This window comes from Pedobacter rhizosphaerae (genome assembly GCF_900111155.1).
Classification (GTDB): domain Bacteria; phylum Bacteroidota; class Bacteroidia; order Sphingobacteriales; family Sphingobacteriaceae; genus Pedobacter; species Pedobacter rhizosphaerae.
The window spans coordinates 1-57,671 of the sequence record NZ_FOGG01000007.1; the positions used below are offsets into that span (position 1 = coordinate 1).

The 57,671-nt window shown below is 42.1% G+C and carries 40 protein-coding genes and 1 pseudogene (1 of these 41 running past the window's edge); 29 read left to right on the forward strand and 12 right to left on the reverse strand.

Features of this window, described 5'->3' with window-relative positions:
- Window positions 1-345 precede the first annotated feature (345 nt).
- Window positions 346-3,633 carry a P-loop NTPase fold protein gene (locus BMX11_RS07215; protein ID WP_090882953.1) on the forward strand — a complete coding sequence of 1,096 codons (3,288 nt, stop codon included), beginning with the start codon at window positions 346-348 and terminating at the stop codon, window positions 3,631-3,633.
- A 480-nt stretch (window positions 3,634-4,113) separates the two neighbouring features.
- On the opposite strand, the gene BMX11_RS07220 is transcribed toward BMX11_RS07215, so the two are convergent.
- Window positions 4,114-4,677, reverse strand: coding sequence for a hypothetical protein (locus tag BMX11_RS07220; protein ID WP_090882956.1), 564 nt, complete (start codon window positions 4,675-4,677; stop codon window positions 4,114-4,116).
- Window positions 4,678-5,092: 415 nt separating this feature from the next.
- On the opposite strand from BMX11_RS07220, the gene BMX11_RS07225 reads away from it, so the two are divergent.
- Together BMX11_RS07225 and BMX11_RS07230 are read left to right on the forward strand one after the other, a co-directional pair.
- Window positions 5,093-5,872, forward strand: coding sequence for a hypothetical protein (locus tag BMX11_RS07225; RefSeq protein WP_090882958.1), 780 nt, complete (start codon window positions 5,093-5,095; stop codon window positions 5,870-5,872).
- A gap of 3 nt (window positions 5,873-5,875) precedes the next feature.
- Window positions 5,876-8,326, forward strand: coding sequence for a DEAD/DEAH box helicase (locus tag BMX11_RS07230; RefSeq protein WP_090882960.1), 2,451 nt, complete (start codon window positions 5,876-5,878; stop codon window positions 8,324-8,326).
- Window positions 8,327-10,152: 1,826 nt separating this feature from the next.
- Here BMX11_RS07230 and BMX11_RS07240 read toward each other — a convergent pair.
- Window positions 10,153-10,560: a hypothetical protein gene (locus BMX11_RS07240; RefSeq protein WP_090882965.1), complete on the reverse strand. Its 408-nt coding sequence runs from the start codon at window positions 10,558-10,560 to the stop codon at window positions 10,153-10,155.
- Window positions 10,561-11,303: 743 nt separating this feature from the next.
- Here BMX11_RS07240 and BMX11_RS07245 point away from each other — a divergent pair.
- The 4 genes from BMX11_RS07245 (at window position 11,304) to BMX11_RS07260 (ending at window position 17,844) form a co-directional block, all read left to right on the forward strand.
- The gene (locus BMX11_RS07245) at window positions 11,304-11,552 is read left to right on the forward strand and encodes a hypothetical protein (protein ID WP_090882967.1); all 249 of its coding nucleotides are present in this window, start codon (window positions 11,304-11,306) and stop codon (window positions 11,550-11,552) included.
- Between the two features lie 361 nt (window positions 11,553-11,913).
- A complete protein-coding gene (locus BMX11_RS07250) occupies window positions 11,914-13,260 on the forward strand; it encodes a TlpA family protein disulfide reductase (RefSeq protein ID WP_090882969.1) in 1,347 nt (448 codons plus the stop codon).
- On the forward strand, window positions 13,260-16,472 hold the full coding sequence (locus BMX11_RS07255; RefSeq protein ID WP_090882971.1) for a SusC/RagA family TonB-linked outer membrane protein: 3,213 nt from the start codon (window positions 13,260-13,262) through the stop codon (window positions 16,470-16,472). The genes BMX11_RS07250 and BMX11_RS07255 overlap by 1 nt, the downstream gene beginning before the upstream one ends.
- A gap of 10 nt (window positions 16,473-16,482) precedes the next feature.
- Window positions 16,483-17,844 (forward strand): RagB/SusD family nutrient uptake outer membrane protein, encoded by a 1,362-nt coding sequence (locus tag BMX11_RS07260; RefSeq protein WP_090882972.1) that lies wholly within the window; start codon window positions 16,483-16,485, stop codon window positions 17,842-17,844.
- Between the two features lie 229 nt (window positions 17,845-18,073).
- Here the strand turns inward: BMX11_RS07260 and BMX11_RS07265 are convergent, their stop codons facing one another.
- On the reverse strand, window positions 18,074-22,201 hold the full coding sequence (locus BMX11_RS07265; protein ID WP_090882974.1) for an NACHT domain-containing protein: 4,128 nt from the start codon (window positions 22,199-22,201) through the stop codon (window positions 18,074-18,076).
- A 346-nt stretch (window positions 22,202-22,547) separates the two neighbouring features.
- On the opposite strand from BMX11_RS07265, the gene BMX11_RS07270 reads away from it, so the two are divergent.
- Window positions 22,548-25,538 carry an RNA-directed DNA polymerase gene (locus BMX11_RS07270; protein ID WP_090882977.1) on the forward strand — a complete coding sequence of 997 codons (2,991 nt, stop codon included), beginning with the start codon at window positions 22,548-22,550 and terminating at the stop codon, window positions 25,536-25,538.
- 349 nt (window positions 25,539-25,887) lie between these two features.
- On the opposite strand, the gene BMX11_RS07275 is transcribed toward BMX11_RS07270, so the two are convergent.
- The 3 genes from BMX11_RS07275 to BMX11_RS07285 all read right to left on the reverse strand — a co-directional run bounded on the left by BMX11_RS07275 (window position 25,888) and on the right by BMX11_RS07285 (window position 27,475).
- Entirely contained in the window at window positions 25,888-26,205 is a 318-nt protein-coding gene (locus BMX11_RS07275; protein WP_090882979.1) for a hypothetical protein, read from the reverse strand.
- An 83-nt stretch (window positions 26,206-26,288) separates the two neighbouring features.
- A complete protein-coding gene (locus BMX11_RS07280; protein ID WP_139180141.1) occupies window positions 26,289-26,777 on the reverse strand; it encodes a MauE/DoxX family redox-associated membrane protein in 489 nt (162 codons plus the stop codon).
- Between the two features lie 110 nt (window positions 26,778-26,887).
- Window positions 26,888-27,475, reverse strand: a complete 588-nt coding sequence (locus BMX11_RS07285; protein ID WP_090882981.1) for a Crp/Fnr family transcriptional regulator — start codon at window positions 27,473-27,475, stop codon at window positions 26,888-26,890.
- A 316-nt stretch (window positions 27,476-27,791) separates the two neighbouring features.
- On the opposite strand from BMX11_RS07285, the gene BMX11_RS07290 reads away from it, so the two are divergent.
- Window positions 27,792-28,028: a hypothetical protein gene (locus BMX11_RS07290; RefSeq protein ID WP_090882983.1), complete on the forward strand. Its 237-nt coding sequence runs from the start codon at window positions 27,792-27,794 to the stop codon at window positions 28,026-28,028.
- A gap of 6 nt (window positions 28,029-28,034) precedes the next feature.
- On the opposite strand, the gene BMX11_RS07295 is transcribed toward BMX11_RS07290, so the two are convergent.
- Complete coding sequence (locus BMX11_RS07295) at window positions 28,035-29,186, reverse strand: hypothetical protein (protein WP_090882985.1); 1,152 nt, start codon at window positions 29,184-29,186, stop codon at window positions 28,035-28,037.
- A gap of 334 nt (window positions 29,187-29,520) precedes the next feature.
- On the opposite strand from BMX11_RS07295, the gene BMX11_RS07300 reads away from it, so the two are divergent.
- Both BMX11_RS07300 and BMX11_RS07305 read left to right on the forward strand, forming a co-directional pair.
- On the forward strand, window positions 29,521-29,796 hold the full coding sequence (locus tag BMX11_RS07300) for a MerR family transcriptional regulator (protein WP_090882987.1): 276 nt from the start codon (window positions 29,521-29,523) through the stop codon (window positions 29,794-29,796).
- Window positions 29,797-30,102: 306 nt separating this feature from the next.
- Complete coding sequence (locus tag BMX11_RS07305) at window positions 30,103-30,621, forward strand: 2'-5' RNA ligase family protein (RefSeq protein WP_175474498.1); 519 nt, start codon at window positions 30,103-30,105, stop codon at window positions 30,619-30,621.
- Window positions 30,622-30,769: 148 nt separating this feature from the next.
- On the opposite strand, the gene BMX11_RS07310 is transcribed toward BMX11_RS07305, so the two are convergent.
- The 3 genes from BMX11_RS07310 to BMX11_RS07320 form a co-directional block, all read right to left on the reverse strand.
- A complete protein-coding gene (locus BMX11_RS07310) occupies window positions 30,770-32,443 on the reverse strand; it encodes a RagB/SusD family nutrient uptake outer membrane protein (protein WP_090882991.1) in 1,674 nt (557 codons plus the stop codon).
- Between the two features lie 12 nt (window positions 32,444-32,455).
- A complete protein-coding gene (locus BMX11_RS07315; protein ID WP_090882993.1) occupies window positions 32,456-35,470 on the reverse strand; it encodes a SusC/RagA family TonB-linked outer membrane protein in 3,015 nt (1,004 codons plus the stop codon).
- A gap of 118 nt (window positions 35,471-35,588) precedes the next feature.
- Window positions 35,589-36,479 (reverse strand): inositol oxygenase family protein, encoded by an 891-nt coding sequence (locus BMX11_RS07320; protein ID WP_090882994.1) that lies wholly within the window; start codon window positions 36,477-36,479, stop codon window positions 35,589-35,591.
- Window positions 36,480-36,858: 379 nt separating this feature from the next.
- Between BMX11_RS07320 and BMX11_RS07325 the strand changes: the two genes are divergently transcribed.
- The 8 genes from BMX11_RS07325 (at window position 36,859) to BMX11_RS07360 (ending at window position 48,341) form a co-directional block, all read left to right on the forward strand.
- On the forward strand, window positions 36,859-37,446 hold the full coding sequence (locus BMX11_RS07325) for an RNA polymerase sigma factor (RefSeq protein ID WP_090882996.1): 588 nt from the start codon (window positions 36,859-36,861) through the stop codon (window positions 37,444-37,446).
- Window positions 37,447-37,507: 61 nt separating this feature from the next.
- Window positions 37,508-38,659 carry a FecR family protein gene (locus BMX11_RS07330; protein WP_090882998.1) on the forward strand — a complete coding sequence of 384 codons (1,152 nt, stop codon included), beginning with the start codon at window positions 37,508-37,510 and terminating at the stop codon, window positions 38,657-38,659.
- A 180-nt stretch (window positions 38,660-38,839) separates the two neighbouring features.
- Entirely contained in the window at window positions 38,840-42,181 is a 3,342-nt protein-coding gene (locus tag BMX11_RS07335; protein WP_245738604.1) for a SusC/RagA family TonB-linked outer membrane protein, read from the forward strand.
- Between the two features lie 16 nt (window positions 42,182-42,197).
- Window positions 42,198-43,670, forward strand: a complete 1,473-nt coding sequence (locus BMX11_RS07340) for a RagB/SusD family nutrient uptake outer membrane protein (protein WP_090883000.1) — start codon at window positions 42,198-42,200, stop codon at window positions 43,668-43,670.
- A 14-nt stretch (window positions 43,671-43,684) separates the two neighbouring features.
- Window positions 43,685-44,536: a DUF4843 domain-containing protein gene (locus tag BMX11_RS07345; RefSeq protein ID WP_090883002.1), complete on the forward strand. Its 852-nt coding sequence runs from the start codon at window positions 43,685-43,687 to the stop codon at window positions 44,534-44,536.
- A gap of 23 nt (window positions 44,537-44,559) precedes the next feature.
- Complete coding sequence (locus tag BMX11_RS07350) at window positions 44,560-46,104, forward strand: PKD-like family lipoprotein (protein WP_090883004.1); 1,545 nt, start codon at window positions 44,560-44,562, stop codon at window positions 46,102-46,104.
- 24 nt (window positions 46,105-46,128) lie between these two features.
- Window positions 46,129-47,247: a TlpA disulfide reductase family protein gene (locus BMX11_RS07355; RefSeq protein ID WP_090883006.1), complete on the forward strand. Its 1,119-nt coding sequence runs from the start codon at window positions 46,129-46,131 to the stop codon at window positions 47,245-47,247.
- Window positions 47,248-47,252: 5 nt separating this feature from the next.
- Window positions 47,253-48,341, forward strand: coding sequence for a TlpA disulfide reductase family protein (locus BMX11_RS07360; protein WP_090883008.1), 1,089 nt, complete (start codon window positions 47,253-47,255; stop codon window positions 48,339-48,341).
- Window positions 48,342-48,453: 112 nt separating this feature from the next.
- On the opposite strand, the gene infC is transcribed toward BMX11_RS07360, so the two are convergent.
- Window positions 48,454-49,023 carry a translation initiation factor IF-3 gene (gene infC, locus BMX11_RS07365; protein WP_090883010.1) on the reverse strand — a complete coding sequence of 190 codons (570 nt, stop codon included), beginning with the start codon at window positions 49,021-49,023 and terminating at the stop codon, window positions 48,454-48,456.
- A gap of 229 nt (window positions 49,024-49,252) precedes the next feature.
- Here infC and BMX11_RS07370 point away from each other — a divergent pair, with 229 nt between their 5' ends.
- On the forward strand, window positions 49,253-50,332 hold the full coding sequence (locus BMX11_RS07370; protein ID WP_090883336.1) for a calcium:cation antiporter: 1,080 nt from the start codon (window positions 49,253-49,255) through the stop codon (window positions 50,330-50,332).
- Window positions 50,333-50,515: 183 nt separating this feature from the next.
- Here the strand turns inward: BMX11_RS07370 and BMX11_RS07375 are convergent, their stop codons facing one another.
- Window positions 50,516-50,953: a UPF0158 family protein gene (locus BMX11_RS07375; protein WP_090883012.1), complete on the reverse strand. Its 438-nt coding sequence runs from the start codon at window positions 50,951-50,953 to the stop codon at window positions 50,516-50,518.
- Window positions 50,954-51,560: 607 nt separating this feature from the next.
- On the opposite strand from BMX11_RS07375, the gene BMX11_RS07380 reads away from it, so the two are divergent.
- The 9 genes and pseudogenes from BMX11_RS07380 to BMX11_RS07420 all read left to right on the forward strand — a co-directional run.
- Window positions 51,561-52,505 (forward strand): toprim domain-containing protein, encoded by a 945-nt coding sequence (locus BMX11_RS07380; protein ID WP_175474499.1) that lies wholly within the window; start codon window positions 51,561-51,563, stop codon window positions 52,503-52,505.
- Between the two features lie 16 nt (window positions 52,506-52,521).
- Window positions 52,522-52,911 (forward strand): hypothetical protein, encoded by a 390-nt coding sequence (locus BMX11_RS07385; protein ID WP_090883017.1) that lies wholly within the window; start codon window positions 52,522-52,524, stop codon window positions 52,909-52,911.
- On the forward strand, window positions 52,904-53,887 hold the full coding sequence (locus tag BMX11_RS07390; protein WP_139180142.1) for a relaxase/mobilization nuclease domain-containing protein: 984 nt from the start codon (window positions 52,904-52,906) through the stop codon (window positions 53,885-53,887). The genes BMX11_RS07385 and BMX11_RS07390 overlap by 8 nt, the downstream gene beginning before the upstream one ends.
- Before the next feature lie 24 nt (window positions 53,888-53,911).
- A complete protein-coding gene (locus BMX11_RS07395) occupies window positions 53,912-54,550 on the forward strand; it encodes a hypothetical protein (RefSeq protein WP_090883021.1) in 639 nt (212 codons plus the stop codon).
- Window positions 54,551-54,555: 5 nt separating this feature from the next.
- Window positions 54,556-54,870 carry a hypothetical protein gene (locus BMX11_RS07400; protein WP_139180143.1) on the forward strand — a complete coding sequence of 105 codons (315 nt, stop codon included), beginning with the start codon at window positions 54,556-54,558 and terminating at the stop codon, window positions 54,868-54,870.
- 146 nt (window positions 54,871-55,016) lie between these two features.
- Window positions 55,017-55,178, forward strand: a pseudogene (locus BMX11_RS24630) (DUF4134 family protein); the annotation flags it as partial.
- Window positions 55,179-55,208: 30 nt separating this feature from the next.
- The gene (locus tag BMX11_RS07410; RefSeq protein ID WP_090883025.1) at window positions 55,209-55,511 is read left to right on the forward strand and encodes a DUF4134 domain-containing protein; all 303 of its coding nucleotides are present in this window, start codon (window positions 55,209-55,211) and stop codon (window positions 55,509-55,511) included.
- A 32-nt stretch (window positions 55,512-55,543) separates the two neighbouring features.
- Window positions 55,544-55,810, forward strand: coding sequence for a DUF4133 domain-containing protein (locus BMX11_RS07415; RefSeq protein ID WP_217643815.1), 267 nt, complete (start codon window positions 55,544-55,546; stop codon window positions 55,808-55,810).
- Window positions 55,788-57,671, forward strand: the 5' portion of a protein-coding gene (locus tag BMX11_RS07420; RefSeq protein WP_090883029.1) for a TraG family conjugative transposon ATPase. The gene runs 546 nt beyond the window's last position; the window shows 1,884 of its 2,430 coding nt (coding positions 1-1,884); it begins with the start codon at window positions 55,788-55,790; its stop codon lies beyond the right edge, outside the window. The genes BMX11_RS07415 and BMX11_RS07420 overlap by 23 nt, the downstream gene beginning before the upstream one ends.

The window sequence follows — 57,671 nt, forward strand, 5'->3', positions numbered from 1 at the left end:
GTATTTATTCTTACCAATTTCTCGACATCATTCTTGCCAATTTCTCTGTATCCGCGATTACGAAAAATCCTGTATTTTTAATTACCGATTACAACTTACCTTGAACTTGTGATTTCGCGGCGATTGTTACGTGCTGGTTCTGAATAGGAACGTGATCAGGAACCTCACCACCCGCATACTGGATTGGGCTCAGACTCATACATTAGCTCAAAAATGCTTTAATCCGTGAGCCGAACAGGTAAGAATGAAAATGATGATTTCGCATATACAATATTGTTAGTCTCATGGCGAATCTGTATTTTAACTTCAATTTATAAATCTGTAACGCCAGTTTACCAAACGCTCATGAGTTTCACCTTTATACCAGAATCACCTAAGGAAAACGAGGAAAAATTAGAATTCGGCCACCGCGAAATCGTTTCAACCCTAAAGGAAATAATTACCACGCAGAGCCACAACCTTACTATTGGACTTTTCGGAGGCTGGGGCACAGGAAAAAGTTCCATAATAGAAAGCCTGAAAAAACAGTTGCTTGAAGATAAAATACCTTTGGTAATTTTTGATGTATGGAAACATGAGGGGGACGCTCTTAGAAGGACGTTCATAACTGAATGTCACAACCAGTTGTCAAATGTGCCTTACGGAACAACATACCTGAAGGACAGCTATGCTGTTAGTGAAAACTTGAAAGGCGTTAAAACGACAAGTAACGAAAAGCTTGTTTTCAAGTGGAAAGAACTCGGTGTACGTGGTCTTGTTGCCATCATCGGAATATTTTTTATGTTTTTTTCTGTGTCGCTGATATGCCTGGCGCTTTTCTTTCTGGAAGTAGATGTCCGCGACTACATTTCTTTCGGAAAGATAATCGGATTATTGACCGCTGGAGTTTCAGCCTCGCTGTTTTTCAAATACATGAACGAATATATACATTTGGAAAAAAAAGAAGTTAAAGAAGAAAAATTCCAGGATCCGCACCAGTTCCAGAACGAATTCAAAAACATGATTGCGGGTCTCTGCAGCCAGAGCAAAAAAGCTGTCATCACATTTGATAACCTTGATAGGATTTCTGGTAAAAATGCGCTGGATATTATTTCCACAATCAAAACATTTTTAGATTTCAAAGATGAAAATGGTGGCAATACGGTTTTCTTCGTTATTCCCTGTGACGTGGAAAGTATGAAAGTACATATCGAAGCCAGTCTAAATATGGATACAATGAAAGACGGGAACTATACTGACGAATTTCTGAGGAAATTTTTCAATACAAGCCTATGGATACCGGACTTTTACACTTCTGAGCTGGAAGGCTTTGCGACAGCACACCTGAAAGCAACCGGGATACCAGAATTCCAAAACGAATACCTATCGTGGCTGATCATCAAAGTATTCAATAAGAACCCTAGACAGATCATCCAGTTTATCAATCTGCTCGTCTCCAATTATTTATTGCTCAAGAAAGTATCACAGAACAATGGTTTTCCAGACCGTGAATTTTATAAAAAAAACATTCCGCAGCTGGCAAAATTCCTGTTGATAAAACAGCGCCATCCCGAAGCAATTGAATATCTAAAAAGGGAGGGGATTTATAGTCTGGAATTGAATGTACTGCCAAAAGATTTTCCATCAAGCGATCTGCTGGAATTGCTCAGACAAACTGAGGATATCCATATATCGAACATAGAACCTTTTCTGAAAGGGAGGATGACTTTGTCAGAACAGAACCATCCCAAAATAGTGAACCTGATTTCACTAATGAGTGTAAACGATTCGAAGTTCCAGGAGGCATCGCTGGAATGCGGCATTGAAGAAAATTTAAAAGCTTTTATCGAACTAGCGAAAACCGCCTTTCTATCGTTTAAAAACAATGTACAAAAAAGTACATTTTTGAATAATACGCTGAAGCTCAGCAGGTCGATGAACCTTACCCTAAGTCCACCATTTTATCGGGAAATTGTTAGCTATGTGACCCAAAACCATGTTGCTGGGCATTACAAGCTATTGTCTCTGGATTTATTGGACACAGAAGTTTTCTCGAGGGCGAGCGGATTGACAGCGAGCGAAAAAAAGCTGATCTTGAAGGACATTATCGATGTCATATTGAAAAGTAAAAATCCCCTTTTACATAATAAGACCAGTAACCCAAATCCTGACATGGATCCTGGGGTGTATGATCCCATGTTCGTTTTTATAATCAAATACAAAAAGTTCATTGAGACGAGATATGTCGACGCTCTTCAGACGCACATTACAAATAACAGAAAAGGATTCAACCTGATCGTGCATTTTTTTTCAAACGAGGAAATACAGGAATTTTTCATCACCCAAGCCTTCAAAGAAAACATTAAAAAATCGATTGGGCCAAATTTATCCTATAGAGATATGTTTGAGAATCTACAATTTTTAGATAAGTTTCATCCCAGACAGGACTACGATGAGATACTCCTTAATACCTTTTCGACCTATTGGAACAAAATTTTTGACAGTGCGCAGGATATTATGGATGGTTATGGGGTAATGTCTTCAGAACTCAGAGTAATTCTCATTAATAGGTTGATTTCACAACCTCGGACCGGCGAAAGGCAGCCCAATGCGGATCTCTTCTACAACATTTGTACATACATTAAAACTATTGAGGGCCTCGCCATCCTGCCATGGTTGCCGCTCGTCGAGCTAATCAATGAGTTTGATTTCGGAAAACAATATGCACCTGGTGTGATTACCAATATTTTTGCTGTCGAAACTCCCTCGACAATCTCTACTATTGTTGATAACTTAAGTGATATGAATACCATTATGGGGTGGGACGATGATATCCAAAATACCTACCTGCTTTTTATTGCCGAGGATAAAGCAGATATAGACATAAAATTGCTTAATTCTGCACAAACCATCATATTGTTTACTTACTTGCTCGAAAACAAAAAGTTTGATAGAGCTTTTCATCTGGTGTTGCAAAACAGAAACGGACTTACTCTGGAAGAGATTGATCAGCTGCTAAAATACATCACCGCAGCGCTCCTCGATTCGATAAGGTATGGAACGCTTCAACCAAACGCTCTTAGGCTAATGGAACTTTTTCTTTTTACAGCTGATAAAAATGCAGAAAAAATTTATGCCCATGGCTTCTGGACGATTGTAGCAGATATCTTATCGGACCTAAATATCGAAAATTCCAAAGCAGCTTATGAAGTCATTAAAGAAAATATAGCACTATTAGATGTGCAATATGCTGACGAGATGTTCCAGTACCTGTACAATGCCATCAGAGTAAAAGGTCTTTACGATCTGCCCTACCTGCATGAAATATTTTACGGATTAACGATTTCGATTTCAAAAGAGAGTATTTTCAATCAATATTTTCAGTTGCTTTTTTCAGAGGTTCTAAGGTTTACTCGCAGCTTGAATGTTCTGCTCGTTGCGGTTGAAGCAATACAGCAACATAATCAGGAGAATGAGGAAAACGTTAAGTGTATCACAGGTTTTATTGAATATTGCAAGGAAAATATGGAAAATGTTCAAAGAACAGAACTTCAGCCGGTTTTTACAGCCCTGAAAAAGAAATTCAAAAATAGAAGGAAATCAGATTTATTGAAAATAAGAAATGTTCTAAATACTCTTATAGAAGAGGAATAAAAACGGCACTGGGAAGATAATTGTGTATTTTATGGGTGAATTATCCTTCATTTTGGGCCAACTGGTCGATAATATGATTGCCGGGCTGTAGCATAAAGAGTTCCTTTCTCTCTGAATAAATATAGGCGGACTTTTTTCAGTTTTTCTTACATTCTAAGCTTTCTGGGCTGGCTCTTTTCAGAGATGCTCATCCGTATAAAGAGACGAGATATTTTGGCCTGTTAAAGAATATATCCGAAAAACATTAAAAACTTTCGAAATTATCTGTTGACTCAAGTCCATCTAAGACTTGTCATTCGAATCTACAGCTTTTAGCCAAGCTTACATAAAAATGTGATCAGGAAAATGTGTAAAGAAAAGCTAGTTACGAGATATGCTCGGAGATTTTCGCCGAAATACTACAGTTGTAGCCCCTATAGATTATCATTTCTGTTGAGACAGAACTAATGGTAATTGGGGCATTTGAATTTAAGTGTATAATTAAAGCGGGTAGCTGCGCGAGATCTTTCTTTTGGAATAATCGTGTGCCCAGTTGGGGTAGGTTTGTGCCAACTCATCCAGGTAGCGGTTAGCGGCAGCTTTGTATCTGTTGAACAGTTTCCTTCTGGCAAGGATTTGGGCAGGGCTTAGCATCCATGATTCATCTCCTGAAAACCTGAAGCAGAGTTCTTCGTATATTTGTGCACGCAGCATTTTTGCCCTTTGATCGATCATTCTTAGCTCCACACACTTCTCAATCATGTTTTTGGCGATGGTCAGGTTTTCAAGGGCTCCTTTGGCACGCGGGTAGGGCTGGGCAAGTAGCTGGTTGAAGCTGTAATGTAGCAGTGCTCGGTAGAATAAACTGGTGGTGTCAGCTGGCTTGGTTTTAAGGACTTGATCTAGGCTATCTGACAATATCTGGTATTTGCCTTTCGGGGGAACGATGAGCATACCTTCTTCTTTTGTTCTAACGGTGCCGGAAATGATTTTGGTTTGGGGCAGCTGGGCTTGAAGGGTTGTAATGAGCGTAGTGAGGAGTAAAGTGAGGGCTTGTTTTTTCATGGGTCGTAGGTTTAGGTGGAGACAATTTAATGAATCTGGTTTACTTTGTCCAATTTGTAATTGGATTGTTGAGAAGTTGGGTTTGGGGAGGGTTGGTAGGTAGAGGTATGAGACGTTGTTTGGGATTGTTTACGGGCGTTAGGGAAATCGTTTTTATGGACGGGGGGGCATGTTTTTTTTTGCTGTCCCCCACGAGTCGTGCCATCTGGTGTATCTTTTCTTGAAAATAGGACGCCGCTGATTTCCCTGACAGGGAAGAGATTCTAGGTGATTAAGGTTGCAACGGTTTCTATTCTATGGGGCAGGGGAGGGAACCGTACCAATGGATTATGTTCATTTTTTTACAAATTCAACTATTGGATTAAAATTAATTACTTTTATTTTAGAACCAAATTCAAAATTATTATGCTCTCAAATGTTAAACGCAATAGATACACCCTTTAAGAATATTTTAGTCAAAGATATAGGTAATGGTAATAAACTTTACCTCATAGACTTCGAGGTACTTTCACCAGAGATGATCGACTCGATAGATGCACAGCTTGTAAAAATCTGTGAAGGAAATTCTGGAAGGACGGTACAATTGGTCAAAGACCGTATCAAAACCTACCTCACCTCGAAAAAAGGAAGTGACTTAGAAATTGGTTCTATTGCGGAATTCATGCTCCATCACCACCTCAACCTGCTCGGGTTTGTCCCAAAGTTCATGTACTTCAATCTTGAAGAGAACTCGATCAAAAAAGGTTTTGACGGATACTATCTCCTCGGTAGTGAACAATGGATACTTGAAAGCAAATCGGGAAGGATTTCAACGAAAAATATTTCGCATTCAAATAAGATTATCGAATCCTATAACGACCTGAAGTCGAAACTCAATGGTGGCCCGGTAAACAATCCCTGGCAAAATGCAGTGAGCCATGCCGGACACTATTATGTGGGTGTAATACCAGATCTTGTAAAACAACTGCAGGATTTAGCAACTAGATATCAAAATAAGATCTTTGAGAAAATCAAGGATTATAATATTATTCCAGGTTCCACCATCTTTTTGGATGGTAACTGGATAAAACCTGACAATGGAGTTATAGAAAGCGAAATCAAGGATTTGATTAACAAACTGGAATTCAAAAAAATCAAGGTCATTTGTCTGACAAAAAAGTCAATTGATCTTTTCTGGGACTACTTAAATTCCTAAAACATGCAGGCACTCGAAAAGCGAAAGCTAAAACAACTTAACAAAATCGCATATTTCAGGGATTCCCTAAAAGCATTAAGTACAACTAACGACCAAAACACTGAGCAGTTAAGCTATTTATTGCATTGTTCGTTAGTGTTTCTTGATCATTACCAAGCTGATAGAAGGTTTACAAGTTATGCCGAATTTTCATATTACCTCATCCTTAAGTACGCTGTGACCTATAATGATTACCAGCCACTTTATGATTTTTCGCTGAATTTTGGATTTTATCCAATCGTAAAATCGATCAGGGAAAATAAATTAATAGATAGGTTTACGATCCAGGGTATTTGCGAAGAGGAGGAATTGGGACGTTTTAAAACCAATCAATATTACGAGACGCTGCACCAGTTTGTAGAAAAGAAAAAGTTGTTAGAGGACAATTCGCTTGAGGTTAGTTTCATTGCACCTACATCTTTTGGGAAGAGCTCGGTAATTGTCGACTGTATAAAAGCATATGGGCAGGACCGTTTAAGAATACTTATAATAGTTCCAACCAAATCCCTGCTCATGCAGACCTATAGGATGATTAGGGAAGCGGATTTGCAAAGAAAAATTATCATTCATGATGAAATGTTCCAAAATGAGAGTTCCTTTATCGCCGTGTTCACACAAGAACGAGCGCTAAGGTTGCTTTATAAAGCAGAAGTGTCTTTCGATCTTATGTTTCTGGATGAAGCTCACAATATCTTGGACGGCAATTTTCGGAGCATCTTAATCACTAGAACACTTCGGATAAATAAACTCCGAAACCCAGGACAGAAGATTATTTACCTTTCTCCATTGATCAATGACATTCAAAATATAACATTGGAGGCTAGTCAAGAAATTAAACAGCATAAAGTTGGCTTCAATATTAAAGAGCCTGAGATTTATGAATTCCGGTTGGACAATACAGTACATCAGTACAATCGTTTTGTGGACGAATTCTATCCACAGGGTACTGCGCAAGGGAAGTTTCAGTACGTTCTTAGTACAGCAGGTGAGAGAAATTTTTTGTATGCCTATTCTCCTAGGAAGATTGAATGCCTGGCCAAAGAACTTGCCGCTAATATACCAACATTAGTTGCAAGCCAAAAACTGGCCGAACTCATTAAAATACTAAAGCAAGAGGTTCATGAAAGTTTCTATATTGTTGATTACGCTAGCAAGGGCGTGATTTATTTACATGGCAAACTCCCGGATTTGATAAAAGAATATCTTGAAAGTAAATTTCGTGAATTGCCTGAGATCAGATATTTGGTTGCGAATTCCGTAATACTTGAAGGCATGAACCTTCCAATCGATACCTTATATATCTTCAATACACATGGATTGAGCGGAAAGGAGCTTACAAATCTCATTGGGCGAGTAAATCGGCTGAACACGATTTTCACGTCAGGTGAAAACAACCTATATAAGCTCCTTCCAAAAGTCCACTTTATCAATAGCGAATACTATAACCGGGCCAAAAGCAATATGGCTAATAAAATCGTCCTTTTAAGGAGTAACATCTTTAAAGATTTAGTTAAAAATCCAACATTGGAGGCTTTTGACATTAATAGTGTGAGCGATAAGTCTAACGCAACAGCGACATTGGAGAAGATTACTGCCATACAGTCCAATGAGCTTTTTCTGTCCTCATCTCCTCAGACCGAGGTTGAAAGGATTAAAATTTATGTGATTCAGTCGGGAATTACTGAGTTTTATAGAAATGTAGACCAGTTATCAGGATTTCTAGCAGACAGAATTATTTACATCAAAGGTAAAAATAATGAATGGAAAGCATTAAGTATGTTAGAAAAAATCTACCAGATGTTTATTGTTAAAATCGGTGACGAAAAATTTGTAAAAGACCTCGAGTTCAAGAGGATTTCGTATCCAGAGACACGCAACCATTATGAAAACTATATTACAATTAGCCAGAGGAAATCATTAAGGGAAAACATAATTGAACTTGTCAAGTATTTCCAATCGAGGGTAGAAAAGAATAATGTGATGTTCTATTTCGGTGAAAGTTATGGGGAGAAGGCCTATGTTTCTGACGAATATAACGGGGAAAAAGAAGTGTATGTCGACCTTTCAGAAAAATCCTTTTCCGAACTGGTCAATCTTGCAATTGTAAAACTGAAATTGGAAGATGATTTTGTGGCGTACAAACTAAACAAGTTTATCGTGATGATGTATGACTTCAACCTTATTTCGGCTGACGACTATCACGAGTATGTATATGGAACCACTGATGAGAAAAAGATTTCACTTTCAAAAATTGGACTTAATGTAAGCCTTATTTCTCGTTTAGAAAGGGATGGGCAGTTGGGTAATTTAGTAGTCGACCAGTTTAATAATTTACGAAGTACGCCTGTTTTTGATCATTTTAAAACCCAGATAAACGATTTCTACAGGTTTGAAATCGACAGGTTTATAAATTAATTGTGCAATATAGAAATGCCGACATTTGTTGGCATTTTTCTTCTCAAACTAGCTTTGGTCTATCAAAAACAAATAAGCTATAACAATATTTATCCTTTTTAGAAAACCAGCTGCAGAAAGCTTATAATTGAAATTGTTTGTTATGCTTACGTGCTTGTGTCTATGTTATACAGTGTTCTATCGGTATTTCGCTAAAAATGTATACTGATTCACATTTCAATCTGACCTATTCATTGTTCAGTCATTATCCGCATTCTATTGCCTCTCAAAATTAATTGCACGTGCATTTCTCAGATAGTAATAAGTTAATATTAGAGTTAGGATAATATATACACATAACAAGAGAATATGATTTTTATGGAATAATAATATTACAGATGCTATAAACATTATTAAGTTAAATAGCCAGATTCTATTAAAGTGATTACGAAGTACCGATCTTAAATTTTTAGAATATTCACTTATAATTTTAAAATCATCAAGAATGAATAAAATCGAGAAATTCAATAGACTTAAATATATACTTTTATATCCTAGAATTATAAATAGCTCTGCTAGAGCGATATTTAAAATGTAAAATGAAATCTGTGTAAAAAATAAAGTTTCGCGATCTTCAAAAATCATAAATCGATCATATTCTTTAATTTGCCTTAGTGGCAAAAAACCTAAAACAATAAAATGAGCAATTCTTCCATGTAGAACTTGCTTGTAGATGTAAGTCGAAAGGTAGATGATAATTAGTAGTGATGAAATTCTTATCGGAAAAATTCCTAAGAGGTTGTCCTTGGAAAACCACTCCGAGAAACTTGAATTTAAAATATTGAAAATACCATTAAAAATAGAGAAAAAACCAAAAAAGAGACCAATGCAAAGTATTATAGTAATAAAAAAATATTTGAAAAAAACCATTTTAATCTTTCTATAATCCCAAGTGTCACTGTTTTTTTTGATGAAAGCATTATTGAAAAAAATAAAAATTAATGTCGTTAAGATTAAAGAAAAATATACGCCTTTATTATAATTGTCTTGACCATCTTTCGTTACATTTAGCCAATCTAAAAGACTTTGGTTATTTGCTGAAAAGTAATTATCTAATTCAATTATATATTTTAGTATGTTTCTGAATATAAAGAATGTCAATATGAAAGATATTAATCTAAATATTATGTAGGTGATATTTGTAATAAAACTATCCAGCTGTTTATTGGATGTTGAAATTGTTCGAAATGTTTGGAAAAGTTCTGCAGAGTTAAAAAGGATAATCACAATAGATACACAAAAAGGTACTATAAGGTATAAATATAATGGGCCATCATTCAAATCGATAATATTGGATCTAATGAATTCTTTACTCAAAAATCCAAATAGATTAAATAGACCAAAAGAAACATATGAAATAGCAAATAGCAAACTTAGTTTAAAAATGTTGAACAGTGCTTTCCAACCGAATAGATGGTAGAGACGTTCGGTTATGGAACCATAATTTCTTAGGTGTATTTCGGAATAAAATTCTATTACTACAATAATTGCAGTAAATGTTAAAAGATAATTAAAGTTTGTCATAGAGGTTAATCGAGCGACGAAGATATTATAAAACTTTAATTGTTAGGGAATGTTAATCGGAAAAGATTAAACACTAGGATTATGATTGATTTTTTATGATTAAAAACGAACGGTTTTGCAAATCACTTTAGGGATATAGGGGTTGTCAAAGTAATTGTCAAATGAATACAGAATTTTAAAAAAAATGCTCTGAGAATTATGGAAAATTTTGTATTCGCGTTATAGTATCTTCCCAAAGATGCGACACTTTATCCAAACGCATGTTATCCTCCCTTATTTTTTCGATTATCCGCAAATTCCCTCAGCTTCTTCACCAAATCTGGATTATTAACCTTAACATTCATCCCCTTTTTCTCATCAAATTTTTCAATTTCATAAGGGATATTTTCTTCTTTATGTAATCTCTTCAACTCTGATTCCAGAGCTTTGGCTAACCCGGTATCAACTCGCCCCTGTGGTTCTAGTAGATCACGGTTATCTCTTTGTAACAACTCACCAATCTGATCCAAATTTTCTTCGCTTGGTTGCGTGGTATTTGAATTCCAAGAACTAACTGTGGTATAATTCACGTCAAGCATCAAAGCGACTAATCGCTGAGATGCCCCGGCAACTTTTGTTACCTCCTTAATTTTGTTTTTCTGGATTCCACCAAAGTTCTTCCTCCTCGGCATAAAATTTAATTTAGTACTTGGTACTAGCGATTATTTTATTATATTTGTTATAGTTATTTATAGCGACAAATAGAGTTGGGTTATTACCTAACTTAAACGATGTCACTCATGAACGAAAACCGTCAAACTTTCACATGAGCCGATCGTGGGTTCGCCGTATCTATTGAATTTTGTTATCTTCGTGATACTTTATTCAGTAGGGCGGACTTCATGTTAGTCTTTTGTGAAACTTAAGTTCGCTTAAGCGGTTCTTGACGGTACCACGTTCAAAAGCATTGGAGTTCGCCCTATTGGATTTTCCAGTATGACTTCTTCAGTACTTTAATGGGGTGCATTGTTTTACATAAATAAACCGTTTATGAAAACGACAAAATTAAGCGCCATCAATTTTTTTCACCTCAGGGAGGTGGCAAGTAGTTATTCCCTTAAACTCTTGTTAAAGAACGTTATTTGTTCTCCGTCGTAGTGCGCGCTAGAATTCCAGGCAAAAATGGCCCAAAGAAAAGGGGCAGGGCAGTTTGACTGCACTGGATCCTGATGGGTTAATTTAGCTTGGTACCAGCCCTTTATTGCTGTTTAGGCAAGGGTGCAGTACTATGGTTTTTCGCAATCCCAAGGTAGGCATCTTTTTTCTAATAACAAATACGGTATGCCGTATCTGCATTTTTTAATGTGGAGGGGCTGGTTTTTGATTTGATTTATGATTAACCAGTATACCGTATATGAGATGTAACCATAGTTATATGCCGCTTTTTTTTCTGGGTTGGGCTTTTCTTTATAGTCCTTTGGCGGTATGGTATGCTGTTGATTTGGAGGATGGACTGGATGCTGATGCGGCTGGTGTGGAGGTGTTTGCTGGTGGTGGGGTTCCGGGAGTTCCTGTTTTAGGGGAGCCTTTACGTTTGGATTGTTTTTGTTCTGGAGTGATCGTCCCTATTTATAGTTCTAATCAATTTTTTTGTTGTAAATGTAAAGGATATGGCCAGGAGTAAACATGATCTGTTCGATAGGCTTTATGCTTTGAAGCCCAGGAATCCTGAGTGAGATTTTAGGGCGGTGGGCAGGTTTATGGTTAAATCGTATTGGTGTTGGTTCGCCGGTAATGGTCTGCCTGCCGTTGTTTTTCTGATTTTTTTGGTCCTATATGTTTAGCTGGAGATGTTGTGTTTTCTGGCTGGGATCCTTTTTGTCTATTCTTTTCTGACCTTTTCTTATTTATTGCCGTAAGTCCTGTCCATCCGCAAAAGGAAGGCTGCGGCTGGGTGTGTGTTGGCGGCCGGATCGGCCGTCCGCTTGCCTTTGGGGGTTCGTATGCCCCGTTTTTCAACTCAACCAAATTAAAACTTTAAACCAATGAAAATTTATCATAAGGGGCTGTTGCTGCTTTGGGCGGTGATGGCTGGTGTTCCTGTTGCTGTGATGGCCCAGGAGGAAAAAAATGTTGCTGTTAACCTTTCTGCTACAGGGATTACCGTGGGGGAAAAGGTGCCTTATCTGGAGATCGGCAATCTCCATAATTATTATACTGTTTCGGGTGATCCGGTGAGGTCTTTAAATCTCCGGGATTTGAGGGGGAAGCTGGTGATCCTGGATTTCTGGGCGACCTGGTGTTCGCCTTGCGTGGGCATGATGCCGCTGATGGATAGTCTGCAACGTGAGTTTGCCGGCCGTGTGCAGTTTGTTTCGGTAAGTAGCCAGCCGGATTCTGTTGTGACACCTTTTCTGTTGAAACTGCGCAAGGGGAAAAAAAGTGTGCTCCCTTATGCGACTTCGGATGTGCTGCTGCGGAAGGCTTTTCCTCACCGGCTTTTGCCGCATTATGTCTGGATAGACGGCGAAGGAAGGGTGGTGGCAATCACTTCCCATGAGGAGGTGAATGCGGTTAATATTGAGAAGGTACTTTCCGGAGGGAGTGGGCTGAATCAGAAGGCTGACCAGGTGATTGCATATGATAGAAACAAGCCTTTATTGATCGGCCAGAATGGCGGGCAGGGAGATAATATGGTTTATCACAGTTTGTTCACCCGTTATGGGGAGGGGCTGAAAACCCTTTCCTGGGTTAACCCCGAACTGAGCAGGGGAACGCTGCTGAACCTGGATATATCCAATATGTATGCGGCGGTGTATAGTGATCAGACCTGGATCGGCAGGCACCGGATGGTGTTTGTTGGGAAGGAGACGGATGATTTCAGGTATCAGGCGAATGTGCATGATGCCAAGAGCTATAAAAGGGAGCATAACTGGTGTTATGAATTGATTGTTCCAAGGGAGAAAAAGGGGATGTTGCGCCAGCTGATGATCCGTGACCTGGATTTTCATTTCCCGTATGCGGATGTGGATACGGTGACGATGGAAACGATGTGTACGGTTTTGGTGAGTACCGGGGATAACGGGATGCTAAGGGCTAAGGGGAAGGAGCGGAAGCTGGAGATTGGTCAGACGGGCTTTAGTATGCAGGCTATGCCGGTTATAGGGCTTACTTCGAGGCTGGATGCGGTTTATATGCAGGGGAATCCTTATCCGGTTGTGGATGGTTCGGGGATTGGTTTTCCTGTAGATATGAAGCTGGATTGCAATATTTCCAGTGTCGTGGAGGTGAATGCTGAGCTTGCCAAATATAACCTGAAGCTGGTAGATAAGCCTTTTAAAACGCTGATGCTGGTATTCAGGAAGAAAGTAGGTGCTATATCCAGGTTATAATGTACAGGGCTGTTTGGATATTTTCGGTACTCTCCCTGCTGGGCGGGGGGAGTGTCTGGGCGCAGCTTACTTTGCGTGGTAAGGTGGTTTCATCTGATGATGGTAAGGCGATTACTGGGGCAACGGTGAGCGTGGGTGGAGTGGTTACGGTTTCGGGTGCTGATGGGGCGTTCAGGCTGGTTTTAGCAGGACAGAAAGTTGTAGGGGATAGTGTGCTGCTTAAGGCGAGTTTTCTGGGGTATATTGGCTATCAGCAGAAGCTGGTTTTTCCTTCAGCTGGGGAGCTTGTCGTTCGGCTGTTTCCTATGGATAATAACCTGTCGGAGGTGACGGTGAGTACGGGGTACAATAAGGTAGCCCGGGAGCGGGCTACGGGTTCGTTCGTGCAGGTGGATAATAAGCTTTTGGAAAGGCAGATCAGTACCAATGTGATTGACCGCTTGCGGGATGTGGTTCCGGGTCTGGTGTTTAACCGCACTAAGGGATTGGGCGCTAATGAACTTTCTATCGGGATCAGGGGGCAGAGTACGCTTTATGCCAATACTCAGCCGCTGATTGTGCTGGATAATTTTCCTTATGATGGGGATATTTCCAATATCAATCCTAATGATATTGAGAGTATTACGGTGTTGAAGGATGCGGCTGCGGCTTCGATCTGGGGGGCGAGGTCTGCCAATGGGGTAATTGTGCTGACCTCTAAAAGGGCGAAGAAGAACCAACCGCTTTTGGTAGCGGGTACGGTAAATTTTACGGTTGGAGAGCAGCCTGATTTGACGCGCAATAATGCGATGTCGAGTTCGGATTTTATTGATGTTGAAAGGTTGCTGTTTGACCGGGGTTTTTATTCGGGGACGGAGTCTTCTGTGGTTAAGATGCCTTTGACGCCTGCAGTAGAGCTTTTCATTGCTGCAAGGGACGGGAAGCTTTCTTCGGGAGAGCTGAGCAGCAGGTTAGATGCTTTAAAGGGGATTGATGTCCGAAAGGAATACATGTCGGCGATGGGGAACAGTTCTTTTTTCAGGCAGTATGCGCTGAATGTGTCGGGCTCATCGGGACCGGGTAGTTATTACCTTTCGGCGGGCTATGATGAGAACCGTTTGAGTGATAAGATGAACAGTAACCAGCGTATGACGCTGAATTTCTCGGACCGTTTCACTTTTCTTTCTGATAGGCTGACTGTGGAGCTGAATGCAATTATGGCCAGATCGGTGGCCAAACGGCCTAATGATGGCTATGGTTCGCTCCGGATGTCTGTTACGCAGCTGATCTATCCTTATGCGCAATTGGCTGACGGTGCCGGTCAATCGCTGGCGGTGACCAGGGATTTCCGCAGTGGTTTTTTAGATGGCCTCGCGGGTGGTCCTTATCTGGACTGGCGTTACCGCCCGGTGGATGAAATTTATCTGCGGGAGAATTCTTCGGAAACGCTGGACTATAGGATTAATGGAACGGCCAGGTACCGCTTGCTGGAGGGCCTGAGCCTGGAAGCGAGTTTTCAGTTTGGTAAACTCGCTACTGATATCTCTGACCTTGATCCGCTGGAGGGATATGCGGCAAGGGATCTGATTAACCGCTTTACTCAGGTATCTTCTACCGGTTCTGTTACTTATCCGGTGCCCTTGGGCGGGATTCTGGATAAGGGGAAAACTGCGTTGCGTACGCTGAATTTCAGGGGGCAGCTCAATTATCAGAAGAGTCTGGCGGGGTTTGAATTCAATGGCCTGGCGGGTTATGAGTGGAGAGACCTGGAGGGTAGTGGTTATCAGACGCGTTTTTACGGTTATAACCCGCTGAATGCGGCGAGTACAACGGTGGATTATGTCAATCCATATCCGCAGTCTTACTTTACTTCGGTGACCGGTGTGATTCCCTCAGTTGATGCGCTTTCGGGAACTGCGGACAGGTTTCTTTCTTTTTACGGGAATGCTTCGCTGGCTTATCTGGGGAAATATACGCTTTCAGGGAGTGTGCGGATGGACAGGTCTAACCTTTTTGGGGTGAGCGCGAACCAAAAGGGGGTGCCGCTGTGGTCGGTAGGGGGACTTTGGAATATTGCCAGGGAGGGGTTTTATGACGTACCGCTTTTACCGGTTTTGCGGGCAAGGCTGACCTTTGGTTATAATGGTAATATTGATAAGAACCTTTCTGCCCTGACTACGGCCAGGTATTTTAATGGCTTGACGACTTTAACGCGCCTGCCTTATGCGGTGGTGCTGAATCCGCCGAATCCTGAGCTGCGATGGGAAAGGGTGAGGACGGTAAATGCTGGTCTTGATTTTGGTTTTCGGGGGAACAGGGTTTCGGGAACGCTGGAGTTGTACCACAAGACGGGGCTGGACCTGATTTCAGATATTCCTTTTGCCCCGTCAAGTGGGGTGACTACTTTCAGGGGCAATATGGCCAATACGGTGGTTAAGGGTATTGATTTCAATGTGTCTACTTTAAATATTAAGGGGGAGCTGGAATGGTCGAGTAATTTCTGGCTGAGTTATACCCGTGAACGGGTGACGCGTTTTCTTGCCAATTCACTTTCCAGGGCGCAGAATTATGCGCAGTCCGCTGATGCGGGCACGCTTCCCCGGGAAGGCTATCCACTGTATGGGATGTATTCCTATAGGTATGCTGGGCTGGATGATAAGGGAAATCCGATGGGTTACCTGGGGGGAGTGGCGAGCACGGATTATGCTGCGATTTTTGCGGCTGCAGACCTGGATAATATCATTTACAGTGGGTCTGCCAAACCGGTTCTTTTTGGCTCTTTGATGAATACGCTGAGGTTTAAGGGGATTTCGCTTTCTGCGAATATCGCTTACCGGGCGGGTTATTATTTCAGGCGCAGTTCGGTGAACTATGTCAGCGTTTTAGCAGCGCAGGGTGGGCACAGTGATTTCGCTCAGCGCTGGAAGGTGCCGGGTGATGAGGCATTGACGGATATACCGGGTATTCCCTTAACGGCTTCGGCAAACCGGGACAATATGTATTTGCAGAGTGAGGCGCTGGTGGAAAGGGGAGACCATATCCGTTTGCAGGATGTACGGCTGTCTTTTGATATCCCACAAAAATACAGGCTGGGCTTCAGGTCGGTTCAGCTGAATATGTATGCGGCAAATCTGGGGATTATCTGGCGGGCAAACAAGAAGGGGATTGATCCGGATTACCAGGCGATCCCGCTTCCCAGGTCAATTGCCTTTGGTCTAAAGTTGAACTTTTAATTGTTGTGGTATGAAAAAGATATTTGATTTTTTTGTGGTGCTGGTTTTTGGTTTAGTGGTGTTTTCAGGTTGTAAGAAGGGGTATCTGGATGAAAAGCCGAGTAAGTCGCTTACCGTGCCTGTTTCGGCCGCTGACTTGCAGGCTTTGCTGGATAACCTGGATGTGATGAACCCGGCACCGGGTTTGCAGCAATTGGCAACCGATGATTTCCTGTTAACGGATGCTGCGCTGGCTTCGCTGACTTCTCCCGATGAGCGTAATGCTTATAGCTGGAAAAAGGAGGTGTTTAGTTCGCAGTCTAACTCCGAATGGAGAAATGGATGGCAACAGGTATTTTATGCCAATATTGTGCTGGATGCGATCAGCGCTAAAACCGATGGGGAAAAGGCCGGCTTGAATACGATTAAGGGGGCGGCGCTGTTTTTTAGGGCGATGGCCTATTATCACCTTTCTCAGATGTTTACCCGGCCTTTTGTCCCTGCATCTGCCGGTACTGACCTTGGGCTCCCCATCCGCGCGTCCAGTGATGTAAACTTAAATCCTGCGCGGTCCAGCTTAGCGGAGACTTTTGCTTTTATGCGTTCAGACCTGGATCTGGCGGTGGAACTGCTGCCGGAACGATCAGATTATAAAAGCCGACCGAATAAGGCAGCGGCGCTGGCTTTGCTGGCCAGGATTTCGCTGGTAATGCAGGATTATGAAAGGGCCTATGGGTATGCAGATCGGTCGCTAAAACTCTATGGCACTTTGATCAATTATAATACTTTGAATTCGGCTGCAGCAAGGCCTTTTCCGGCAGTATTGCCCAGGGGGAATGATGAGGTACTGTTTTATGCGGCCCAGACTTCATATTCTTTTATGTCCTTTATGAGTACAACGGTTACGGTGAATCCGGAGCTTTATAACCTTTATGGGGCGAATGATCTTCGCAGAACGGTATTCTTTAATGCTACGGGCAGGAATTTTAAGGGGAATTATAATAATGTTTCCAGGTTGTTTGGCGGGATGGCAACTGATGAGGTTTACCTGATCAGGGCTGAATGTCAGATCAGGCTGGGAAAGGTGCAGCAGGGATTGGATGATCTTAATGTATTGCTGTTGAATAGGTACCGTACGGGGACGTTTGTGCCGTATACTACCAGCTCGGTAAGTGATCCGGTTAGGCTGATTTTGGATGAGCGCAGGAGGGAGCTGCCTTTCCGGGGGCAGCGGATGAATGATCTGCGAAGGATTAATCAGGAGAGCAATTATAAGGTGAATTTGTCGAGGAGAGTTGGAGGGGTTTTATATGAGCTGCCTGCCGGGGATGCACGTTATGTTTATCCTATTCCGCAGGAGGAGGTGACCAGGTCTGGAATGGAGCAGAATTGAGTGATGTGTTACGAGCTGCCTGATGGCGGCTCGTGATTTTTCTGGGTGTAGACAGCTTTATTGGGTCTCAATTGTTGCGGGTTCATATCATGACTTTAGTTCTTGTCTGGTTAGAAGGAAGTAATGTCTTGCTTATTTTTCTTTTTTGCTTTGTTCTTTTGGAAAATGACTAGACTTATTTAATAAGTTTAATTAAGCAAATAGATGATTAGTTATATTTGGGTTAAGGTCAGTTATCTATAAATTCTTTTATTTGCTCTAAGGCTAATTGCTGTCCGTTTTCTTCAGCCCTGAAGTCTTCGAGTATAGTTTGTGTGTACCAGATGAGGTCATTTGCGGATTTGGGATATTTTTCTTGATTAATCTGAGACTGATTTTCCATGAATGAGATTACCAAAAGCAAATCTTGTTCGCTTTTTTTAGCTAGTCCTTTGAGGATTTCTATGATAAATCGGTCCGGGGAACGATAGAATTTTGAAGAGTGGAAACGTTCATCTAGATAAAGATGAAAAATCTTTGAAAGCTCTGTTAATCCCCAGGCTGTATCAACTTTCCAGATTTGGTAATCAGATTGAATATCATAGGGAACCGTTGTTGTGTTTTCCATATATCTAATAATGTAACTGAAACCTTCGTGTTGTCCTGAATGTGCTAGGTACTTTGCTGCTGTCATTTTGTCTTCCTCCCCAACTAGGTCAGAGCTTAAGGCCATTTTTAATCTGGGATAAACCTGGTCAGCAAAATCAACGATCAGGTAGGAAACGAGCCTTTCAAAATTATAATTTTCAAAAATGCTCAGATTATGAAAATAGGGCAACAATAGCTCCAGGTCACCATTTAATTTCTTGAAAATCTGCAGTGCATGATATGTTATCTGGACTCCAATTAGTTTTTTTGCGATCAGGCTGATAATTATGTCAGGAGCGTCGCTGACAGCAAGCCGTTCACAGATCTCAAGATGGGAAGCAATTGTACTTTCTAAGTGTATGCCCTTATGGAAGTTTTTCAAGATTTTTTCTTCTAACAGCTCTTCTTTTCCCTGAAAATGGGTAAGTATCCTTCCTGCGAGTGACTTCCTCTTATTTAATTTAGCATTAGATATTCCTTTGATCCCCTCGTCCATCATCCAGGTAAATTCCAAAATAATTTCATCAGGAGTATCAAAGCCCAGTTCTTTCCAAATGTCTACTAATAATTCTTCGTTACTTTGGTAGCTGCTGGCATCGCTCAATCGGTAAGCCGTTGCAAAATCTGCTTTCTCAAGCATACTAAAGTAAAAAGACTCAAGGATTTTGATTAACTGCCGGTCTTCTGGACTGTCCGACTGGTGAGAATGAAGGATTTTGTTAGCCCTCCAGTGTTCAAAATACCCAGGTTCATCCAGCAATTCCAGACAGCTTGTAAGCTTAACTTTTCCAATAGTATCCTTCCGAGATCCAATAAATGAAAGCAGGTGATTAGATTCCAGATGGGTTCTCTTCACCCTTCGCTCTGGCTCTTTGTAAAGATTTTCGACAGTAATGGTCTTGCTCTTGAAATGGGCGAAAAAGCATTCGAGGGCAGCTCGGAAAGAATCCTTGGATTGTAGAAATTTATAGTCATTCTGTTTTCTGGTTAACTCAGCCTCCAGATAAATCTGATAATTAGAATTACTGTTTTCTCTATTCGGTTTTAATACATGTCTACTCATACTACGCAAATGCTCTGCCTCCTTTTCTCTTCCTCCTCTAAACAGGGCTGCAATACACGCATCTAGATCATTTCTGCTGATATCTCCATCATGGATGAGTCTTAAAATTCGCTCTGAATCGCATTCTGCTATAAGCGTAGAGAAGTCATAGTGGTAATGTTTTCCATCAGATTTTAAAAGGTAGAGTTCCAGTGCCAGTCCAGTCGTTTTTGTCAATTCAAAGAAAGTGCCTAAGAAGCGGATTTCTCTATTGAAATATCGCTTTTCTCCGGCAATAAAGAAATCCATCACTGCTAGCAGGATACTTTTATCGTGTTTGTATAATTCAGCGGAAAGTTTGGCTAGTCCTTTTATGAAGTGTCCAGAAGCCGAGGCTTTGTTGCGGTAAAAGGAAAGCCAACTCCTAGTACAGAGTAGGCTATATAGCTTGTTTAGATTAACACTTGAACAGGTCTGGAGAAAAAATCTTTCAAGGTTACGCTCGGACGCATGATGGCTAACGTTCTTGTTATAGTCAATGAGAATCGTAAATCCTTCTATACCAAAATCATAATAATGATCTACCAGCCCTAAGGCAATCAATAGCTTATAAATGCCATCCCTGCATTCCTGTTCTTTAATTAGTGAAGATCGCGAGATGAAGAGATTAATGAACGTAGAACCACTGAGGTTATTCTTGGCCAAAAGCTCAAAAAGAAGTTGTGCATAATATGGGGAACTGGTGCCTAACAGTTGCTCCTGAGAAACAGTTTCCAGATTCTTGTGAAGACAAGAATCAACAGGAAATTCTCTTAAGATCCTGCAGCATGTTATTTTCAAGTCATCGGCTGCAGCAGAGTAAAGAATGTTAATTAGATAGGAAACGATCGTTTTTTCACCGTCAATGAAGTTGGCGATCACAGATTCCCGCACCAGCAGGGGACGGATCTTTTTGGTCATGCAGCGTTCGATGATGGATGTAATTGCCCATAGCCGGAAAGCAGCGCTAAACTTGCTACTGTCGCATATGGTAAAGATTTCGGGATTGTCCTTCTCTATCAGATTTATTAGCTCCTTGCTCTCGGTGCTTCCTTCCCCTTTCATCGAAAGGTATGAAGCAATGGTCTGTATCCATTTGGTTTTGATCTTTTGTATTTTGCTACCAATGGTAACTAATCTGTAGATCTTCTCAAAAGGATGGCCTTTTAACTCCATAGCTGCCAACTGCTCTTGAAAAATAGCACTGTAGAAGCCCCAGTATTTCCCGGAGTGCGAAATTACCGGACTGTTCTGCAAAAGTTCTATCTCGGTAGGATCAAAAAGTTGTTGGAGGAAATCCTTAGGAGCGGCATTCAGTCCAGATAATTGTAAGGCTAGAGCAAGGCGCTGAATGGTTTTTCGGTATTTTGCCCGGTTATGGTCCAATATCTTTCCTCCTGAGAGCCTTCTGGATTCGCTCGGAGACAACGTTTCCTCAATGAATTTGTTAATGATCTCAATCTTTCCTCTGGGGATAGATTTTGGATCCTTTTTATACCATTGGACGAGATTACTCAGGTAAAAAGGTTTGCCAAGGAGATCCATTATCCCATGATCTCGCATCGCTACAAGGAACTTCTCTTTACGTTCTCTTAAATGCTTTTCTATGTAGGTTTGGTGATAATAAAAAGATAAATCTCTGAGTATAAAATAATCAAAATCTGAAAGACTGGAGCTCACCTTATAATGATGGAAAAAGAGTAATCTGCAAGTAATGACAATGCTGATAGAGGGGTATTCTGCCCTAAAGAGATTAATATGATTTAATGTATCGACAAAACTATCACTGGAGACTTCATCAAGGCCATCGATAAAAATAATAGTATCGATCGCAGGTGTCGTATCCCAGGTACGAAATAGACTGCTTAATAGTTCCTTAATTGGAATTATTGGCAACGTTTTAAGGCTTAATAAGAGGGGGAAATATTGTTGTGGATGTTTTTGTAGCTCATATATGGTTTGAAACAGAAGCATGCTTTTTCCCTCATAGGGATCTGCAAGCAGGCAGATAGACTTAGTCTCCATAGGATGTGCTGTTATGACTTCGGTCAGATTATAAATCTTCTTGTTTTCTTCTGTCGACCAGATATCTAGTTCTTGAATATTATCTTCCAAGCGCATAATTTGCCGAGGGATAAAATTTTTCACAGGTGTAATTTTAATGTCAAGTGGGGCTGCAGGAAAGCAATGATCCTTGGCCTGTGAAAGACTAAAGTAGTGATGGACAATTCTAAAATGATGTTTCAACAAATCGTTCAACTTATTGATATCCCAGCATGCGTAACTTATTCCATGCTTATGAAAATATTCTTCCTGTGTGCGGATGTAGTCTTGAGATTTTTTGTTCTGCAGGTCTGCGGTTGTCGCAAGGATGAAGTTATCTGATTTGGAATGAAAATCCCCTGAAATAAATTTTTTTGATACCGTTTCCAGTGCCTTTAAGTCTAATGAAGTATCTTTGCATTGAATACAGATATGTTTTCCTGTAAGCCCGTTAAAACTCGTAATGTCTACCCCATGCTGGCTATTTCCTTGTTTTAGATACCTTGAAAAGGATAGTCCCGAGAATTGTTCTGCAGCTAGGTGCATAACCAGACTTTCAAATTTATCCCATCCAAGATTATCCCAATTGAGCGCTGAATCTTTCATACCTGTGAAGATATATAAAAATGATCTTATGGATCAAAAATGATATCAACAGGATCCATAAGCTATACATGCGAAATCCACAGGTACTTACTTTTAGAAATAATTCCTGTAAGTTTCCTTGTGGTGTTCATTACCGGTTGAAGGAACGAGAAATGATCAATTCTATTCATCTGTGATGAGTGTTGAAAGGGGGCTATTATCAGTCTACAAAATTTGCCAAAAGGTAAAAAAATATTACTTTTAAAAACAAAAGTAAATTACATTAATTCACCTCTCAACTCCTAAAATATTATTTTATGAATACATACTATAATACTACCGATCAAGGGTTGTGTAACCAAAATATATGCATTTCACTCTTAACGAACTCATTGTTGCTTATAAGAAAGCAAAGTCCGAGGTTTTTCACGAAAAGCTACAAGTTTCACTTTTAGCATTTCCTGAATACGAACAAAATTTATTAGAAAATCTAAGTTCGCTTTTAACTAAGTTGAATAATGAAGAGATCGAGTTTGTAACTTCTTCCTCGTTCAGTGCATCAGATGATCACTATCCAATTGTTAAAAAGATTCATTTTAGTAATGATCATGTATTGGGAGAAGAAAATGTCTATTATTCTAGCTTAAAGAGTCGTTGGAAAGATAAAAGATATCAGATTAAAAATATTGATTTCCGGATAATCAGTAACCTTACGGTGGATTTTCATGTAATTTCTTCGCTTTGGATAGACCATTTTGCTTATGAAATAGAACTTAAATTATCTGAGAATAGCTATGGCTCTAGGCTTAATGCGAGTGGATTTCATCCGTCTGCTGAAACTAATCATTTTAGGGCTTATATTCATGACTATAGGAAATGGCAAAAGAAGGGACTAGATGCGATAAAGGAAAAAATGGATGATACAGATGAACTGGTTGCGTTAACAGCTGATATCAAATCATTTTATCATAATATAGATGTAAGTTTTCTTGCCAGTGAATCTTTTTTTAAAAGTTTTATGCCCAGGATTTACTTGAGCCAAAGACAAAAATATTTAAACAACTTACTTATCAAGGCAATTAGTTACTGGTCCGAACACTGTTATTCAAATTTAACCCAAAAAACCAAAGAGTCTTTTAATGGTCAAGGTCATGTAGGGATACCGATTGGTTTATCTGCTTCTAAGGTAATTGCAAATCTAGTATTGAAAGAGTTTGATGAAGCAATAGAACAAGAATTGATGCCATTATATTACGGAAGATACGTTGATGATATTTTCTTGGTCTTGGGAAAGAACAAAAAAATAACTGGCAGGGAATCAATGTGGGATTACATCTGTGAGAGAGTGAAAAAACTTTCAAGAGATAGGGACGATGAGAAAAGTTTTCGTTTTAAGCTTTCTTACTCTCCTAAAACCCAGATTTTTTTTAATAAGGATAAAGAACGCATTTTTTTTCTTGATAAAAAATGCGGTATGTCGATTGTAAATGAAATAGAAAATGAGCTTAATGAAAATTCGAGTGAATGGAGACTTTTACCGGATGCAGAGAACGATTTGGATAAATTTACTGATGGTATCATTCAGGCTAATTCTGACTCTACAGAGACTGTAAATAGTCTTAGAAAATCTGATGGAATAAGTATTCAACGTTTAAAATATGCACTCTTTGTCAGGAGTGCGGAGGAATTGGTACTAACTCATCCTTACTATTTTTGGAAAGATGGAGTGCAGGATCTTTTTAGAGTAACTTCAAATTTTATTATCGATCCTGATATACTCAATAACTATTTGCAATATATGGTTCGAATTATTAGATTGGCAGTTTATAACTGTGATTTTAAGGCCTTTAGAAGCCTGTATGAATCACTGATTCAATCAGCAGAGCTACTAATGGAAGACATCTTCATGGAACAAGATGATGATGTGTTAAAATATAAAAGTTATTTGAGGAAAACTGTTGAATTGGCTATTTATACTGGAGGAAGCTTATTACTTCCAGAAATGAAGCTTGATTCTTTCTATGAGAAATTGCAGAAATTGACTGAAATGGAGGTTGATAGGGAAAAAATAAATAAATTTTTCCTAGCAGACATCCATCTTATTCCCCTGAAAAATCTTTTTGATAAGCAGGCATCTAATCTAAATAGCTATTTTAGAAAATTGCTTGATCATAAGCCATTATCTAAATCATTCATCGCATATAAAGAAAAAAAAGGTTTATTAATAGAACCTTTTATTGTTGAAAAAATAAAAAGTATAGATCAAATTTTTCAAACATATGTTTTTGAATACATAAGAGAGGAGGATCTGGTCCCGACAGCATTTTTCTTGCCTACCAGGAAAATGACCTACTTAGAGATAACACGCTTTTTGGATAAATGGCTCTTCGATCAACAAAAGATATTCAATGCATTTGTTAATGTCTACGAGTTGAAGAAAATCAAGGTGCCAATAATAGAAGACGGAGATAATAAACATGTTTTTATTAATAATTTCCCCTACAAGAATAATCCAGTTGTTGCGATCACTAGCTATGAAATCCTTGATGAGAGCTGGGAGGCATTTATAAAAGGAATGGCCGAACCTGACGGAACCAGATTGAAAAGGCTTTATAAGTTAATCAATGGAATACTAGAGAATAAAGAACGAAAAATTGATTATATCGTACTTCCAGAACTATCTGTTCCACAATATGCTATCAATATGATTAGCAAACAGATTAAGGGTAGTGGGATAACACTGATTGCTGGCATTGACTATAGTATTGATAGGTCAACGTCAACGGTGCAGAATCAAATGGTTTTTGTAGTCCCATTAACTGTAGGTGGACGCACTCATCAAGTGAGAATAATCCAAGAAAAACTTATTCCTGCAGTGCATGAAGCTTCTGAGCTTTATGATAAAGCAGGACTCAAGTTAGAGCCAACAGATAGAAGTAAATTCATACTCACAAAGGATGGGTTTACTTTTTCTGGCTTGATTTGTAATGATTTTCTAAATATAGACTACAGACAACAATTGAGAGGAAAGGTTGACGCACTTTTTTTGGTTGAGTGGAATAAAGATATCGAGACATATAATTCCTTAGTTGAGTCCGCCGCCAATGATCTACATGCTTATATCATCCAGGTTAATAATAGGAGATACGGAGACACCAGAATTCGTGCACCATTCAAAGAAGCACATCAAAGAGATGTTTCTCGTATCAGAGGAGGTCTTTTGGATTATTTTGTAATCTCGTCCTTAGATATTAGATCATTGAGGCTTTTTCAGATGAATAAGGTTTCTCCAAAAGGACCATTTAAGCCGGTTCCTACAGGATTTGCTATGGATGAGAAACGAAGATTAAAAAAATAAAATTATATAGTATTATAGATATATGTATCAGTTGAATTCCCGCATCTACTACTGTATCATTAGAAACAGGAAAAGTATTTCCATAATTTTAATAAAATAGTGGGCATCCGTTGGAAGTCCGAATTCTAAAGTTTGTCAAAGCAGAATATTCCTTGATACAATATATAATGGCAATTTTGGAAAATATGATCCATGCGATCCCAGAAATAACCTCTGCTCTATGTGACATGATGTGGTTATAAACCAATGTAGGTATTTCGGTAAACGATAAGTAAAATTAGAGCGACAAGTCATTTAAATTTTAGGAGAATATTTAAAGGAGCGTCACAGTGACGCTCCTTTGTTTTGATTAAAGCGGAGTTACATAGAAATCTCCGCGGTCGATCGGCTCGGTGCTCAGTGGAGCATCAGTGGGTTGCGGGGTAGGGTTTACAGCGGTATCGAAGTATCCGGTACAAACGGGTTCAGCTGGGTTTTCATTACAGCCATATTCATACTCTTCGGTATCGATGGAGGAGATTTTTACCCAGGCACCGTTGAGGTATCCGAATTGTTCATGTGCACGTTTGGTGCTGGCGCTGGTAAATGCGCTTTGGGTCAATACCAGTGTTGTTCCAATCAGCACTGCTACAGCGCCGAAGTGGATTTTTTTGAAGAATTTTTTCATTTTTTGTTTTTATTAAGGCTTGGCCGTTTGGCCATGATTTTTTCCCATTTACGCCCGGCTGATCAGCAAATGGAAGAGGTTTTTTATAGTCGATGGAGACGATCAGTGGTTCTCCGGTTTAGTCTGTTTTTGGATGGCCTGCTTTCTTTAGCTGTTGCTCGGTATCGATAGATTCCCAGCAGGGACAGGCTGAGGAAGAAAAGGTTAAAGTAGAGGTGTGGCTCCCAGCCCATTTTGGATAACACCCCGCCGCAGGAGCAGGGGACCCTGTTGAATATACCTGTAAGTACCAGTGCGATATAGATGGTGAAAGCACTCATGAGTAATGCGGAAAGCCAGAGGCCGGTTTTCTTATATCTGTTGGTGAGTAAAAGACCCGCCGCGGCTATTTCGATTGCCGGGATGCCTATCAATAGCACGGGTGTCATTGCTTTGGGGAAGACCTGGTTGTTGAGCTGTTTGCTGAAGGTCTCCAGGTCGGTTAGTTTGGAAAGGGCGGCATAGATCCACAGCAGTATCAGCAGGAAGCTGGCGATCTGAATGAGGGGGTGGTTTTTATTTTCGTTTTCCATAGCGAGATCAAAGTTGGAGGGATTGTGGCTGAATGTGGTAACCTGTAGGTTGCAAAATCGCTTGCCAGGTATTTTCAGGGTTGCACAGTGGGTTGCAGTTTGGTATGGTTTTAGGCTTTGGGGGCTTTCCCGTTCCTTAGAAAATTGAGGGTATTTCTGTGGATGCCCAGGAAGGAGGAGATATGTGTGGTGGATACAAAGGCGAAAAAGCCGGGGTATTCCTTGTTGAAAAGGGCTAAGCGTTCTTTGGCTGAAAGGGTTTTTAACTGCTGGTTGTGTTGGAATTGCCGCATGAGGTGCTGGTTGGAAAGTAGCTGATAGATCAGGGTACACTCTTCAAAGATTTTGGCCAGATAGCGGAAGTGTTGCTCGCTAATGGCCAGCAGTTCACAGTCTTCCAGAGCCTGGAGGTAAAGTGATTTACCGTCCGGTATGCCGAATTCCAGTGAGGGAGGGAGGAAGTGGCCTGAACGGAGAAATTCCAGGGTATGCTCCTGATGGGTTTCCGGATCGATCTGATAAAGCCTGAGGGTACCTCTTTCCAGGAATCCCAGGAAGAGCTCAGGAGGGATGGCCAGGGAGATTTTTTGTCTTTTTTTGAATCTTATCGCCTTTAGCGCGATCTGCAGGTAACTTTCCAGGCCGATGGGAAGCTGGTGCAGGGATCCAAATCTGGTGATGTAGTTTTTGATGTTCATAAGATTTTTTTAGCAAAGAAATGGGGATAGGGGAAGCTGTCAAGTTGCTGGGCTAGCAACCCCGGGCAACCCATAAATTTTAAGGGTTTAAGTATTAAAATCACTGAAATGAGCTATATTTGGGCATGAATTGAATTTGAATTACATATTGATATTGTAGCAGCAGCTATTTTACTGTTTCAGAAAACCGCAACATTCAGAACAATACAGGAAAAAATAGATGGTTGCCTACGCTATGCGTGGGTGCCTGTTTATCTTGTATTGTGGGCTCTTTGCGGTGCCTCTGAAGCGGATATCAGGTTACCGCGCTTTTTTTATGGAAAAAAATCCCTCCGCAAATATTTACCTCATTAACCTTCCTATAGATGAATTGCCGCTTTCTGAAACTTTTAAGTTACGAAGCAGGCTAATGGATTTTTTTACCCTGCAGGATATCATTGCACAGGATCATGCTATGCTGTTTGAGCGGGAGGGGTATAATGAGAAATGGTATTTTGAGTTTGTGGATTTCCTTAAACGTAAGGATATCCTTTTCCTGCTCAGTGGTAAGTGATTTTCTTTAATATCTTTCTTTGGCTAGTGCCAGCATGGCGGCGAGTTTTTCCATCACTTTTTTGATGTCATTCCCGGAATGGGAATAGTAGGCGTTTTTGAAGCTTTTCTCTGAGATCTGGGTTCTATCTACTGTGCTATAGGTGCTGGTGATATACCGGCGGATGGATTTGGGGCTTTCGCCTATCACGATCCCAACTTCTACCTGCAGGTACATGAAGATAGCCAGTTGCCTGACGGTGAAGGTGACCTGGTAGGTTTTGGGCATCTGCCCGGTCAGGGTTAGGTCTCCTGCCATGACATCTACTGATTGGAGGTAGGCTATTTCTGCGTTGATGTACCTGAGCAGTGCGGTATCGATTTTGGAGAATGAGGTGCTGTAGGGAATGGAAATGACTTTAAATATTTGTTCCACTATTTTCTTGAGGTAATTCAGGATTCGGTACTGCTGGGCAAGGTGGTCACATTGTTCGATTTCTCCAGTGATATAGCCACAACAAAAATGGTAAAAGCAAGGGTGATTGAGGTCTGCAGAGATCAGTAGTATGATGAGATCGAGAACGGAACTATCCGGGTTATAGGAGCTGAACTCTTGTTGCATGAGTTTGATTAGGGAATGAAGATAGGTGGTCTGCTGGTAATTGTGGTCTGAGGAGCTGTTGATGAGTTCCTGAGTGATGGTGGAAAACATCTCGGTCACTTCACCGCTGACTTTATTGTTTTTTAGGATGATCTGTAAATCGTTGAGCTGTTGTTTCAGCTGGTTGCTAAATGTTCTCGCGCGGGTGACGGGTAACTTGCAGTCAAAGTCGAAGTAATGGGGGAATTGGTTTTCCAGGGCGATCAGGATATTATCAATGGTAGATTGGTAGCTGATCAGGATATCTTTACGCGTAGGGTCGATGGCGGGTTCGCTCGAAAGCGCTGTAAGTTCATTCTCCAGGTCATTGAGCAGAAAGATAAGTGACTTCTGGTGTTGGTTGAGGTATTGCTTGCCTTTTTCGGGTCCGGTTTCTACGAGGGCATTTTCAATTGACATCAGGATCCGGGCTTTTTCTGTTTCAGATTCTTCCAGGTGTTCTTTGATCTGTGATGGATCGGGGTCTTCATGGATAGCCAGATCAATTAATTGCTTGAGGTTGAGCAGTTCAAAAGTCATAAGCGCAGAGTCGTTTAGCTTCAGTAAGCTAATGATTTTGATGTTTACAATCGATTTACCGTGGTGAAGCAGGCCTGAGCCGTGGTGAAACGCTTATTTAACTTGATGTTGTGTTGGGGCTTTGGGTGGGATGTTTCCGCTTGAGGTTATTTTAAGGCAGGTTGCTGGTCAGGGCAACCTATGGGCAACTTGATGGCTGGGCGGGATAGCGTTTATTTTTGCTTCGTCATCAACCGGTCTATAGTGGTGGGTAGATTCTGTCAGACAATCTGCTGTCTGAAGAAAACACCCCAAGATTTTTAGGCCAATATCATTTACCTAAACTTTTGAACGTATGAATAAAATCGATGCACTCCTTGACGTCCTTTATAAGATTTATTACCTCCACATGCATCACATGGGAGATTACAATGGTCAACAACTCCATCTTAAAGATGAGCAGATGACCAGACAGCAGGTCAAAGATTATTTAGGGATAAGTGAGACAACTTACAAAAGAAAGGTGAGGGAAGGGAAGTTGAGGCCTTTAAAGATGCCTGGAGGTGACCGGTTTTACAAGAGTCAATTGGAAGAGGAATATAGGGAGAGTATTAGAAGAGGAAGAATATAATGCATTTCAAAAGGCTATTATTTTGTATTAGCTAAACTTGACTTTTTGGGTATTTCAATGGAACTGGGTCTTACCCAAGTTTGGTCTGCGTTTTACATCGGAATCGCTGAAACAAAAGGGAAGGTGTCCTTCGCTGCTTAACTTGCATTAGCATTAAATTAAGCATTCCGCTCAAAGATAGCAAAATCATTCTCCCAATACGGCTTCAAGTACTTTAACCAACAATTCACTTCCACCAGAGCGAAATCATTCTAGCTGAAAACAAAATCGTAAGTTTAAAGGTTAGCCTCTATAAAATTAAAGCATTTGAATTCTTATATTCTCACCGCAAAACTAGATTTGGAAAGCCAGACGTTCTTTAATACCCAACGGAAAAAATACTTTCCCAAAGAACGCAATGTGCTCGATGCGCACCTGACCCTTTTCCATCAATTTCCGACTAATCTTACTGCCAAAGAAATGTTGCAACGAATTTCATCATCCCAGCAAATACCGTTAACTGCAGAAGTCCAAGCCCTGCGCAATATCGGTTATGGTGTCGCTTACCTGATCAACTCCCCAGCGTTAAGTTTGCTACGCAGTCAGCTAATGACCGCATTCGAAAACGAGCTTATCCCACAAGACCGGCAAAAATTCCAACCGCATATCACCATCCAGAATAAAGTATCACCTCATCAAGCCAGAAATCTCCTTGATTCCCTGAAAACCAGCTTCAAACCTTTCAATATTATTATAACCGGGCTCGATTTGTGGCAATACCTTAATGGCCCATGGCAACATGCGCAATATTACCCTTTTCAATCAACTAATTACTTACCCCTATAGGTACAATTTTTCCCAGCATCCTTTTAAAGATAAAATAATGAAAGGGCAGAACCGCGATCCAGTGTAACCTCCCCGAAATCCCTACCAGAAAATCAGGCTTGAAAATACAAGAGGGCAGTTTTTTAACCGCCCTCTTGTATTTTATGATTTAATAGCCTGGATTCTGAATCAGGTAACCTGGTAGATTGGATGCACCATCGATTGCCGTTTGTGGAATCGGGAAAATCCTTTTGCGAACATCTGTATTTGACTTTTCAGTCCAGCTGCCCTCATATTTTCCAAAACGGATCATGTCTGTACGTCTGACCATTTCCCAATATAGCTCGAATCCCCGTTCCCGGAACAGCAGATCCAGGGAAATGCTCGTCAGGGGAGCGGCTGGTGTCGATGCTGTTCTTGCTGCCCTTACTAGGTTAACATCTGCCAGGGCAGTTGCATCACCTTTTCTAAGTTTGGCCTCCGCGCGCATCAGATAAATATCGGCCAGGCGCAGAATGATAATGTCGTGCTCGCCAAAGTTTCTTCCACTTACGGAGGTTTTGCTAAACTCATATTTACTTACGCGATATCCGGTGTTGTAATTACTTCCAGCAACAGTATAATCCACATTTTCCGTAAAATTGACCTCTAAGGTTGGTCTGCTGCGCGTGTCGTAGAAAAGTTTATCCACCTGCATTTTCCCATCAGGGCATCGAAGAAACACTCCGTTTCTTCTAATTAATCCGTACTGTTGTCCACGAAGGATACCGCGGTTGATGTTGAAGCTTGCAGCATCAACACAACCCGCTGCCGAGGGTAAATTCTGTTTGAAAAAACGTGGGTCGGCAGCGGCAGGATCCACCGGTGCATAGGCATTCACCCAGGTGCGGTAAAAATCAGAGGTTATCGCCGGTCCGTCCGTGCCATTGGCTCCTGTATAAGCAGGCAAAGGAAACTGGTCCCCGGAAATAGAGAAATAGGCCAAACGGTTATGTCCGTTCAGGTCTGCGCGCTGGTCTACAGCAAAGATAAGTTCTTTATTGGTGTGGTTGTTATCATTGAAAAGTGAGAAATAATCAGTAGCAAGATTATACTGCCCAGAACTGATAATCCTGTTACAGTAATCTATCACCGCATCCATATCTTCATTTTTGAAGGTAAATGTAGGTGCGTAAACATCTCTGTATACTGCTGCATTGAGGTGCAGGCGGGCAAGCAAGCCCCAAACAGTACCTTTAGTGATCCGCCCCGGACCTGTGGTATTGTCCACCAAGGGTTCAATTGCCAAGAGTTCCGATTTGATGTATGCTATAGCCGCCTCACCCCTCAAAATTTTCGAGGTTTCGCTGACATCCTCCTTTACAAACACCAATCCATAGAGATCAAGGGTAAGCATAGAATAATAGGCTCGCATCCCTCTGGCTTCTGCCAAAAATAATTTTGCACTTGGATCTGGATTACTAGCCAGCGCGTTAATAGCGGTCACGCTTCTGGACAAGCCAATGAGGATATTGTTCCAGGTATTTCTTACGTTAACATCTGAGCTGATATTGGCATGCTGGTGAAGTTGTAGGTAAATCCCATTATCTCCCCAATCTGTTCCTCCCCGGAAAGGCAGGATGGCCTCGTCGGTTGATATCTCCTGCAAGGCGAAATAATTGGTATGTAGAAAGACATCCTCCAGCTTGGCATATACCGGGGCAATGATCCCTTCGGCCTGCTGCTTGATCGATAAACCGGCCACAGAAGATTCATCAAGTACCTTTTCATCTAGTTTTGTACAGCTATAGGTGACTGAAATGCAGATAAGGGTCAGTAACACCATTGATATTTTCTTTGTCATGACTGTAATATGTTAAAATGAGAAATTTAAACCAAAAATGATTGACCTTGCTTTTGGATAACTGAAAAAGTCGATACCATAAGAGGACACACCGTTTATTGATCTGTCTATGTTCACCTCCGGATCATACCCGTTGTAATCGGTAATTACGAAAAGATTCTGACCGGTAATGGAAAAACGTATGGTTGAAAACCATTTGTTGATACCCAGATCTCTAGTATTCAGACTGTAACCGATTGAGGCGTTGTTCAGCCTCAGAAAGGCTCCACTTTTGAGATACCTTGTCGATACCGGGGTGGCATTGTTGAGTGATTCCTCAGGACTTGCAAAGCCCTCTCTGGTCGAGTTGACATTTTTAGCCAGTCTAAGCTTGGAAAAGCTCACGTTTTGGGTATAGTCATAGGTTTTATTGCCTGAGACACCATTGAAATTAATACTGATGTCAAACCCTTTATAGTTTGCACCTGCATAAAAGCTGTAGATCTTATTGGGTAGGGCTGTGCCTGCTGAAATCCGGTCTTTATCGGTAATCAGTCCATCTCCATCCAGATCTCGGTAGGTGCTCATTCCGGCCGCATCAAAACCGGTAAATTCTTTTAGAAAGAAAGTTCCAATGGGCTCATTATTGATGTAGCCATTAATAGTGGATGAGGTGATACCGGCTCCGGATACCGAGCCTGCGGGAATAACAGAATAAGGTGAATTTTGAACTTTGTTTTTCAAGTAGGTAAAGTTAGCCCCAATGTTGTAGCCAAACCCGCTCTCTGATTTATGTCTGTAATCGAGCTCCACTTCTAATCCTTTATTGGTAATGGTCATATCTTTTACGTTGGACCATACCTCCGCTGCTGGTTGAACCGGATCTGCAGGGATGACCTGTAAGAGTATATTTTTGGATTGTTTATGAAAAGCGTCGATGGTACCTGTTAGGGTGCCTTTGAAAAGGCCAAAATCAAGACCTATATCCGTTTGTTTAGAGGTTTCCCATTGGATATCCGGATTGGCTAGCCTGGAATAAGTGGTTCCTGCAGGATAAGATCCGGTAGGATACAAAGGGTAGCCTGCTGATCCCAATGAAGTAAATAAGGCCTGAGTGATTTTTGGGGGAATTTCCTGGTTTCCGGTTACACCAAAACCGGCCCTGAGTTTTAAATTGCTGAATATCGAATTCTTCATAAATTCTTCCTCGGAAATCTTCCAGCCCGCAGAGAAGGAAGGGAAATAACCATACTTGTTGTTGGCACCGAATTTGGAAGATCCATCGGCACGGAAATTTGCGGTGATCAGATACCTGTCATTAAACTGATAGGTCACCCTGCCAAAAAAGGACTGTAACTCATTGATAAAGGCAAATCCTCCAGGCCTGTTATTAGCCAAGGTGAGGTCCTGTCCAACTCCAGGGTTATATATGGGATCGATGTCTCCGACTAGAAACCTGTTGATGCTGTAATTTCTCTGTTGGACATAAATTCTTTGATAAGAATGACCTGCTAGTGCAGAGAGATTATGACGGCCCTGTACCCAATTATAGGTGAGGTAATTTTCGATTAGCGTATTTTTGTTGATGTTGTAGAAACTCTCAAGTCTTCCTTCCCTGAATGGTACCGCATTGGGAAGGTTTTCAAGATCCCTTGTGGCAGTTGAATAATCCACACCGAGGTTTAACTTATAAACCAGGCCCTTGATGATTTTGACAGATGGAGAGATGCTCCCAATCACCCTGTTGGTGGTGGTGATTTCTTTGTCAAGTTCGAAATAAAGGTAGGGGTTGGTAATGTTCTGGTAATAAATCGGATTGCCGTTAGCGTCCTTGGCCGGATAGGTGGGGTTATTAATCAAGGCATCAGCAAGTACACTGGTAAGGGGTGGTCGGGTTTGTTTGGTGTTAGCCGCATCAATGTTCATCTCAATGACTATCCGGTCCTCCCAGAATTTTTGTGTGGCATTGAACCTGCCAGAAAAACGGTCGAGGTCATTTTTTTTAATGATCCCTTGTTGTAGCTGTACCCCAGCGGAGGCAAAATAAGAGAGTTTGTCCGCGCCTCCACTTAAGCTGAGATTGTAGTTATCTGTTCGTGCTGTTCTAGTGGCTTCCTTTTGCCAGTCAGTATTTCCGCCTTTATCATCCAGCACCCCGCCTGCCTTGGGAACTTCAATCCGAAATTCATCGGCAGTAAGAACGGGTAGGGCTCTGGCCAGAGTAGAATAACCGGTGCTGGCAGAGGCTGAAAGCGTAGATGCTCCCGATTTTCCCTTTTTGGTGGTGATGATAATTACCCCATTTGCTCCACGCGAACCATAAATGGCGGTAGCGGAGGCGTCTTTGAGTACATCGATAGATTCGATATCTTGTGGATTGATAAAGCTTAGCGGATCGCCCATTCCCGTATTCGAATTATCCAGCGGCAAGCCGTCTATAACAAAAAGTGGGGTACTTCCCGATCGCACTCCACCAGGTCCACGAATACTGATGCCAGTAACCGAACCGGGCTCTCCACTGGCCGAAGTAACATTTACCCCTGAAACTTTTCCCTGAAGTAATTGCTGGGGAGAGGTGATGATTCCTTTGTTAAACTCTTCACTTTTAAGCGATTTCACCGCTCCGGTAACATCCTTTTTATTCTGTGATCCATAGCCGATAACCACCACTTGGGAAAGGTCAGTAGCATTTGATTTCAAGGAAACATTGATGCGGGTACGGTTGCCCACTGGAATTTCCTGGGTAATATAACTGATGTATTTAAATACCAGTACCGCATTATCATCTGGAACGGATATCGAGTAGTTACCATTTTCATCTGAGGTGGTACTTTTATTGCTCCCTTTAACTACAATTCCCGCACCGGGCAGGGGTTTTCCAGTCTGTTCGTCGACAATGGTACCAGTGACGGTTTTAGCCAGTGAGGCCCCCAGGGGAGCATGGTCTGCATAGGCTTTTTGCGGAGCATAAAAGCCATAACAGAGTATCAGTACAGCACAAAATAATTTTAAATGATGCTGTAAACAACAGTAGTAATTTTTGCTCATAAGAAATTTGTTTAGTTTGGTTGGGTTTGAGAGAAATTAATTGCATACCATTTTCTATGCGGTTCAAATCTACCATTTGAACCGCATAGAATTTTACTTCTAAATTGGTTAAAACTTTTTAGAATTTCAGCGTTTTAGGAAGATATTTTGCCACAAGGTCTTGATAGTAAGCTTTTAACTTGTTCCAGTCTGGTGGTTCGGGATTTTTGGAATAAAGATCATAAGGGTTGAAAAGTTCTACCCACTTCAGCATTTGGCGATCATGGTCATCCAACAGGTAATCATACTCGCCTTCACGGTGCCAGGAATAAAAGGAGTGGTAGCGCAGCATGTAAAGGCCACTTTCGGGAATATGGTCTTTAAGCATGTGGTATACATACTCGTCATGCCCCCAGGACATCATTACATTTCGCAGTCCGCAGCCTTCACTGTAAATGCCTAAGCGGGTATTGTACCGGGTATCGGAGAAATCAGGGTTGTATTGAAAAAATTCCGGATAAACGATCTTGTCGGAATAGGCACAACCCACAGGAAAGGTATCGCCTACAACTGCCCATTGGGGTTCTCCAAACAAACACAGTACCTTACCCATATCGTGCATTAGGCCTACAAGCACCATCCAGTCCGGATGCCCATCACGGCGTATAGCCTCTGAGGTCTGCAGCAGGTGCTGAAACTGATCGAGGTCTGTATCGGGATCGGAATCATCGACCAGCTGGTTCAAAAATTCAAAGGCATCCCAAACGGGCATTTCCTTTTTGTCGAATTTTAAATACTCTTTTCGCTTTTCCAAAACAAACTCGTAAGTCTGAAAGGTGTGGTTGAGGCGGTAGAACTCCCTGACGTGATCCTTGGTATGCTCGTCATAATTGCGGTATTCATCTGTTTTTTTTGCCAGTGCTATGCTATCCGGATCGGGATATCTTTTCAGTACGTCGTCTTCCCATTCCTCTAAGCTGGTGAGCGGACTCACCTGTTTCGCGGCGAAGTCATTTGGTGCTGTACTCATAACGAATTATATTTGGTTATTCTAATTTAACGCTTTTTCATGAGTTAAACTGAAAGCGAGAACCTTAATTCGCGAAAACGTTTTCGTTGAGGTACGAAGGTTACCAGGCTTTAGGGCAATGATCAGCGCATGATGGTGCATCACCTGAATATCAATAATATAGGTTTTTTCTCTGCCGGTAGAAACTCTTTTGAAAGGATTGGCATCATGGCTAAGGTATTCCTATATCAGTCGTAGCGGGGTATCTTCAACCTTTTTTCATCATTCTTATCTCAACAGGTAGGTCTTTAACGCGTTTAGCATATTCATTTTCATCTCTGCCCTGAGGTCAGGCAAGTAAAAGTAAAAAGTATATATTTGTGAACGAGAGACATACAGTATGAGGCAGTATAAGTTATATCAGGATAGAGAGTTAGTTGAACTTATGCGCAATGGTGATGAACAGGTGATGATGGAAATATATGATCGTTACTGGAAAAGAATGCTTGCCGTTGCCTATAAACGCTTGGACAATCAACAGGATGCGGAAGAATGTGTTCAGGATGTGCTGTATAATTTATGGAAACTTCGTGAAAATTTTGGGTTGGAAAAACTAGCGCTATCCAATTATCTCAGCCGGGCCATCCGAAACCAATCTTTTAATATCCTGGAGAAAAGATACCGTATCCGCCTGAAGGCAGAAGGCTACAAGCAGGAAGCGGTAAATTACTTATCCCCTGAGCGCGCATTGATCTTAAAGGAACTGCAGGCTAAAATCGATAATGCCATTAGTGAGTTGCCGCCCCAATGTCAGCTGGTTTTCCGGCTCAGCCGTCAGGAGGGACTATCTGCAAAGGAGATCGCTGAAAAACTGAATCTATCTGAGAATACGGTTAAGTCTCACCTTAAAAAAGCGAACAGAGATATCCAGGGAAACCTTGACCTGATAACTGCCTTGATACTGAGTTATCTTTTTTTTCAAAAATAATTTCACCTGCACTCACCCTTAGTGCTTTTTTTTCTGTCTACCCCTACAGAAAAGCAAACTCATGTCTTCAAAACAGGAAAATATAGAACATCTGGTCTACAAATTCAATCAGGCGAGCATCACGCCAGAAGAATTGGATACCTTAATTGAATGGTATAACAGCCGTGATGATCAGCAGGTAACCATATTCACTGACCTCTATGAATCAGAAGAGGAGGTTAAATCCAGAATACGTCGTGGCCTGCTCTCTAAAATGGCTAGTGAGCATAAACGGCCTAAATCTCATATTACGCTCATCAGGTGGATTGCCGCCTCGGCGGCAATTCTCCTTATTGCTGTGATCACCTGGAAAGTCTTTAACGATAAGCTGCATCCGCAGATGAGTGCGAAAGTGGAAAAAGAAATTTTACCAGGAGGAAATAAAGCAACCCTAACCCTTGCCAACGGAAAAACAATAACGCTCAGTGCTAGCCAGGAAGGTATCGTGGCCGGAGAAAAGATTACCTACCTCAACGGTACTCCTGTAGCCGGATCGAGCGCTGCTGATGCTGATCAGGCTGCTATGCTTAGCCTGAATACTCCGCGGGGCGGTACCTATAAACTGACCTTACCCGATGGTACAACGGTATGGTTGAATGCCGAATCCTCCATTCAATATCCTGCACGATTTGCAACAGAGGCGAGGACGGTTAAGGTTACCGGTGAAGCCTATTTTCAGGTAGCGAAGGATTATCTTAAAAATGGAGACCGAAAACCATTCAGGGTAGTTAGTAAAGACCAGGAAATAGAAGTATTGGGCACCCATTTCAATGTGAGTGCATATTCTGAGCAGCCTGGCACTAAAACCACCCTGGAAGAAGGCAGGGTTGCGATTAAGAATAAATCCGGCCGTGTTGTGCTCTCTCCTGGCGAGCAGTCCATCACCTTGAATGGGAAAACCAGCGTGAAAGCGGTGGATGTAGCCAGTCAAACCGCCTGGAGGAGCGGAAAGTTTAGCTTTGATGATAAGCCATTTGAGGAAACGATGAACGAGATTGCCCGGTGGTATAACTTAAAAATAATTTACCTGGGTGGTATCCCACAGGAGGAATTAGTGGGCGATGCCTTCCGTAACCAAAATATTCACCTGGTGCTTAGAATTCTCGATGTAGCCCAGATCAGTTATGATCTCGATGTTGAACGGAGGCAACTGACGATAAAAGGAAAAAAATAATTGTTCACCTAAACCAAACCAGAAAAATGACCTAAACCAAACTCAACTAACTAAACCACAGGCTGCACCAATAAAAGAAAAGGAAAGGACTGCCATCCTTCCCTTAACCGATCTGATTGGACTGCGGTCAATCTTTGCAGTAAACCTAACATTGCACCAACCAAACCAACGTTAAAATTAATGATTAAATTTTACTTATCACTAGTGATGAAGACCATCCTGTGCCTAATACTCACTGGGCTAATGACAGTGAGTGCGGCGAGCTATTCGCAGCAAATAACCTTCAAAGGCAGGGCCGTTCCATTTTCCCAGGTAATAGATGCAGTGCGAAAGCAAAGCGGTTACACGGTTTTTGGCCCCAAAAAGCTTATTGAAGCTGCAAAGCCTGTAACGCTAAACCTCAGTAACATCCCGCTGCAAGAATTCTTGAAAGCTCTGGTTAAAGACCAGCAGATTACTTTTGCCATAGAAGACAAAATCATTTCTTTCTCAGCTGCCCCTGCCCCTCAAGTGAACACCATTACCAACTTGCCGCAGCAGCTTACCCTTACCGGAACAGTTCGCCATGCAGAAACCCGCCAGCAGATGGCGGGCGTAACGGTCCAGATAAAAGGGGGTACTTCCCGGGCGCAAACAGATAGTAAAGGCCAGTATAGGCTGCTGATTCCTGCTTCAGACCGAAAACAGGTTATCGTGTTCAGTTTCGTGGGAATGAAATCGCTTGAGGTAGTTTATAAAAACCAGCTGACGCTTGATGTGGAGCTGGAGCCCAATGAAAGCGCAATGGAAGAGCTCGTTGTAACCGGTATTTACCAGCGTAACCGCGATGCCCATACCGGTTCATCCTCCATCTTCGACGTGAAAGACCTGCAGGCCGTGGGCAATCAGAATATTTTGCAGAGCCTAAAAACGCTCGATCCCTCTTTTGCCATTGTGGAAAACAACACCTTCGGATCAGACCCTAACCGGATGCCCGATATCGAAATCCGCGGCAAAAGCAGTGTAATTGGTCTTACAGATGAATTCGCTTCTAATCCTAACCAGCCCTTGTTTATTCTGGATGGCTTTGAGTCTACTTTGGCCATTATAGCAGATTTAAGTATGGATAGGGTGGAAAGAATTACCTTGCTTAAAGATGCTTCTGCAACTGCCATTTATGGATCTAAGGCGGCTAATGGCGTAGTGGTGGTTGAAACCAAAAGACCAACAGCCGGACAGCTCCGTGTAAGTTATACCATGAACGGAACAGTAAGTTTTGCTGATCTGAGTGACTATAACCTGATGAATGCAGAAGAAAAATTGCAGTTTGAGTTACTTTCGGGTTTTTACGGCTTACTTAATGCCGACGGCACAATTCTGCTCGGCTCGAATCCTCAGAGTGAGATCAACTACAACAACAGGCTCAAAGAAGTTAGGCGCGGCGTGAATACCGACTGGAGCGGAGAGCCTTTACGCACAGCATTCACCCAAAGACATACCCTTTTTACCGAAGGGGGAGATGCTAACCTGCGCTACAGCGTTTCATTCAATTATGGTCTAACCCAAGGGGTGATGAAAGGGTCTGACCGTACCACCACCAATGGCAACATCCGATTGCTTTATCGTAAAGGCGCATTTTCGGTCAATAATTCTTTGAGCATCGATCAGATAAAGGCCAACCAGGAGTCTACTTCCTTTTCTTCATTCTCCAGGGCCAATCCTTACTATCGTAAATACGACCAGGCGGGAAATCCAATTAAAGTGCTGGAGGACTTCAAAGCTTATGGAAACCCGAGCCTGAATCCGATTTATAGCCCTTTGTATGATCAAAGCAACCTGAATATCAATGAGAATAAATCACTGGGTTTCACTAATAATCTGGAGATGGAATGGCGGATTATCGAGTCGTTAAGGGCACGTGGGCGTTTCGGATTGCGAACAGCCTCTACAGGGAACGTAATCTTCCGCTCTCCGTTCAATGCAGAATTTGAGCGCATTGATGTGCTTCAGAAGGGCCGATACGACGAAAGCAATGGCCGCACGGTTAACTATGATGGGGATTTCAGTTTGACCTTCGGAAAACTTTTTGCAGAAAAACATATGGTTAATGCAGTTTTAGGTGGTAGAATGGAGCAGGCTACAGACAGGCAAAGTACTTTCGGGGTAAGTGGGTTTATAGATGATGAGTTTTCTAATCCCAATTTTGCCTTGGGGTATGTACTGGGTCAAAAAGCCCTCTATCAGGAGTCTAAGCGCCGGGGGGCAAGCATATTTGCCAATTTAGGTTATGCTTATGATCAGCGATTCCTCATCGATGCTACTGTACGCTCTGACGGATCTTCAATTTTTGGTTCGAACAGGCAGTTTTCTACCATCTGGTCTTTTGGATTGGGATGGAATGTGCATAAAGAATCCTTTATAAAGAATGGAGGCCTTTCATGGATAGAACAGTTGCGTTTGCGGGGTTCGATCGGAAATCCGGGTAACCAAAATTTCAATAGTTATATCTCTACCAGGGTATATCGCTATAATAACGATAACAGAAACCCATTCGGGGTCAGTACCATCATCAGTAATATGGGCAACAGCAATTTGAAATGGCAAACGACCCTGGACAGAAATGTGGGCCTGGACTTAACTGTGCTCAACAGCCGGTTGCGCTTTACTGCAGACTATTTTGTTAAAGATACCGATCCGCTGCTTGCCTTTGTTAGCCTGCCATCCTCAACCGGCGTGAGCCAGGTTGCGCAAAATGTGGGCGGACAAATAACAAGAGGATTTACCCTGACCACAGATTACACCCTGATTAAACGTGATCAGTTCAATTGGAGAATTAACCTGAACATGAGGCAATTGAAAGCGAAGTATCATGATATGGGCAATCAGCTCAATAACTTCAATGTGGCCAACAGGAGCCGTAATCTGGTACGCTACATTGATGGGGGAAGTCCTTCAGATCTTTGGGCCGTTAGATCAGTAGGTATTGATCCGGCAACCGGGCGTGAGATTTTTCTGAATAAAAATGGTGAGCAAACCTTTGTATATAATTTCAATGATGAGACAATTGTAGGAAACAGCGATCCGGATTTAGAAGGAATTATCGGTACGAATTTTTACTATAAAGGATTTACAGCATCAATTAACCTCAGGTACCGCTTAGGTGGGCAGGCATTTATGCAGACTTTGTTTGAAAAGGTAGAAAATATATCCTTCACAGGAGTAGCGCTAAACCAGGATCGCCGCGCCTTGTACGACCGCTGGAAAAAGCCAGGGGACAATGCGGTGTTTAAAGCGATTTCCAATACGGAGGTTACCCCCATATCTTCTCGTTTTGTAGCCAATAACAACATGCTTATCGGCGAGGCCTTTTCTGTTGGATATGAAAATTCTACAGCAGCATGGCTCAAGAAGGTTCGTGCCTCATCGCTCACCTTAAGGGCATATATGAATGATATTTTTCATTTGTCAAACATCCTTAACGAGCGGGGCATCGACTACCCATTTGCACAGTCGGTATCCTTTTCTGCAGCAGTCAGATTTTAACTTTAAGCATTAAGAAATGAAGAAATTATACAAAACCATCCTATGCATCTTTTTGAGCATCCTATCTGTTTCTTGTAACAAATGGGTAGATGTTAAGCCAACCGACAGATTGGGAGAAGATCAGCTTTTTACTGACAAAGAAGGATATCTTAAGGCATTGAATGGCGTTTATGTCGAACTTGCCAGTTCCAATCTGTACGGACAGAATATGTCGAGTGGAGCAATAGATGTGCTCGCCCAGTATTATTACCTCAATAGCTCGGTACACACCTATTATAATTACACGACTTTCGTTTATACAGATGCCAATGTGAAGATCACATTTGACCAGATCTGGAAAAAAGCCTACGAGCTGATTGCCAACTGTAATGTGATTATTGAGAAGTGCGGTAACGCGCCAAGTGATGTGCTTCCCGAACCTTACTACAGCATCGTTAAAGGCGAAGCACTCGCTTTGAGGGCAATGCTGCATTTCGACATGCTGCGTTTATTTGGTCCGATTTATACTGAGGCCAATAAAAATAAGCCTGCTATTCCATACGTCAATAAAACCGGATACAACATTGAACCCCTTTCAGGTTCAGAGCAGGTGATGGAACTGGTATCTGGTGATATCAAGTCGGCAATGAATTTATTACTCAATACCGATCCGGTTCGCAGCGAAGGGGTGCGCAATGGAGCCAATCCGGCCGGGCCAAATGATCTGTACTATCGCCAGTATAGGCTCAACTACTATGCCGCCAAGGCACTTTTGGCCCGCGCATACCTTTGGCAAGCCAATAAGACCCAGGCGCTCATACAAGCCGAAGAGCTCCTTTCCGAAGTTCAGTCGGCAAGCAAAACTGTTTTTCCCTATGTAACCTTTGCCAGTGCCACAAGCGTAGATAAACCTGATCGGGTGTTCTCTACCGAGGTGATGTTTTCGCTCTACAATATTAATCGTTACCAGATGTACACCAAACTTTTTGAAGTAAACCTCCCGGTAAACAGTAAGCTATCTTTCACCGCCGGGGATGTTAATGAAGAGCGAATCAATTCAATTTATGATGATGCCAACGATTATCGCCGCCGGGCCTGGCAAAATGCTTCTTCAGGGGTGATCACCGCAACAACGAATGTGAAATTTGCAGACATCGTGGATGGTCCAGGGCGTTACATGATGCCTTTAATCCGGCTCTCAGAAGTCCTTTTAATAGCGGCAGAATGCCATCCTGATCTCCCTACAGCGATAAGTTATTTTAATAAGCTTCGCACAGCACGTAACTGTGTTAGCCTTAATCCAGCAAATCGTACGCTATTGAATACCGAGATAGGGAAAGAGTATCGCAGGGAAATGCTGGGGGAGGGACAGCAGTTTTTCTTTTATAAAAGAAATGCCTATCAATCTGTTCCCAATCATGCCACCTTAAGAATTACTCCTGAGAAAACAATGGTACTGGTGAATTATACTCCTCCATTACCCGACAGTGAGATTTCACAACGCAATTAATTTAAGATATAGTTATGAAGAAATTAGTAAGTTATATTTTTTTATTTCTTTTAATCACCGTAATGGGGTGCAAGAAAGAAATGATGTCCTACCAGGGGAAAGAGGGCGTGTATTTCGCCGTGCAGTTTGGTAATAACTCACTAAGCATCAATTACTGGCCTTACCAGCCCTATAGCAATGTAGAATTCGTGAGTATAGGTAAAGATGTGGTAGATTATCCAGTAAAGGTGATGATTACCGGACCCGTGAAAAACTACGATCGCACCTTCAAAGTGGAGGTCAATCCAGATTCTACGACAGCGATTCTGGGCCAGCATTATGATCCCATCTCTCCTGAGGTTAAAATTGCGGCCGGTACCACAACAGCTAATGTTCTGGTACACCTGAAGCGTACAGCAGATTTGACCAATAAACAGGTGACATTAGGACTGCGCCTGGTGGCAACCAAAGATTTTGCACTTTCTTTCCCCGAATGGGATGCCATACCCTCGTTAACCGGTGGCTCTATTGTACCCGAGTTCGATGCCAGTTTGCACACCCTGCGAATTAATGATATTATGGTTCAGCCTGCGGTTTGGCCAGGTTCTATCCAGCCGGTAAACCGGGAGTCGGGCTTATTTGGGGTATTCACCCGCAAAAAGATGGAGTTTTTAATCGAAAACCTGGGCTTAAAATATGAGGATTTCGCCAGCGCAGAGACTATGCCCCAGGCAAGATACCTGCTGGTTGCCAGCGATGCCGCTATCCTTTTAAAACAGCGTTATGACGCTAAAAAACCAGTACTGGAAGAGGATGGGCGGTTGATGTTTATGGGTTCGGTTCCATGGACTTCTATTATTGGCGTACCCTGGGTACCTGCACCATAATGTTTACCATTTAAGAAAGAACAATGAAATTATATTATTACCTAATTGCAGTGCTGTTTGCCCTCAGCATGCCATCCTGTAAGAAAGATCAGGGCAATTACGATTATCAAGACATTAATGAGGTATCAATTAAAGGTGTCAACCTGGAGTATGTGGTGCGGACCGGTATTGATACTCTACGCATTTCCCCGCAGCTTGGTGGAACCCAGGATCAGGGTGATACCTCCAGGTATAAATACTATTGGATTATCAAAAAGGGAAGCTTTTTGTTCGATACCATTGGGCGTAGTAGTAAGCTGGTTTATCCAGTGCGTTTAAATGCGATTCCATACGATCTTTTCTATCGCATTGTAGACAAGCAAACCGGAGTAACCTGGATTGCCAACACTAAAATCAATGTGAGTACCGCCTATTCCCGTGGAATTTTAATTATGGGGGAGGACGCTGAAGGCTATGCAGAGGCAGAAATGCTTTCGATGCTCAAAGATACCGTACACATTAAGCGGATCTTATCGGCAAGTGGTTTACCACGTTTACGGAATCCTATAAGTGTGGTTCACACCGGACCAAACGATTCTTATACCAAAATTTGGGCTTTTACCAATGACGGCTCTTACTTTTTAGACCGGGCAACCATGACCGCGGGTCAGAACAGTAACTTTAGCCGCACACTTTTTATCTCTGAGGCGATAGACCCTCAAACGCTCCATCCCGTTGTGCTCGCACCACAGATCCGTCTAGCAACAGGGGCAAACGGGAGTTCGCTTTACAGGGCGATGATTACCAAAGGTGGCGATCTTTTTGCCAGTGTTCCATTGCTTATGGGCGGAGATTATTTTAATAATCCTGTAAACCGATTGGCCAGCGATCAGGCTACCCGTATCCCTGCCGCCCCCTATCTGCTTTATCCCATTGGCAGTATGAGCTCGGTGATGTGGTACGATACCAAAAATAACAGGTTCTTGAATTACACCGGGATTGGATCGGCAGTTGCCTCGACAACTTTGCCTGACATAGCCGGTGGGGCTTTTCCATGGAACCAGCCAGCAGGACGTACCTTAAAATATGCAGAAAATACACGCAATACTGATGGCGGATCAACTAACGGAAGCTCTTTTGCCATTATGAAAGATGCCGATAATACCCACCATATCTACAAATTCTATGCTAATGGTACCAATCCGGCCAAAAGAGCGCTTTATACAGTAAAACCGATGGCGACCAACTTTGATAAGGCGAAGTTTTATGCTTTTTCTTCCAACAGAACGGTAGTTTTTTATGCGGTAGAGAATGTCTTGTATGCATATGATTATAATCCTGGCTTTGAAAAAGTTTATTCCTTTCCCGAAATCGGGAGCGACGAGATCAGCATGATCAAATTCGATACCCAGATAGATTTTGCAACCAACAGTCTTTATGTAGCTACCTATAATGCCGCAAACAGAGGAACCTTGCGTCGTTACAAGGTAGGTAACAACCCCAACCTTGTCGATATTCAATTGCAGGATAACAGTAGCTGGACTGGTCTGGTAAAAGTAAAGGACATTAACTGGCGGGCAGTAAATTAATAACACTAACTCAACTGATAAAACATGAAATTAAAACAACTGATGATGCTGTTCGCCCTGGCATGTCCACTGGCAGCAATGGCACAAAATACGGGTTATAGCATAGAGGGTAAACTCAAAGAAAACTACAATGGAAGACAAATTAAACTCTATTATACCCTGGATGATACCCATAAAAAGATCGACAGCACGATCATCAAAAACGGTACATTTAAGTTTAACGGACAATTGGAGCGTCCGTTGGTTGCAAAGGTATCCATGGGTGGAGAAGACGATCCGGATGGCATCGATATCTTTCTGTCGGAAGACAAAACGCAAATTAGTGCAAAAGACTCTATCAAATATGCACAAGTAACTGGCGGCGATTTGGGGAGATCTTATGAAAAATTAGCTAAAACATTAAGGCCACTTGATCGGAAGATGTTTGCCCAGCTGGCTTTTTACCGCGATATGCCTGAAGGAAATGATAAGAAGACCTATTTTACCAAACTTATGGCCGGATTTGATGCCTACAGATTGCAAAAGCGTGAGGCGATACACCAATTTGTAGTCGAAAATCCCAATTCTTACGTGTCCCTGTACATGTTGGATAAAAATTCGCCAAGCAAGTTGCTCAATTATGAACAAACTTTCCCTTTTTATAATAAACTAAGCAATTCAGTTAAAGAAACACCATTGGGCAAACAACTTGCAGTCAGGCTCGCTGAAGCAAAAGGAAAATTAACAGGCGGTCAGTTCAAAGATTTTGTTTCCAATACTCCTGAAGGTACTTCATTGAGTTTAAAGGAAGTCGTTAGCAAAAACAAATATACCCTGGTCGACTTTTGGGCAAGCTGGTGCGGCCCATGCAGAAAAGAGAATCCCAATGTGGTTAAAACCTTCAATGATTTTAAAGATAAAGGGTTTACTGTACTGAGCGTATCTTTAGATGATAATGCTGAAAAGTGGAAGGCAGCGATTAAGAGCGATGGAATGCCCTGGTACCATGTTTCGAGTTTGATGGGCTGGAAAGAGCCTGCGGCTCAGCTTTATGGCATACGCGCCATTCCACAAAATGTTTTGGTAGATGCACAAGGAAAAATTGTAGCGACCAACCTGCGTGAGGAAACGCTTTATAATAAGGTAAAATCTCTTCTAAATTAAATGTGATGCTTAGCAATAGTTATTTGAAATTTTTTAGCATTTGTTTGCTTTCTTCTGTATTCAGTAAGCTGCAGGCTCAGGAAAGTTTTGAGCTTATCGGGAAGCTTGCAGATCCAACTTTAGAGGGAAATACTGTACTGCTCTCCTATAGTGATGGGGCAAAATTCAGGTACGATACCACGCGGGTGCGCAATGGAGCGTTTTTAATGAAAGGAACGGTACAGCAAACAGCCAAGGTTTTTCTGTATGTGGATAACAGTAAAGAACAAACAGTTCTAACTAAAAAGAAGGGCCAGAACATTCGTTTTTATCTGAGCCCGGGGATAACCAGAATTGAAGGAACCGGGCTGGAAAATGCAAAGATTTCCGGTTCGCAAACCCAGCGCGAGTACGAAAAACTTTCTGCAGACTTAGCTCAGGTGGGCTGGACACAGCCTTCATCGAAAAGCGATACCCTTATAGATAGGCGCAACCAGGTGTACATGAAATTCATGCAGCAATATCCAAACTCTCTTGTTTCCCATGATTTAATGGATGAGCTGGCCAATCCCAATTTCTTTTCTCTTCACAGTACCCAAATGCAAAAGGTAGCTGAGGGATTTCCACAAAGCTGGAAGAAGTCAAAGGCCGGCTTAAAAGTAGCGGGTCTCATTGCCGATGCCCAGGAGTTAGGCGTTGGCAAGACATCGATTGACTTTACTATGAATGATATAGATGGAAAACCAGTAAAACTCTCTGATTATAGGGGGAAATTTGTCTTGTTGGATTTCTGGGCATCATGGTGCCTGCCTTGCAGAGCAGAAAATCCCAATGTGCTTAAAGCTTATGCGCAGTTTAGAGATAAAAACTTTACCGTTGTTGCTGTATCGCTAGATAAGGAAAGTGCCAAAAAGGAATGGTTAGCTGCCGTTAAAAAAGACGGCTTACCCTGGTCCCAGCTTTCCGAACTCAAAGGCTGGGACAGCGCTGTAGCAAAGGCATACAAAATTAAGTCTATCCCTGCCAACTATCTCATCGATCCACAAGGAAAAATAGTAGGTGTGGGGTTAAGAGGTGAAAATTTGATTAAACAATTGGAAAAGACGCTGAAATAGCATCAATTTTATAAGCGGGTCTTATCGCTGTGCAATTTCGCCTAGCGATAAGACCCGCTCAATGTGTATTAAGTCAGTTTATATGATCTCAACTTAATTATAGACTGATCAATTATTTTTTTGCCAGTTTTGGGGCTAAGGTCAGGAACATTCGCTTGCCTTCGAGTTTAGGCATAAGTTCCACTTTCCCAATCTCCTGAAGGGCTTGCGCAAACTTAAGCAAGAGAATTTCCCCCTGGCTCTTGTAAACAATTGCCCTTCCTTTAAAATGGACATATGCTCTTACCTTCTCGCCACTTTCCAGAAAAGAAACAGCATGTTTAAGCTTAAACTGAAAATCGTGGTCATCGGTATTGGGACCAAACCGGATATCCTTTATAATGGTCTGTTTAGCTTTTGATTTGATTTCCTTCTGTTTCTTTTTCTGTTCATAAAGAAACTTGCTGTAGTCTACGATGCGACAGACCGGAGGAGTCGCATTTGGAGAGATTTCTACCAGGTCCAGCCCCAGTGACTCTGCCTTTTCCAGCGCCTGTGCCAGTGGATAGATGGCCGTTTCAACGTTTTCTCCCGTTAGTCTTACCTCAGCAGAGGTGATAAATTCATTGATTTTGTGTTCCGCTTCTTTCTTCTTGAAGGGCAAGCGTGGCCCTCTGTAAAATCCTGCTTTTTTTAATGCCAAATTGATAAAGTTTTAATGAAAAAATAGTGATCCCTGAATGAGATCTCAGATGATTTCAACAATATACGCTTTTCATCGCCCAATTCCTAGATTTTACTTTCATCATGACCTTCCGCTGATCTTATCTGCCGTTTTAGTGACGATAATACCCTGCCCATTGCTGAGAATTGAAAAAAATCAAAACCCTCCTGCGCTTTCTTTGTTAGCCTTGGAGTTTAAGGGTAATCTCATGTTAAAAAAAATCAACCTTCCGATATGGACAATGGCCACACCGCTTTTAAGCGTAATCTTTTTCTTTATTGCGGGAAGCGACGCGGCAGGAATGATGAGAATCATCATCGCTTTTTTGCTCATCGGTAGCGTACTCTCCTCAGTACATCACGCAGAGGTCATTGCTCACCGTGTTGGTGAGCCTTTCGGTACCATTATCTTAGCCATTGCCATTACCACCATTGAGGTTGCTCTTATCGTTTCGCTAATGCTCAGTGGTGGAGAGGGAGAAAAAGCATTGGCCAGGGACACGGTATTTGCTGCAGTAATGATTATCATCACGGCTATAGTAGGACTTTGTATATTAAAGGGCAGTATTACCTACCGGGAACAACGCTATCATTTAGCTGGTGTAAATGCAGCACTAATCACGCTGATGGCGATTGTCATCCTAACGCTGATTCTTCCTAATTTTACTGTAAGCGGTCCTGTTGGCGAGTATAGTGAAAGCCAGCTGATTTTTGTCTCAGTAGTTTCTCTTATTCTTTATGGTGGATTTATTTTCGTTCAGACTTTTCGCCACCGTGATTACTTTCTGCCGAAAGATTCAAGCTCAGAGGATGATCATGCACCCGCTCCCAATAAGATAACCTCAGGAATGAGTTTAGTGTTCTTACTCATCAGCTTGGCAATAGTGGTATTGCTGGCTAAATATCTCTCTTACGATCTGGAGCAGATTGTGTTGAGCGTTGGCGCTCCAAAATCTCTTGTAGGAGTGATTATTGCAGCGATTGTCCTTTTACCCGAAGGATTGGCTGCTTACAGGGCTGTAAAAGCGAATAGGTTGCAGACCAGTCTGAATCTTGCATTGGGATCAGCGCTAGCGAGTATTGGATTAACAATACCTGCAGTAGCTATTGTGGCCATAATCACTGGTTATCCACTTGTATTGGGAATTGATGCCAGATCAATGGTATTGCTGCTACTTTCTATGCTGACTTTGATCTTCTCTCTAGCGACAGGAAAAACCAATATCCAGCAAGGAGTGGTGCTACTGGTGATCTTTGCCTGCTATCTTTTCTATACCATTGTTCCTTGAGGTACGCCTGAGGATGGACTTGAGGGTAAAGTAAAATTCCAATCTTTCAGTGAGTCGCGAAGGAAACGACTAGAGTAGATCCATTGTTGCAGGTTGAGCTATTATTAATACTGTCGCAGATAGCATTAATTTTAGCCTTCTTCTCATCTCAATATAGCCTCTGGGCGTTCCTCATCCTGATTATTATTCTTCCTCTGTAAAGCCAAGCGCTGACTCGAGCTGCTCATTTACAAAAGTCATATATCTTTGGTGTTTATACTCGAACCACTGATTCCTAAGAGATTCAAAATCATGCAGGAGTTCATTAAAACGTCGAAAGGGATGCTTTTTTGAAATGGCATCAACAAAACGATTCTGATGAATTGCGGGCACCATTACCGAAATGAAATCTTCCATCACCCCAAAGGATTCCCAACTTTCCATCCCCTCAATCTCGATATAATCTTGGGGGGTATCATTGACCTGATCAAGGACATCCTGCCAGAATTCTGAGTCCGTATCATCATATTTAAGCACGCTGGGATAGGTGGCCACTTCACCAGTATGGATATTCAGGAAGCAACAATTTCCAATCGAGAGTTCCTGGGCGATATCATCTAAGAGTTGAGGTGTAATTTCCATGGGAATTATTCTTTAGCGTATGGAACTATAACTAGCATATGGAGAAAAGCAAAATTAAGCATTTTTATAAAAATAATTTTAGGGCCACCTTTTTTATCTATCCGCACCTAGTTCTGCAAGTCGTATCTTTTTCAGCGGATAGCCTTCGCTAGAAAGCAAATCCTGCAGTTGGCATTTTATAAGCCAGGAAGTGGTGATCAATTTCTTTAGACCAAAATAGCGCTAAAAGTCTTTTTTTAGACCGCAAACAGACCAATTTGGCCCAAAAGTCTTTCCCTCTGATTTTCCACAATAAGTTTGAATGTAAATCACCTGTTATGTGTAATAAATTATCATACAGCAGGTTAGCTCTTTGAAATTGGGGAACGAAACATTATCCTGTTTAGGCAGGAAATTTTGCGAAGGGATATTAAGAAATTATCCCGAGCGCGCATTGGCAGGCCGAGAAAGGCCCGGTCGGTAGAGACTGACGTGAGTAGTTCCGAAATATATATCCCGGAAAATCTTCTTCGGGGAGAGAAAGGCGGACACGGATGGTGTTCTGCCTTTCTGTTTTTATAAACGAGGTTCATTTTTTTTGATGGCCTTAAATTTAAACCAGTCACCTATGGAAAACAACAGATTAGACTTACGCCAGATCAGGGAGAATATTGATTTGGTAGCCCTGCTTTCCCAGTTGGGGCATTCCCCGGTACGCAGGTCCGGTGGAGAACTATTTTATCTCTCGATGTTGCGCGAAAGTGATACCGTACCCTCTTTTTGCGTGAATGAGAAAATGGGTATCTGGTTCGACCATGGTCTGGGGAGGGGTGGGAGCGTGATCGATTTTGCGTTGCTGTATTGGCAGGGACTGGGATTTAAAGCTTCAATTGAACGCTTACTTCAGGCGATCGATGCCCCCAATTACCTACCTAAAGAAAAGCCTGTACAGACTGAACTGCCTATGCGGGAACGTTCTTATCTCATTAAAGAATCCCGGCCACTATCCACCAACCGTGCAATTGCGGGATACCTAAAAAGCCGTGGGATCTATCAACCTGCAAAATCTTTTCTTTCCGAACTCTATTATTCGGTAAGAAAAAAAGACGGGCAGCGGGCGGAAATGTTTGCCGCGGCCTGGCAGAATGAGCTAGGTGGGTGGGAGGTGCGGAGCAATTACTTTAAAGGCTGCCTGGGAAAGAAAGCGCTGAGCTTTTTACCCGCTGGGGAAGATAGCCTGGTGGTGTTTGAGGGAATGATGGATTTTTTAAGCTGGAAACAGCAAGAACCGCAGAATCGGGCCAGCGTATTGATCTTAAACTCGATCGTATTTTTAGAACAGGGGATTAACCGCGCGGAGGGATTTTCCAGTGTGGAACTTTTCTTCGACCATGATCCCTCAGGCAGAAAAGCTACCGATGTCTTTCAGCAAAGCAGGTCCGATGCCCTGGACAGATCTGATCGTTATCAAGGCTATAAGGACTATAATGAAATGATCTGCGCAAACCTCCCCAAAAAAGAGAATATCCTTTTAGGACTGCGCAGCTATAAAATGAGAAGTAAAAATCCTTGAATACCATTTCCGTACTATGAATGAATCAAATAATGAAAAAAACACCGGGAAGACTGCCGCCTTCTATGCCAAGAAAACAGATCTTGTGCGCATCCAAATGATGGCGAAGAATCTTGGAATTTCCCTTGGAGAGCTTATACGAAGAAGATTGCTGGATAATCAGATGCTTAGTATGAATTCGGCAGAACTTTTATCACAACTTGATCCCATTGGCGCTGATATTTCCCAAATCAGGCATTTAATCGCAGCTTTAACTGAGCAACAGCACCCAGATGCTGATATCCACAGCAAAGACAATAAACTCAGCGAGGCGATCTTACAATATGTTTCGCACCTATCTAACCTTGAAGAACTCATCAGAGAGTTGATTGATAAACTCCATATCAAAAATAGACGTAGTGGTTAACCCAGTTGTACGGATATTAAAAGGAAGGCGAGGCTTTCCTGCAATAGGGTATAACATGGATAAAGTGGATGCTGGTCAGGCTACGCTGCTTTGCTCGAGAAACTTAGGCGTTTTATCAGCACTTGGCAAGATTTCTACCAAAGACCTGATCAATTTTTTCGGAGCTTTCGTCCAACATGCCCACAGAGGCTGGAGTCATCAGCTTCATGCAATCATTTCGCTAAAAGGACATGACCACCATTACCGTCAGCTTCAGTCCACTGCCGAGCAATGGTTAAAAGGAATGGGATACCAAAGACAACCTTATCTCATCTTTTTACACCGGGACACCGCTAATATGCACTTGCATCTGGTAAGTACCTCAGTCAGGCTGAGGAATAAAAAAATTGCTAATGTCTTCAGTTTTATCCGCGGGTCAGCAGTTCTCAACCAAATCTCAGGGGTAAACATTCGGCAGCAATTCTTTAGTGAGTTAATGATTTTGATGGAATACCGTATCGACAGTCTCGATGAATTCAGGAAAATCATCTTGCATAAAGGCTATAAGAATTTTCGCTCGCGGGATCTGCTGATTATCCGCAAGTATGGGCAAAATATATTGGAATTAGATTACCCTCAGCTAGAGCAACGATTTAAGGCTCTTTTGTCAGATTTTCATACACCAAATTCCCTGATTGCTAAAATAGAATATTTCCTTCTGGAGTATGATGCGAGTCCCAGGCCCATTTACACCAAACAGGCCGGAAACTGGAAAAAGGAAATTGCTGGGTATCGTTCGCAATTCGCTGATAGGTTGCTTAGTGAAGAAGGAATTGAAGTTTGCTACCATACTAAAAAAGGCAATATCTTCAGCTATTCAGTAATAGACCATGTTGGTAAAAGAATACTGGCAGGTGAGCGGCTCATTCCTTTGGAGCGTCTGCTGCATAGTCCTAAGCCATCTATTGGCTTTGCTCAGGAAGGGAAAAGTCGTTAATAATCCTAAGCTTAAAATTCATTTATGATCATAGGAATTGGTAATTGCAAGGGTGGTTCAGGCAGTAGTGTGCTCTCCTTGTTGCTCGCTCATTACCTCGCTCAACAAACCCAAGATAGTATTTCCCTGGTTTCTATTGCCGCTGGTTCTTTATCGCTACTACATTCCAGGTCAACGCTTCTGGAACATGAACTTCCCTTTGAATTCTTAACCTGTAGCTTTTCTCATTTCAAGCTCCTTGTTGATAAACTCGCAGAAAACAAATCTGCATGGATTATCCTTGATTTCCCCCCTGTGGGGAATGATGAGAAAATAATAGAGCTGATTTTAAAAGCAGATTTTATATGCTGCCCATTCAGTTATGATATGGACTCGGTACATAACAGTTTAACCTTTGGCTCACTTTGCCGCCGTATCCAACCAGAGGTCAAATTACTCTTTGTACCCAATCGTGTCGTAGCGAATGCGAGCTACCCTTTAAGGGATGAGACCGAGCGTACCATCAGGCAGATTGCAGCAGTAGGACCAGCGCTATCTATGCACATAGGCCTGCAACGTTTAAGCTCCCTGCAGTTACCCACAGGCCTGCTTGAAAAGTTTTCCACTTCATTGCAGGTCATTTTTGAAAATTATCTCAAACATGCTAAACCTTCTAACTTTTAAATCCCATGATGACCTGGACAAATTTCTCCTATCTGCTCTTTTTACTGTATCTGATTTACTATGGCGTGAACCTCTGCTGTGATCTGTTGCTCAAAGCACAGGGTAAGAGGGAAGTTAAAACCCATCAGGTTTTCCTCCTGGAGGACGATATTGCCCCGGTTAGCGTTTTCCTTTCCGAGCAGACCGCTCTCACGGATGCTACAGCAGGCGTTTCTTCTTTGCCGTTAAACCCAGTCTCTACAGGCGGGGTGAGCTTTGCTGAGCTTTTAGCGCTCGCCTCCCAGGATGCTATAGCACTTACTTCACAGATTTCTTACTAACGGATATGAAAATCATATATATGCTACTGGGCTGGATATTCACCTGCTGCGCCTTCGGTTATGCACAGCAGGCTCCAGGGATCAAGGAGCTTTACAGCGCTGGAACATCAATCAGGAGCTACTAATTTGGCTTTTCTGATTTAGCCTTCTCTATTGGAGGGGTAATGGGATTACTTGGAGGACTCCGGGTATTTTCCAATTGGCAGGCAGGCCTGCGGCACATCGATGCGCAGGTTTCCGGATGGTTCTTTTCCTGCCTTTTTTTGCTGCTCAGCGGTGTATTCTTGCGCGGGCTTTTTCAGTTATGAACATACCTAGAAACTTTAAACCTTTCAATTATGCAAAAACAAATCAACATTTTCTTTGCGCTGCTGCTCCTCTCAGCCACTTCCAGCGCCCAGACTGGTGGGGGAACCACCGGAATCAATGCAGCAACCTCAACGCTGACCAGCTACGTAGACCCGGTATCGACACTGATTTTGGCCATTGGTGCTGTAGTGGGGATAATTGGCGGAGTGATGGTCTATATCAAGTGGAATTCAGGTGATCGCGATATCAATAAAGAAGTAATGAGCTGGGGGGGATCCTGTATCTTTTTAGTATTGGTTTCGGTCGTGATTAAAGCCTTCTTTGGGGTATGATGACCCGGTATCCAGTGTACAAGGGCCTTCAGATGCCTTTAACTTATAAAGGACTCAAAGGAAAATATATCGGCTGGGGAATAGCCTCTCTAATCATCGGACTGATCGCTGGGGGAATCACCGGCTCTGTTATCAACATGTACCTGGGTGGGCTGGTAACACTACTGCTGACCCCTGGTCTTCTTTTTTTTACCCTTCAACGCCAGAGGGGAGGGATTTACAACAGAACCCGTCAGGATGGTTTATTTATTCATCCACTCAATCTCCCGAAAAGTTATGTCAGAGAAAAAAACATTTGATCTTCCCTATGCAGGTATGTTCAGCAAGGGAGAAATTACCTTCCTCTGCGGAGAAAAAGGCGATTTATCAGTAGTGCTGGAAATGCAAAATCCTGTGCTTCAATATGCTGCCGATAGTGCGGGATATCAAGCATTCCAACAATTGCTGTTGCATATCTGTAAGCTTATGGGCCATGGGCATATCCTTCAAAAGCAGGATGTATTCTTCTGTGATCATTATGTTCCTGAAAAAACTGAGGATTATCTGCAGAATGCTTTTCAACAACATTTCAATGGCCGCAGGTTTATTCGCATGCGTAGCTATTTGATCCTCACTAAAGAAGTTCCTCCGGGACGCTTTTATGTGTACGACCAAAAGGGGGAGGAAGACTTCTGCAGGCTGGTGCTTCAGGTTCGCGAGCTGCTTTCATCGGCTGGGTGCAAGGGGCGTCTGCTCAGGCAAGAAGAGATCAAAGCCTATCTGCGCCAAATTCTTTCCATGGAGTTTGCCTGCCAAGAGGTTGCCTTAGATAACATCTATGCTCAACATACCCACCTTAATATCGGAGCAAAGGCCTTGAAGAGTATCAGTTTGGTTGATATCGAATCCATTGACCTGCCTGCCCAGCTTAGTGGCTATCATTGCAGCATGGAAGGGGAGGGGGCTGAGGGATTTCCTCAAGATAACATGTCCTTTCTTTTGCAGCTCTCCACGCAGCACAGCCTAATTTACAATCAGCTAATTCGTATCCCAGCTCAGCAGGCTTGCCTGAATAAACTAGAGCTCAAGCGTAAACGGCATTCAGGATTAAAGGATCCTGCTAACCAGATGTGCGTGGAGGATATCGACCGGCTGTTGATGGAGGTGGCCAGGGATAACCGTCTGCTGGTGTATGCCCACTATAATATTCTGCTTTGCGCAGAAAATGCGCTCCTGGATAAAGCCACTTCAGAAATTGAGGCTGCCTTATTCCAACTGGGTATTATTCCCTCAAGAAACAGTTATAATCAGCTAGCGCTTTTTCGCTCCTGTCTTCCCGGAAATGCTGTATCGCTGCAGCACTATGACTGGTTTTTAATCAGCTGTGAGGCGGCGATATGTCTGATGTGCAAAGAAAGGCTTGCTGAGAACGAGGACTCTTCCTTTTTAGTTCGCTTTACCGACAGGCAGGGGATACCCATTGCCATAGATCCTTCGGATCTGCCCATGCGGACAGGCAGAATCTCCAACCGCAGTAAATTCGTACTCGGTGGTTCAGGATCGGGCAAATCATTTTTTATGAATGCATTGATTGAGCAGTATCTTCAATATAATATGGATGTGGTGATTGTGGATACCGGTCACTCTTACAGTGGGATTTGTGCTTATTTCAAGGGACGCTATCTGAGCTATAGTGAGGAGAATCCCATTACCATGAACCCCTTTTTAATTACCAAAGAAGAATACAATATCGAAAAGAGAGACTTCTTAAAGACGCTCATCGCTTTACTGCTCAGAGGCGCAGAGGGAGAAATTACCCAGGTAGAAGACACGGTGCTCACCAATGTCATTTCCGCTTATTATCTGGAACACTTTTCAGGCGATGGTGATCCAGAAGATTTAGGGTTTGACAGTTTCTATGCCTTTTCGCTAAAAGCGATTTCCAGTATCCTTTTCTCGGAACAAATCAGCTTTGATTTGGATGAATACCGCTATGTGCTTAAAAAGTTTTGCAGTGGTCAGGAGTTTGGGGAACTGCTCAACCGTAGTGGTGATGTCACTCTGTTTTCCCAGCGGCTAGTGGTTTTTGAGATCGATGCGATACGAGACCATAAGGTACTCTTCCCGATTGTTACCCTGATTATCATGGATGTCTTCCTGCAAAAAATGCGATTGCGTAGC

What these genes read in the sequence shown, in the direction of transcription:
- BMX11_RS07315 (WP_090882993.1), bottom strand. Translation starts at nt 35,470, where the DNA reads ATGAGCAAAAATTACTACTGTTGTTTACAGCATCATTTAAAATTATTT.
- BMX11_RS07370 (WP_090883336.1), top strand. Translation starts at nt 49,253, where the DNA reads ATGTTAAAAAAAATCAACCTTCCGATATGGACAATGGCCACACCGCTT.
- BMX11_RS07380 (WP_175474499.1), top strand. Translation starts at nt 51,561, where the DNA reads ATGGAAAACAACAGATTAGACTTACGCCAGATCAGGGAGAATATTGAT.
- BMX11_RS07300 (WP_090882987.1), top strand. Translation starts at nt 29,521, where the DNA reads ATGAATAAAATCGATGCACTCCTTGACGTCCTTTATAAGATTTATTAC.
- BMX11_RS07250 (WP_090882969.1), top strand. Translation starts at nt 11,914, where the DNA reads ATGAAAATTTATCATAAGGGGCTGTTGCTGCTTTGGGCGGTGATGGCT.
- BMX11_RS07320 (WP_090882994.1), bottom strand. Translation starts at nt 36,479, where the DNA reads ATGAGTACAGCACCAAATGACTTCGCCGCGAAACAGGTGAGTCCGCTC.
- BMX11_RS07295 (WP_090882985.1), bottom strand. Translation starts at nt 29,186, where the DNA reads ATGACTTTTGAACTGCTCAACCTCAAGCAATTAATTGATCTGGCTATC.
- BMX11_RS07385 (WP_090883017.1), top strand. Translation starts at nt 52,522, where the DNA reads ATGAATGAATCAAATAATGAAAAAAACACCGGGAAGACTGCCGCCTTC.
- BMX11_RS07345 (WP_090883002.1), top strand. Translation starts at nt 43,685, where the DNA reads ATGAAGAAATTAGTAAGTTATATTTTTTTATTTCTTTTAATCACCGTA.
- BMX11_RS07325 (WP_090882996.1), top strand. Translation starts at nt 36,859, where the DNA reads ATGAGGCAGTATAAGTTATATCAGGATAGAGAGTTAGTTGAACTTATG.
- BMX11_RS07395 (WP_090883021.1), top strand. Translation starts at nt 53,912, where the DNA reads ATGATCATAGGAATTGGTAATTGCAAGGGTGGTTCAGGCAGTAGTGTG.
- BMX11_RS07245 (WP_090882967.1), top strand. Translation starts at nt 11,304, where the DNA reads ATGCCGCTTTTTTTTCTGGGTTGGGCTTTTCTTTATAGTCCTTTGGCG.
- BMX11_RS07230 (WP_090882960.1), top strand. Translation starts at nt 5,876, where the DNA reads ATGCAGGCACTCGAAAAGCGAAAGCTAAAACAACTTAACAAAATCGCA.
- BMX11_RS07400 (WP_139180143.1), top strand. Translation starts at nt 54,556, where the DNA reads ATGATGACCTGGACAAATTTCTCCTATCTGCTCTTTTTACTGTATCTG.
- BMX11_RS07265 (WP_090882974.1), bottom strand. Translation starts at nt 22,201, where the DNA reads ATGAAAGATTCAGCGCTCAATTGGGATAATCTTGGATGGGATAAATTT.
- BMX11_RS07375 (WP_090883012.1), bottom strand. Translation starts at nt 50,953, where the DNA reads ATGGAAATTACACCTCAACTCTTAGATGATATCGCCCAGGAACTCTCG.
- BMX11_RS07335 (WP_245738604.1), top strand. Translation starts at nt 38,840, where the DNA reads ATGATTAAATTTTACTTATCACTAGTGATGAAGACCATCCTGTGCCTA.
- BMX11_RS07270 (WP_090882977.1), top strand. Translation starts at nt 22,548, where the DNA reads ATGCATTTCACTCTTAACGAACTCATTGTTGCTTATAAGAAAGCAAAG.
- BMX11_RS07225 (WP_090882958.1), top strand. Translation starts at nt 5,093, where the DNA reads ATGTTAAACGCAATAGATACACCCTTTAAGAATATTTTAGTCAAAGAT.
- BMX11_RS07310 (WP_090882991.1), bottom strand. Translation starts at nt 32,443, where the DNA reads ATGACAAAGAAAATATCAATGGTGTTACTGACCCTTATCTGCATTTCA.
- BMX11_RS07280 (WP_139180141.1), bottom strand. Translation starts at nt 26,777, where the DNA reads ATGGAAAACGAAAATAAAAACCACCCCCTCATTCAGATCGCCAGCTTC.
- BMX11_RS07355 (WP_090883006.1), top strand. Translation starts at nt 46,129, where the DNA reads ATGAAATTAAAACAACTGATGATGCTGTTCGCCCTGGCATGTCCACTG.
- BMX11_RS07410 (WP_090883025.1), top strand. Translation starts at nt 55,209, where the DNA reads ATGCAAAAACAAATCAACATTTTCTTTGCGCTGCTGCTCCTCTCAGCC.
- BMX11_RS07290 (WP_090882983.1), top strand. Translation starts at nt 27,792, where the DNA reads ATGGAAAAAAATCCCTCCGCAAATATTTACCTCATTAACCTTCCTATA.
- BMX11_RS07415 (WP_217643815.1), top strand. Translation starts at nt 55,544, where the DNA reads ATGCCTTTAACTTATAAAGGACTCAAAGGAAAATATATCGGCTGGGGA.
- BMX11_RS07215 (WP_090882953.1), top strand. Translation starts at nt 346, where the DNA reads ATGAGTTTCACCTTTATACCAGAATCACCTAAGGAAAACGAGGAAAAA.
- BMX11_RS07350 (WP_090883004.1), top strand. Translation starts at nt 44,560, where the DNA reads ATGAAATTATATTATTACCTAATTGCAGTGCTGTTTGCCCTCAGCATG.
- BMX11_RS07255 (WP_090882971.1), top strand. Translation starts at nt 13,260, where the DNA reads ATGTACAGGGCTGTTTGGATATTTTCGGTACTCTCCCTGCTGGGCGGG.
- BMX11_RS07260 (WP_090882972.1), top strand. Translation starts at nt 16,483, where the DNA reads ATGAAAAAGATATTTGATTTTTTTGTGGTGCTGGTTTTTGGTTTAGTG.
- BMX11_RS07285 (WP_090882981.1), bottom strand. Translation starts at nt 27,475, where the DNA reads ATGAACATCAAAAACTACATCACCAGATTTGGATCCCTGCACCAGCTT.
- BMX11_RS07240 (WP_090882965.1), bottom strand. Translation starts at nt 10,560, where the DNA reads ATGCCGAGGAGGAAGAACTTTGGTGGAATCCAGAAAAACAAAATTAAG.
- BMX11_RS07340 (WP_090883000.1), top strand. Translation starts at nt 42,198, where the DNA reads ATGAAGAAATTATACAAAACCATCCTATGCATCTTTTTGAGCATCCTA.
- BMX11_RS07275 (WP_090882979.1), bottom strand. Translation starts at nt 26,205, where the DNA reads ATGAAAAAATTCTTCAAAAAAATCCACTTCGGCGCTGTAGCAGTGCTG.
- BMX11_RS07330 (WP_090882998.1), top strand. Translation starts at nt 37,508, where the DNA reads ATGTCTTCAAAACAGGAAAATATAGAACATCTGGTCTACAAATTCAAT.
- BMX11_RS07360 (WP_090883008.1), top strand. Translation starts at nt 47,253, where the DNA reads ATGCTTAGCAATAGTTATTTGAAATTTTTTAGCATTTGTTTGCTTTCT.
- BMX11_RS07220 (WP_090882956.1), bottom strand. Translation starts at nt 4,677, where the DNA reads ATGAAAAAACAAGCCCTCACTTTACTCCTCACTACGCTCATTACAACC.